We start from the raw sequence: 57,671 nt of genomic DNA, 5'->3' as shown, positions 1-57,671 counted from the left end.
GCCAGAAGAGAAAGCCAAAGAATTACAAGCAGTCATGGTTCATCTAGACACTCCTGTCCGGTTATGAGTTCAGCCGAAATTGGACACAAACTCAACGTAGTCCGCCAAATTTTAAGCGAAACGGGTGCTGCTGGAGTCCGGTTGCGGGGTACTGATTGGTTTGCCTGGGCAACCGCCGGGGGGTCGAATGCCGTCCTATTAGCGGCTGAAACGGGCATTGCGGAGGTGTTCATTACCGCCAGCGCTGCCTGGATTTTGACTGATACGATCGAAGCCCAACGGTTACAGGATGAGGAAGTATCGGCGGAGTTTCAAATTGCTGCCTTTCCCTGGACAGATACGGAGCAACGAGACAACTTTGTCACGGCTGCCACTGATCGCGGTCAGGTATGCAGCGATCGACCCACGGCAACCGAAGCCCCGTTACCCGATGCCTTAATTCAGCACAAGCGGGTACTCCTCCCCAGTGAGATCGATCGCTATCGGCAGGTAGGCCAACTCGCCAGCATCGCCATGACTGAAGCCCTGACCCAGGCTCAACCCGATTGGACGGAATCTCAACTCGCCGGAGCCGGGGCGGCTGCATTATGGCAACGAGGGTTACATCCCGCCTTAACCTTAGTTGCCGGAGAACGTCGATTACCGTTGTACCGTCATGCCACTGCTAAATCAGAGCGCCTGGGGAACATCGCCATGTTGGTGTTTTGCGCTCGGGGCTTCGGGCTGTATGCCAACTTGACTCGCTTTGTTGGGTTTGGTCAACTGGCAGCCGCGCAAGCTCAATTGCATCAAGATATTCGCGAAATTGAAGCGATCGCCTTAGATCAGTGTCAGGTTGATACTCCTTTAGATCACATCTATCGAACATTGCAGCAAGCTTACGAGCAACAGGGCTACCCCACGGCGATCGCTGAACATCATCAGGGGGGCACGACGGGCTACCTGTCGCGGGAAGTGATCGCTACGCCGCAAACTCGCGATCGACTGGTCGCCAATATGGCAATGGCATGGAATCCCAGTCTCACAGGAGCCAAAATTGAAGATACCTTTCTCTTGCATGGCAATAATCAATTAGAGAATCTCACCCTCGATCCGAATTGGGCAACGGTGACAGTCCACGATCGCCCCCGCCCCCTGCCGCTGATGCGTTAACCAGGAATGCCAGAATGAACTTTGAACAGATCTTCAATGCGGCTCCTCAAGTCCAGGCAAGTGCCCCAGGTCGAGTCAATCTCTTGGGCGAACATACGGATTACAATGATGGCTTTGTGTTGCCGATCGCGATTCCTCAACAAACGACCATCCTGCTGGGCTATAGCCCCGACGATCGTCATCATCTTTACTCTCAGGAACTCAGTGCCACCGTGAATTGGGCAGCGAGTGATCCAATTCCCTCAGAATTTGCCCGTTATTTAGTCGGTTGTATTCGGGTGGTCGAACAACAGGCGATTCCTGTACCTCCTCTCAATGTTTATGTGATGTCCACCGTCCCGATCGGCGCGGGGTTATCCAGTAGTGCGGCATTGGAAGTAGCGATGCTACGAGCCCTACGATCGCTGTTGCAACTAGATTTAGATGATGTGCAAATTGCCCAACTGGGGCAGCAAGCCGAACGGGAATATGCGGGGGTGCAGTGCGGCATCATGGATCAAATGGCATCCAGTCTTGCCGACACCCAACATTTATTATTTTTGGATACTCGCACCCTCGATCGGGAATTATTACCCTTACCCGCCGGGGCAGAGATTTTGATGATTGACAGTGGCATTCCCCGCACCTTAGCCGGAAGTGGCTATAACCAGCGTCGTGCCGAGTGTGAAGCTGCCGCCCAACAACTCGGCGTACCCGCGTTACGGGATGTCACCGATTTAGCCGCGATCGCAGCGTTACCTGCGCCATTACAACAACGGGCACGTCATGTGATCACTGAAAACAATCGGGTGCTGCAAGCAAAACAAGGACTCACTGCCGAGCAATTTGGCACATTAATGAATGACTCCCATGCCAGCTTGCGGGATGATTACGAAGTATCGATCGCGGGTATGGATCAGCTAGTCGCGATTCTGCAAGCAACACCGGGGGTATTTGGGGCTCGATTAACTGGAGCCGGATTTGGCGGGGCTTGTGTTGCCTTAGTGGGTGCCGGAAAAGCGTCAGCGATCGCGGATCAAGGGTTAAATCAATATCAGCAGGCTGGATATACCGGCAAAGTGCTATAGCGATCGCGCATCTCCTGATTTGGATAGGCGTAGGGGGCATAACTTCGATCTACGATTATGGCAACCCCATCAACCCGGATGAATTTCACTATGCATGGTCATCAAATTTCTGATGAAAGTATTGCCATGACGGTTCAACACTCCTATCAAGTGAAGGAGCATGGTCAGCATCTAGAACGATTAGGGCTGGCGTTAATGCAAAGCCAACCAGCAGCTCTAGAAGAGTGCCAAGCCATTCAAGCGATCGGGCAACAGATCCAAACGCATGGTCAAACAGCAATTGATCTGATCACGATCGCCCAACAGGATCGGCAACAGTCAACACCGGCTTTTGTCCAGGCAGGGATAGAACACGCCAAAGCCATTCAACTGCATGTCCAAGCGAATCGGATCTTATTACGGTTAAACCAATCGGCGTTACCCAACTACCCCACTACCGCACCGACTCAGAACTCTTGAGTAAGATCGCTATTACTCGCAGCAATTCCTCCGGTGCGACGGGTTTAGCAATATGACGTTGAAATCCGGCGGCTAGTGCCTGTTGTTGATCCGTTTCTCCAGCATAGGCAGTCAGGGCGATCGCGGGAAATGTTGCCTCTGGTGCCAGCCAACGCGAGCGAATTTGTTGCATCAATTCATAGCCATTAGTTTCTGGCATACCAATATCACTAATTAATAACGCTGGGAGCGCTTGTGCCAAAAGTTGCAGGGCTTCGTCAGCCGAACTCGCGGTTCTTACCTCAGCCCCCGCCTGTGCCAGAATCACTGCAATTAACTCGCGGGAATCTGGCTCATCATCTACCACCAACACCTGGAGTCCGCTTAAGTTAACCACATCGGTTGTTAAATCTCTAACTGGTTGGGACTGGGTTTGGGGGCTAACCAGGGGTAGATACACCATAAATGTTGCCCCTTTGTCGTTACCCTCACTTGCGGCCGTAATCTGTCCCCCATGTAACTCGACTAAATGCCGCGCGATCGCTAAGCCCAATCCCAACCCCCCAAAACTCCGGGTCGTGCTGCCATCGGCTTGCCGGAAATAGTCAAACACATGGGGCAAAAAACTGGGACTAATGCCTTTGCCGGTATCAGTAATGGTGATTTGCGCTAGTTCTACACCTGACCGAACGATCGAGTCTAATCGGATGGTAATTTCTCCACGCGGTGGTGTGAATTTCACGGCATTCGATAACAGATTCCAAATAATTTGTTGCAACCGTCCCGCATCCCCTAACACTGGACGCAGATCCGCCTCAAATAAACGATGAATCCGTAACGACTTGGCTTCCGCCGCTAAGCGAATAGTTTCGATCGCCGCATTCAGCATCGGCACTAACTGCACTGGAACCACGTCTAACTTCAATTTGCCACGTAGAATCCGAGAAATATCCAATAGATCTTCGATTAACTGCGTCTGTAAGGTGGCATTCCGTTCAATCACCTCCAGGGCTTGATCGGCTTTCTCCGCACTAAATTGCCGCGATCGCAGTAGCTTTGTCCAGCCCAAAATTGGATTCAGAGGTGTTCGTAATTCATGCGATAACACAGCCAGAAATTCGTCTTTAACTCGATTGGCGGCTTCTGCCTCTGCTCGTGCCGCCTGTTCATTAGCCAGCAAACGTTCTCGTTCCTGTTCACTACGTTTACGATCGCTAATATCTTGAGCCGTACCGACCCAGTGAGTAATTTGACCCTGCCAGTCCCGAGCAACCCCCACCGCCGCCAAGAACCAACGGTACTGTCCGTCTGCCGCCCGTACCCGACACTCAATATTAAAACTGGCTCCCGTGATTGTTGCTGGTTGCCATTGCTCCCACAACCGCATTAAATCATCAGGATGTACGGCTGTTCTCCACCCTAACGGAATGGTTTGTTCCGGAGTTAACCCCGTGTACTCATACCAGAAGGAATTACAGTACGTCACCCGACCGATCGCATCACTTGTCCAGACTAATTGTGGTAAGGCTTCAGCTAAGAGGCGATACCGTTCCTCACTTTCCTTCAACGCCTGCTCCGCTCGTTTGCGTTCCGTCAAATCTACGACAAAACTGACCCCTGCCTGCTGCGATCGCTCAAAAAAAGTACTCCCCAATAACACGGGCACCCGAACCCCATCTTTGCGAATAAACTCTTTTTCAAACGGCTTGCTAATCCCTAACTCATACAGTTCCGCAATTGCATGACGATCGGCTGGCTCATATTCCGGCGGTGTCATGCGATCCCAGTGTAATTGCCCCGCCTCTAACTCCGATCGGGTGTAACCAAGCAATTGCAAAAAGGCATCATTCGCATCCACAATGCTGCCATCTAAATTCCAGGTTAAAAACCCGATCAAGGTAGTGTCCGCCAGACGGTTAAAGCGGGCTTCACTCTCCCGTAATGCCACCTGAGCCTGTCGCCATTCTGTAATATCTAACGACATTCCTGCCAGCATCCGCCGACCCGTCCGATGGTGCAACGGAAATTTGATCGACATTTGATACCGATCTTCCCCCTGGCGAGAATCCATCTCCTCCAATTCCATTGCCCGCCCTGCCATCAACACCGCTTGATCATGGTCATAGATGGCTTGAGCAATACTAGGCGGAAACAGATCAAAATCAGTTTTACCCAGCCACTCGGCTAACGGACGATCGAATTCCCGTTCCACCACCGGACTGACATAGCAATACCGTCCCGCCTCATCTTTAATAAATGCCGTGAGAGGGCTATGGCTCATAAAGCTTTCAAATAACTCCTGGCTCTCTCGCAGTTTTAACGCCGTCTTCTCAACCCGCCGCTTTGTCCAACGGTAGCGACTACTCAACCCACACAGCATCAACGCCACAGACACTAACGTAATCATCCGGAAGAGTCCAATGGGTGATTCCAGCAGCAGGGAATAAACAGGTGGCACAAAGCAATACAGCGATACCAGAGTCGCTAACCCTGTAGCAAACAGTCCAGGCCCTAACCCGCCATAGAGTGAACTCAGCATCACGGCGGGGTAAAACAGCGCAAAAAAAGTCGGGGCAAGGATCGGTTGAAGCGCCCAGGTAATGACAAGCGCGATCGCATCAGCGAGCAATGCCACACCATAGGGCAAAAGCTGGAAACGTGCCATGTTCGGCATAACTGACTACAGAGTTAGGTAATTAAGGATGTGGGCGAGAAGATTAGTCAATCCCCCCTGAGAGGGGATAACCCAAGCTAGCTAGAAATTACCTCCAAGGCAATAGCATAACTTTTACCAACGAAAATTCGGCTGAGCCGGTGAATCAGTCACCAATTTGGCGATTTGCTCAAGGGCAACTGATTGTATTACCTGAACAGTATCGCTTTGTTCCCAACCCGACAAGAAACAATGGAGTGATTTAAACTTGATTGATTAAATCTGGTTTGAACCATAATCGTTCTAACTTCTACCCTGGTTTCAGTACGATCGCGGTAGCTAACATCTCACTAAATTTGTTGAACAAATCTATCTGAAGATATAGAGCCAGCGACTCCAAAATATGAATTTAACTAATTAAGCCCATGAATCAGGTTAGGAAACTTAAATCAAACGGTTTTTTCCTTAAAGGAGAATACAGTTTGACTTAATATACGAATCCTTCCTGGAGTAGAAAAATTAATGTTTCGAGTTGGTTATGGTTCTAGGTAGTGCTGCAAGCAGTACAAACTCACAGTCAACCTTATAGGTTCGCCCTGTTCTTATACCTTTGGTGTTGCTAAGGATTATGGATTAAATGAATTCGCAACCTGTACGGGCGGATTTAGCAGAGAAATCTGCGCTCTGCAATGAATTTGACGGCAAAACCCGCCCCTACCTGATCTCGAACTGATTTAATTCCCATTCCTAACTGCACCCAAGGACTAACAGGTTTCATGTCCTTCAATCAACCATTTAGGGAAAGTGATGAACTTGAATCATAGTCAACATGCAATCAAAAAGCTGGCTGGTGTTGTCGGCATTGTAGCATCCAGCGTTTTACTCAGTCTGCCAGCGCTTGCCTTGATTGAGGCTCAATCGGCGGATTCTAACCAAGCCGCTCCAGGTCCCTTCATTGCCCAGACCGGTACTGGTGGCACCACTACTACACCTGGGGGTGGCACTGGCAATACAACGGGTGGTACAGGTGTTGATGGCACTGGCACTCCCACGACGGGTACGGATGGTAGCGTCATGGATCCTAATCAACCTGCTGGCACTGGCACCGGGACTGGGGCTGGCGGCGGCATGGTAACCCCCGGAGGCACTGGCACTGGCACTGGTGGCGGCATGGTGACTCCAGGAGGCACTGGCACCGGCACCGGCACTGATGGCACCGTGATCACTCCAGGGGGTGCTGGCACTGGAACAGGTGGTGGTGCGGGTGGTTTTGATGGCACTGGTACTGGCACTGGTGGCTTTGATGACACAGGTGCGGACGGTTTTGATGGCACCGGCGCTGGCGGTGGTGCGGGCGGCACAGGGTTTGATGACACTACTGGTACAGGTGGTGGAGCTGGTGGTGTAGAGGGTGTGCGGGCACTTTGGTAGTTGCCAACGCCAGGATCAGTGGTTGTCGGGATAGGTTGGTTACAAGTCGTCATTGAATTGTTGATGGCACTGCGCTAATCTATTCCGCCGATCGCGACCCATTTTCAAGGCTGTGGGAGGTGTTTCTCGTTAGACTAGCCTCTCACAGGCACTCAAAAGCACTATAGACAGATGCAATGATCAGGATGCTAACCACTACTGACCAATAGTAATTCTTATTGACCGATCGTGTTGCAAACTATTAAATGGTTATTACCAGTTGCCAGTATTACTGGATTACTCTGGTTATATTACAATCCTCATCTTTCGGTGGTTTCGAGATCGAGTCAGGCTCCGAGTTCAACGGCTCCAGCCGCCGTATCGTCTCAGCCATCTCCCAGTCCTGCAAAGCCAACCGTCACCGCTAAATCGTCAGTTGCAAAACCTAAATCCATATCCACCACCACATCATCCTCGCTTGATCCGACGCTAGAACCAACCCGGCTGGAGATCAGGCTGAAGAGTCGAGCAGTGATATTTTATCTGGATGACATTGAAATGAATCGCTACCCCATTGCGATCGGGCGATCGGGATGGGAAACGCCTCAAGGCAAATTTAAAGTACTCCAGATGCAGAAAAATCCTAACTGGATCAATCCATTAACGGATCAAAAAGTGCCAGCCGGAGATCCCCAAAATCCCTTAGGTTCCTATTGGATTGGTTTTTGGACTGATGGCAGAGATTGGATCGGATTTCATGGAACTCCCGATCGCCATACTGTGGGGCAGGCAATCTCCCATGGGTGTATTCGCATGTATAACGAGGACATCACTAACTTGTTCTACCAAATTAATCCGGGGACACAAGTCGTGGTGATGGAATAATGTTCTCGTAGTGGGTATTAGCCCAGACAGACAACATGGCATTAATGAGGCACTTCTGAGCGTTTCAGGATCTGGTGCAGGGTGGTTAATAGCTCCTTAATCGTAAATGGTTTCGGCAGGAAGGCAAGTACCCCAGTATCCGTTGTCTCCGAGCATAATTCACTCGTCACCAAACCACTCACAGCCACAATTCGCACATGCGGATTAATCTCTTTCAGGGCTCGAATCGCTAACGCCCCATCCATTGACGGCATCATCATATCTACGATGACCAGATCAATAACTTGAGGATGTTGCATATAGAGGGAAATCGCTTCTACACCATCATTTGCAATTAAGGTGTCATAACCATAGGCTTCTAAAGAGTTTTGCACCACCTCACGAATTGCCGCTTCATCATCCACAATCAACACCGTTTCCCCATGTCCAACGGGTACTCCCATATCTTCCGATGGCGAGCTAACGGTTGGGGCGATCGCCGGGAGAAACACATTAAATCGTGTGCCTTGACCGATTTCACTAGCAACGGTCATAAAGCCGCCGTGACTTTTGACAATGCCAACGACCGTTGATAGTCCCAAGCCAGTGCCTTGACCAAATTCTTTGGTGGTAAAGAATGGCTCAAAAATCAGATCAATAATGTCGTTGGGAATCCCGGTTCCCGTATCCGCCACCGTCAGCAATAAATAAGCGCTCATTTTCGCCTCCGGATGGGCTTGCATAAAGGCAACATCGAGTTCGATATTTTCAGCCGATAGCCTCAGTTTGCCACCGTTGGGCATGGCATCTCGGGCATTCACACACAGATTCATCAAGACCTGATGCAGTTGGGTCGAGTCACCCGACACCACCCACAGATCCGGTGGCAGGTTGGTTGCAATGGTAATGGACTTGGGAAACGTTTCCTCGACAATTTGTTTGATTTCTTGCAATAACTGCCCTGGCTGAATCAAGGTATGCTTCCCTTCAATACCGCGCACAAACGCCATCACCTGACGAATTAAATCAGCGCCGCGCTTAGTATTTTTTTCGATCAACTGCAACCATTTCTGACTCTGTTGATCTTGATATTTCATCGCTAGTAGCTGCACTGACATCAAAATGGGTGTGAGGACATTGTTGAGATCGTGGGCAATCCCACTGGCTAAAGTCCCCAAACTCTCCATGCGCTGCGATCGCAGCAGTTGCCGTTCCAGTTGTTTGCGTTCAGTCACATCTTGAATCAGCACGTAGGCACCCTGCACCTCAGATCCCTCATAATGCGGCACATAGGTGATCTCCAGGTTATATAATTTTCCCTGACGGGGCAGAGTATTTTCGTAAGTCACCGTTTGCCCTGCTAGTGCCAGCGTCAGCTTTGGCAGCAATTCTTGATAGAGGGATTCCCCAATCAAGTCGCGCATGTGCCGATTTTGCAGTTCCTCCCGAGGCAGTTGAAACCATTCTTCATAGCCACGATTGACAAAGCGATAACAGTGGTGGCGATCGATATACGAGATCATCACAGGCAAAGCATCGGTAATCAGCCGGAGTTGGGCTTCTCGCTGCCGCAACTGTGCCTCTACCTGAATCCGTTCCTGAATCTGCTGTTCCAGTTGCGTATTTTGTTCCTGTACCTGCCGGGTCAAATTACGCAGGTTCAGGTGCAACTGAATCCGAGCCAGCACTTCCTCTTGCTGAAACGGTTTGGTGATGTAGTCTACCGCGCCCAACTGAAATCCCTTCACCTTATCCACGGTTTCGGACAGCGCTGTCATAAAAATAATCGGCGTATCCTGCGTTGCCTGCTGGGATTTCAAGATCTGACAGGTGGCAAACCCATCCATTTCCGGCATTAAAATATCAAGCAGAATTAAGTCTGGTTTGGCATACTCCACTTTCTGCAACGCACTTTTACCACTTTGGGCAACCAGCACCTTAAACCCGACATCCCGCAAAAAATCGAATAGCAAATTCAAGTTGGCGGGCGTATCGTCAACAATCAGAATTGTCGATGGCGTGACAATAGTCATATCTGTTCTCGATACTGGCGAATCAACTCTAAAACCTGCTGCTCTTCAAACCCTCGCACTAACTGAGTTAAGGGACGAGTCAACACTAGCCAGCGATCGTCTGCCTGCTCTAAATGAGCAATATAATCCATAATGCCTTGTAAATCGCCCTGCATGGCAAGATCGAGCAGAATATCTAGTTCAGACTGGGTGGACAAGGTCGCTAAGGTATCCGCAATGGCAACGGGATCGTGGGGGGCGATCGCAGATCTAAAATGCACCGATGCCCTTGGCAACTCTTCAGGCTGCTGATAAATCCACGTCAGGTTCAGATGAATTCGTAGTTGCTCCAACAGTTCGGCTTCATGTACCGGCTTCGGTAGAAACCCATTGCAGCCTGCCTGCCGACTCGTTGCTTGATCGAAGTCTAACGCACTAGCAGAAACCGCCAGAATGACTATATCTTTCAGAGTTGGAGACGATCGCAACCGGCGAATTGCCTCAAACCCATCCATAATCGGCATCACCAAATCCATCAAGATCACATCCGGGTGAAATTCGTATGCCCGATTGAGTCCATCCTGTCCGTCTACTGCCTCCATCGTGGCAAATCCTAATGGTTGTAGTAGCCCCAGTAACACTGAGCGATTTTCCCACTGGTTATCGACCACCAACACTTTGCGGCGATCGCCCTCATACCCCACAATAGGGGGCAGTGGTAGAGCAGACATCCCACCTGAGTTAGTCATTTCAGGCAATACCAGATCAAACCAGAATGTACTTCCCTGTCCTGGTTGGCTGTTCACCTGAATATCGCTCCCCATCAATTGTAACAACTGCCGGGTAATAGTCAGCCCCAGTCCGGTACCCTCACTCTGCCGCCGCGTTTCCCCCGCCTGCTGAAACGGTAGAAAAATTGTGTCTAATTGTGTCGCTGCAATGCCTACCCCCGTGTCCTCAACCTCAAACCGCAGTTTCGTCAAACCCAGTGGCAAATCATCCTCAACGGGTTGGACTCGAAAGGTGACCTGCCCTTGCTCGGTAAACTTAATGGCATTGCCTAAGAGATTGAACAACACTTGCCGCAGTCGTTTTTCATCTGCCCAAACGAAATTGGGTAACGGCGCGATCGGTTGATAAATAAAGGCAATGTCTTGACGGGCACGTACTTTAAACATCTGTACCAAATTTTCTAGAAAACTAGAAAAATGAAATTCATGGGGATGCAGTTCCATCTTTCTGGCTTCAATTTTGGACAAATCGAGCACGTCATTAATCAGGGTCAACAAATGTTCACCGCTATGGTGAATAATCTCTAAGCCATTGCTTTGCTGTTCCGTCAGATTGGTCGATTTTTTCAGAATCTGGGCATATCCCAGAATGCCATTGAGCGGAGTTCGCAGTTCATGACTCATATTCGCCAGAAACTCGCTCTTAGCTCGGTTAGCAGATTCTGCCATTTCTTTCGCCTGTTGAGTCGCCACCTCTGCCTGCCAGCGCTGGGTAATATCGTCAATCACCCAGAGGCGACCGGGGACATGGCGCAGATCAATGGGTGTACTCGACAGGCTCAACACTTGCGGGTAAGGTTGGCTAAAAAACCATTGCCAATCGCGGATTTCTCCCTGGGGCTGGGTAAATAACTGCGCCGCCTGCTGCGTAATTGCCTGCTGATTATCTGCCCTCAACCGGAGTGCCGTCATTGCCTGGGCGATCGCGATCGGTTCCACCGCACCCTGGGGTAATCCCAGTTGCAGTGCGGCGACATGATTCAGCCATCCTTGTTCCCCACTCTCCTCAACAAACACCACCCCCTGGGGAATCGTTTCTAAAATGGCTCGGAGCCTCGCCCGTGACTGATCTAGCCGCAGCGTCATATCCTGAAACCGCAGCAAATTTCGCATCCCATTTAGCACTGTTGCTAAGAACTGCTGAAGCTGAGGTGAAAACTGCACCGGGTCATACCAGAACAGGACGATCGCCCCCTGTACCTGCGCCACCTGAGATAAGGGCAATACCGCCACCGATTGCACCCCCTGTGCCACCAAAACAGTCGCCGCCGTCGCCGTTGCCGGATAGTTGGGATAGTAAATACAGCGATTTTGGGCGATCGCGTCAGCAAATAACTTAGGGGTTGTAAGTCGATCGGGCAGGGCATCCTCGGGTAGACAGACCAGAGCTTCTGCTGTCACGTCATCTAATTGGCGTAGAACGATCGCACCATCTGAGCCAGCAAAGGTTTTGAGCGTCGTGAGAGCATAGGCGATCGTCTGTTCCGGACTAGCGGCAGTTTCAGTTTGGATCAAGTTCGCCAGGGTAGTTTGGGCAGCACTGTGCCATTCCCGTTGCAATAACACACGTCGCACCAAAGGACTCAATATCCCCGCCATACCCAAGGTGAGCAGTTGCCGCGTCAGCATCCCATCCCCAGACAACAGCAGTAGTACCGCCCAAAGCCCACTACTCGCCAGGACGATCGCTTTAGTAGGTGGATATAGGATGAAACCAGTCAACAGAACGGGAGCTAATCCCAGCCAGGGAGGACAACCATTCAATCCTTGCCACACGAGTAAAATCACCGTCAACCCTAGCAACAAGGGTTCAAAGCTCGGCAACCGCTCGGGATGGTAGGGAGGCAATGGCTTACCTCTGTTGTCTCCAGGACGATCGGGCAGCAGATTCAGGCGGCTAAACATGCGGCGATGGTTTGGGTGACAACCTCAGGCGCACTCAGATGGGGTAGATGTCCCTGGGCATTAATATTGATTAAGCGAGAGTGGGGAATATGCTGCGCCAAATAGTCACCAACCACCAAGGGCACAGCAATATCATTATTCGATTGCAAAATTGTGGTCGGCACAGTCAAGCGGGATAAATCGGCTCGGTGGTCAGATTGAAAGATGACTCGCGCCACTGCCTGAGCAATATCGGGACGAATGGCAGACAACGTTCTCGCAAATTCAGTCGCCAGTTCCGGACGATCGGGATTGCCCATCGCGATCGGGGCAAAACCACTCACCCAGGCATAGTAATTGGAGGACATAGCCGCATAGAGGGCATCCAGGTCAGACTGCTCAAATCCACCAATATAATTGGTTGCGGCATCATTCACATAGCGAGGCGATGCCCCAACAAAGATCAGTTGGCTAAAGCGACTGGGATCCACCAGAGCCGCCAGCAAGCTAACCATCCCACTTACCGAGTGCCCCACTAAGATGACTTGCGATAGCTGTAATTCGGCACACAACTCCAACAGATCCTCGGCATAGCTGTAGAGCGAACTATAGCGACGGGGACTGTAGGCAGCCATATCCGAGTTTCCAGCCCCCACATGATCAAATAAAACAATGCGGTAATCAGCTTGAAAGGCGGCTACTTGATGCCGCCAAGCCGTTTGGTCGGAACCAAACCCGTGAGCGAAAATAATTGTCTGTTCCCCTTGCCCCAGAACTTCCACGTTATTGCGTTGGAACACACGGCTGGGCATAGATAATGCTGGCATAACACTCGATCGGCGAAGGGTAAGCTAGACCCTATCACATCCCACTTGATCGATCAGGGTCTAGATCAATCTTAGAGGGCGGATCTGGCAATCACCCGGATGCAAACCAAAGTTAATGACGATCGCATCTATCCCAATACCAATTTTTTGCTTTAGCGGCGAACCGTAGCCGGAGTTGGAAACACAGCCCCCTGGGTATAACCATGCCAGGTCGCGTCGTCGTAGGCAATGTCTTTCTGGTTGTACCGTTTGATCACCGATTGAGCCGAGGCATTCGCCGCTCGATTCAGTTGCAGACACGAAGGATAGGCAGGCAGGCGGCTTAAGGTTTGCAACACCTCTTTGCCAGCATCAATGCCATGATTTTGATGCCCCTCTTCATGGTGCTGTAATGACACCATATAGCGTTGCCATTCCGTGATCAGCGATCGCGGTGTCCCAGCGGGGGGTGTCCACTGGGGGTAAGTCAACGTCACATTAACCCGTACCTTGGGAGCCTGGATCGCACACTGGTTATCAATCTGACGATGATTGTACGACCACTGAACCACCCAGTCAGTTCTGGCATCATATCGTCGTCCTTCATGGGGATCCATTAGCCCCTTTTGGGACATTTGCGATCGTAACTCTGAAGCCGTCACCCCAGTAATGGAGTAGTAGCGGTAGTGGAGCTTTACGGTGGGGGCGATCGTGGCAGACGACGGTGCGGTTGGCGTAAATTGGCGCGGTTCCGGCAGATAGCGGCGAGGAGTCGATGCCGACCCAGGATCCCGAACTGCAATTACGGTCGGATGGGTGCTCGCGAATGCTGGTGATTGTAGTGTAGAGGTTGTCGTAGGGGTGGGTTTTCCAGCATAACCAGCGGCTAAGGTCAGTAGGCTTAAGATCAAAACTTGCGAATGTAGCACAACCAAGAGTTCCTTCTCAGCAAATCCTGAAGATAGGATGCCCTGATTCCGCCAATCTCTACCTGAAGGTAGATGAACTTAACTCAAAATTTACTTAAATCTCATCCATAAAACAGTACTAAGAGAGAGAAATAGAATTGTTAATAATTAGTGTTTGCATAAAAATTTACTGATCCTCTTATGGAGTGTCATGCTCAGTGCAGTCAGTATGACAGTAGGGTGTGATCGTTCACCCTAGATCGCCTGCATCATGCCAGTTAACGCGGCGGCACTTGCACGATCGCCGAAGCCGCGATCGGCTGACCCTCATGCGTTAAATCTTCGTGACCGTTTGCATTCAGTGTCACAGTCAGGCGATGTTCTCCCGGTGCCAAATTTGCCAGGTGATACCAGGAGCCATACAACCGGGTTAGTTTCTGACCATCAATGTATAAATGGGCATGTCCTTCAGTCGTGATACTCTGCTGGTTAATCCGTTCGGGAGCAAAGCGAAAGTTCGTGACTTGGACTTCTAAATTCCAGCCTTGCAGCGCATCAGGATGCACCACTAATTTCACGGTCGGAACAGGTTGCCCCGAGGGAATCGCTAAGGTTTTATGATGGTGCTGATCAGAGCCAGCACTCGCTGGAGTGGCAGGACTGGTGCTCATCCCTGGCAGTTCATGAGCATGATGATCATGTCCAGGGTTAGCCTGACTGGCAACTTGACTCAACACGACACTACAGACCACTATGGTAGCCGTCAGTAATCGTTGGCGCTGGATTAGTTTCATAGGTTGGTTTAACCGCATAGCATCCCGGCAACATGAGTGCGCCCTCATTGTGCAGGGAGTTGGTAGGTCTGTCAAAAGACAGGTTGTAAAATTGCTGTTGGTACTAATGCAAATTAAATGCGTTGTTCTAATGCCTCGACCACCCGAATATATTCAATCTCCATGTGCCGCAATAACTGCTGCATTTGCTGAACATCCTCTCCGACTTGACTGACGGTTTCCAACCCATGACACAGGTTTGCCATCGCCTGCGCCCCAAGATTGGCACTGCTGCCGCGTAGGCTATGGGCAAGATGCTGTAACTGCATAAAGTTTTGCTCTGCCAGGGCTATTTTTAGCGCTTGAATCCGTCGGGACGTATCTCGCAAATAGTCATAAATTAACTGATTCAATTCCTCGGCTGGCATATAGGATTTTAGTTCTGTTAAATCGATCGCGGCAGCAATGGGGGCAGGTTCGGGTCGGACAACTGGCAGATCCCAGGAGGATTCTCCTGACGGGGCCTGTTTTAGCGCCTCAATCAGTTTTTCGGGTTTGATCGGCTTTGTCAGATACGCATTCATGCCTGCATTGACCGCCTCCGCCTGGGCATCTTGAAACACATTGGCACTTAGCCCAATAATCCAGGGTTGATGCGGCAAATTCAACCGAATTGCTCGAGTGGCACTCAATCCATCCATTTCCGGCATTTGAATGTCCATCAGCACCAGATCATACGGCGATCGCTGAAGCGCCACGATCGCTTCCTGACCATTGCCGACAATATCCGGTTGATATCCCAGGCGTTGCAACATAAATCGCATCAATTGTTGATTGGTGAGATTATCTTCAACCACCAGAATCTTAAATGGATAATATCGGGCAAATTCAATATCCCATAGCGATGAGGCTTGCCCACTCACCTGAGCCGGATCAGATAAGGGGGATAACAGAGTAGCACAGGCACAGATTGTAAAGGAAAAGGTCGTGCCTTGCCCCACCTGGCTAGTCACATGAATTTGCCCACCCATTAATTCACACAGGCGTTTGCAAATAACTAATCCTAACCCCGTACCACCATACCGCCGAGTGATGGAACTATCTACCTGGCTAAAGGGTTGAAACAAGCGATGTAAACGCTCGGGAGGAATACCAATTCCCGTATCTTGCACCGAAAATTGCAGTTCATGGAGCTTTGTTTCTGGCTCAACGATCGTGGTGGATAACGAAACTAATACCTTACCAGCCTCAGTAAATTTAATCGAATTTCCAACTAAGTTCAATAAAATTTGGCGTAGGCGAGCAACATCTCCAATTACCAATTCCGGTACATGATCTGCCACAATTGTCCGTAGTTCTAACGACTTTTCTACTGCACGATTAGCAAATAAAGCCAGCACTTCATCTAGACATTGGCGAGGACTAAAAGGTGCGCTCTCTAATTCCAACCGACCGGATTCAATTCGAGAGAAGTCTAAAATATCATTAATCACCGATAGCAGCACCTCTCCCCCAGTGCCGATCGCCTGCACCATCTGTCGCTGTTCAACATTGAGCGTCGTTGTCAGTAACAGATTCGTCATACCAATCACCGCATTCATCGGAGTGCGAATTTCATGGCTCATGGTTGAGAGAAACTCACTTTTGGCGCGGTTCGCCGCTTCCGCTTCCATTCTAGACTGCTCTAAGCGCAGATTTTTTTCCAACAGTTCTTGCGTTCGTTCTTTCACCTTTTGCTCAAGCAACTGATTCGCCTGTTTCAGGGTTTGCCACACCCAATATCCCCGACTCAACAACCCGGCTGTGCCGAATGCCAACACTGGAGCGATCGCCACTAACCACCAGCCGACCATAAACAGACTATAGGCACTGCCTAATAAAATGCCGATCGCCAAAGGCACAGCCACGATCGCCGCCCGCAGCGATCGCACTAACCAACCTAAAATCACGCCAACGAATGACCATCCCCCAATCCATAGCCATTCCAGCCATTCCCATGGACTTTGCAAGGTCGAACGCGCATCCAAGGCACTGGTAATTAATTGGCTGGAAAGATCGGCATGGAGTTCTACCCCTGCCCACGCCTCCCGAATATCGGTGGTATAGGGCGTAAAAAAGCGATCGCCACGGACACTTTCCGCCGTTAGCCCAATTAATACCACCTGTCCCTCAAACCGTTCATTAGGAATTCGCCCCTCTAAGATATAGCGAATCGGGATTTTGGGAATTTTTCCCGATGGTAATCGGAGCAGGTTGGCAAGAATTTGATAGCCGCCTACATCCACATTCACATAGCCCCCGGCATTGGGTAACAAGCGTTGAAACTGAGCCTTGCCTAACCGGATTGTGGTGCCATCTGATTCCAGTTGGGGAGTCGTTTGGTGCAGCTTTAAGTAATCCAATGCCAACCGCGTCCCTAATGCCAACATGGTTGTGCCATCCTGAGACACGGATAACAGATGGCGACGAATAATGCCATCCGAATCGACCACTAAATCATTAATGGCAACTTGATCACGCTGCTCTAGCACCAGCGGCGGCTCAACGACCGGGCCATTGCGATTGCCGACCAACTTTTTAATCCCAATTAAATTGGGGGTCGTGTTAAACACCTGCTGTAACTGTGAGGTTCCCGGCTCCACGGGCAAATCCCGATAGAGATCCAACCCAATCACCGCTGGGTTTGCCTGCCGCAGGCGTTGTAATAAAGTTGCCAGTTGCACATCCGACATCGGCCATTGCCCTAACCGCCGGATATCCTCTTCATCGATCGCCACAATCACAACGGGCGGATCGCGATCTTCCGGAGGGCGTAACCGAAACCAGGAGTCCAGTACCGTTAGCTCTAGGGGTTGCAGTCCACCAGTCAGTTGTAGCCCAATCACCGCTGCCGCTACCCCCAGCCCGATCTGACCCAGCTGATGCAGTGGTAAGCAACAATGTCTGAACAACTGCTGGATCATGAGAACGCTAGGGGAAAAGAGCATCAATGCCGGAGGCAAGGCAGCTTCACTGGTCGGTAAAAGCAGATGACGGCATCCTCGTCAGTTGAGGTAATCCGATCGATTGCAGCAACCTTGCCCATACAGAGCCTAAGGCAGAGTCCTGGGGATGCGCCTGCTGAAGTTGCACTAAGGTTTCCAAGGCATCATACCAGAAGCCAGCCTCTGCATAGAGTTTAACTTGTTCTACGCCCGATGCTGTTGCAAGCTGACGTTGCAGCCATGGATCGGGAGTCTGCTGCCGAATCCACCCCCCAATGATCCAATCATCCGTTCGCTGATTGGGGTTACAGATCAGTGCCACTGCCCAGTAATAGGGTTGATCTGCCGATAGAATTGGGGCAGTCGATGGGAATGAGAACCGCACTAAGGTATCCGTGGAGGAGATGGGCACTGTGGTTTGATAAATCCCCCGCCCCTGAGCATCAAACAAGCTCAGTTCAGCCATCTGGGCAGTTGTTGCTGGCAGATAAATATGAACCGTGGGACGATCGCGCGTTGTTAATCCTACATAAGCTGTGGGACTGAGTGCGGTTAACCCAGACAGGTGACTGGTTTGGGGAAAACAGGCAGATTGCGCGGGTCGAGAGCCACCTCCTGCCGTTCCCGCTGGCGATCCCTGCTCGGGAGGGGGATCAAAACTGGCGATCGCTGGATTCAGGTTGATTCCCCCCAATACACCCACTATTAATCGCAGGCTCCAGACCATCAACGGCTTGGTCAATATTTGTTTTTGCGTCATATTCTTCGCCCTCGCACACCAAAACCAGAACCATCCGTCATCAAGTTTGGTTCAGACTGTCCTGATCCTGATTTGACCGTTAACTGTACTCGTTAAATCTTGGTTTTTGTCGTTGATCACTAGCCGGGAAACACAGCCACCACAGGGAAGCAAACTCGGAACAACAGGGTAGACGTAGAGCACCTTTAGCTATTAATTATACTATCGATTTTTTTGTGACGAGGTGAAATTATGACAATCACGCAGGCTTTCTCCGTATTATTGCTGAACTACCCCACCCAACCCAGTCCACAATCGAACTTTGTGAAACTAAGTTCACAATCTAACGACCAGCCCCTTGCTCATAGCCAGTTACCGACCAAAATAAAGGGTGCCCAAAAGTAGGGATGTTGAAACTTGGGATGGTGCAGTAGGGTGAGTTGTGCCTGTCGGACGGCCTCTGCTCGGGTCATCCCTGGTTGGGTCAGGGCTTGATAGAACTGCGTGATCAACAGGGCAGTCGAGGTGTCGTTGACCGTCCAGAGAGAAGCTAGGGTACTGCGTGCCCCCGATCGCACCGCCACTCCTGCCATCCCCAGGGCAGCGCGATCGTCCCCCTGTGCCGTTTGACAAGCACTCAAAACCAGCAATTCCAGATCCGCCACATCAGCGACCTCCCGTTGCTGTAAGAAGGTCTGTAAATCATCCACCTGTACCTTGCCATCCCAGGTGAGAATGTAGGTGCTACTGGCCTGGGAACCAAACTGTCCATGAGTTGCCAAATGCACGACTGAAAAGGGCATAGTTTTGAGCTTGGTCGCCAGCGCCTGCGTCGTAAATGCCCGATTCATTAACACCGTGGTTGGGAGTTGCTGACTAATTTGCTGCACCTCCTGATCGACTCCGGGGAGTGCCGTATACTCCTGGGTTGACTGGCTTAACCCGCCGACCAACACTCGTAACTGCTGATAGGACAGGGGTTGAGAACCGAGTAATTGCAACCCAGGGGTCACTGCCACTCGATAGCGCTCAATTAAATACTGATTGCCATCATGTAAGGCAGCCATCGGCAAATTCCGGAAGCCACCATCCAACACAAACACGAGGGTCTGAATTTGATGCTGCTTCAGATCAGCGATCGCGGGCTGAATTAACCACCGATCGATTTCCTGGGCAGCGGCTAGTCGTTCTGGCAGAAAGGCAGTCACCCGCATCGATTGTTGCATCCGGCGAATTCCGGCAATAATTTCGGTCTGGGGTAACGGGGTGGCATAGTGACGCAACGGTTGTCCAGGAATCGAGAGAATCACTTCCAGGCGATCGCGCAAAATAATCGGATAGATTACCGCCGCTGTGGGATCAATTTGATCGATCGCCTGCGGTTGGGCATCCAGACAGGCTTCCCGGAAAAAGTTGGTCAGTTCTGCCACCTGCAAGGACTCGATCACCTGACGAGCCTGTTGCAGATGGGCTGGCGATTCGAGAGGTTCTTGCAGTAGTAAATCGACCAGTTCCCGATAGACTGGCTCCACCTGTTCCCGGAAGGAAAATTGTACTTCTGGATTCGTCAAACCCAAATCATTTCGTAGCACCTGTAAATCCTTGACGGCCTGGGTGTAGTACGCGATCGCGCCTGCCCGATCGTCCTGTACTGATCGCAGTCGCCCCAATTGCCATTGCCATTGATACGCCAAATCCAGGGCGAGTTGACTTTGAGCCAGATTCCAGGCTTGGGTCGTGAGTCGTTCTGCCTCCGACCACTGCTGTTGCAATTCATACACCGCCCCCAACCGACCTAACGCGTAGGATTCCGCCCGTCGATCGCCCAAGACCCTTGCCTGCTGCCCAGCATTGACGAGGAGTTGCGCCATCATCCGGCGATCGTCCTGGGGTGAAGCCCCGCGATCGGTTGTGAACTTGAGGAGACTTTCTGCCAACGTAACTTGCCCATAGATCGCCATCTGTCCCGGAGGTAACGCGGCTAATTGCGCCTGAATCGGTGCGATCAGGGTTTGCGCTGCCGCATAGCGCTTGAGGGTTAGCAATTGGTTCAGTTGATTCAGGCGGGCGGCAAGCTGAACTGGACTTGGAGCCGTCGCCGCTTGTTCGTACAGTCGGAGAGCACGCTCGGGTTGCTGCTGTGCCACCAGGGTATTGGCCAAATGGAAGGCAACCATTGGTTGGGCAGAACTGGCTGGCAAGGTTTGGGCGATCGTCGCTGCCCGTTGCAACACAGTGGCGGATGCCTCCAGATCCCCAATTAACCGCAGCACATTCCCTAGATTGATTAACCCAGTCAGCTTTAACTGAGAATCGGGCTGCTGTTTCAGAGAAAGTTCTACCTGCTCTAGCATCGTCTTCGCCCGTCGATAGAACCCTAACGCCTGTAACGCTCTGGCCTGGTTAATTTGGCTCCCCACTACACCCACCCTATCACCCACTTGACGATAGGCTTGCTCTGCCCGTTGCCAGGTGGTTAAAGCGGTATGAGGCTGTCCTTGCTGAAGTTGCCGTTCCCCCTGTTCAATTAACTGGCTAGACGCTGGAGTTGCCCACACCAGCGAGGGCAGCGGTTGCACAACGATCGTGATCAACAACGCCGATAAGCACCCAATGATAGTAATCAACCACCGTGATCTAAGGCGTTTCCGGCTCAAAAAAGGAATGAACAATCGCATACGGACAGCCAATATTGGAATGGTACGGCTCCCTAAGCTGTAATTCCTTGCGTAGGGGCGTGGCATACCCTGCGGGAAGCAGGCTACGGTAAAAAGCCCTTGCTATTGTCCCAGAAACCTCTGCCGAATGCCGCGCCCGTACAGGTAAGAGGTTGCAGTTGCTCAGGTTATTTAGGTCGCGATCCTTAGCGTCCGAGGCTGAACGGAGTCGAGCAACCAGTGCCGAATGGGTTCACGCCCACCTGATTTCCCGATGGAGCAACCAAAACGATCGTGCCATCGGCTTCAGTCACCCAATGCGTGGCTTCAATCAGCGGTTCAGTAGAGATGGCATCAGGCTGCACCCTGGCGGCGGCGATCGCGGCATCGGCTCGATCAGCTCCGGTCTGGGGATGCGTGTGGTTCTCTTGCGAATTCTCTTGCAGGTCATCTTGCCATCCTACCGGAGCATTTACCACTTCCTGGGGAGTCGGGGGTAATCCTCCCCGTCCGGATATGACAAAGCTATTTGCCCGTCCCCGGGCATCACATCGTTGATCCAGACCATTGGTTACCTCCAAAAAGTTGCTCGGTAGCTGGATTAAATTACCACTTGGATCAAGATTCGGACTGTTAATCGTGACGGCTCCCTGTACCCCAAACTGGGAACTTGCCGTAATATCACTGAGAGGAGTCAGGCGAGGACGCACCGCCATGCCAAACAGCCCCTGGGTGCGAATCTGAATCCTGCCGCCTTGCCCGCCCAACGCATTCGCCGTAATGTCACTGTTCTCTAAAGCAGAAGCAACGATCGATTGCGCGGCGATCGCAATATTACCGCCATTCCCCGTTCCCCCCAATAATCCCGCACTGCTACTAATTCGAGATTGGTGGCGCAGGAGTAACACATCCCGGATGTGTAATTGCACGTTACCACCCGTCCCTAGCAAAGATGCCGCCTCTAAAAATGCCCGATTGTTCAATCGGATCGAGTTCGCTGTAATGGTCAGATTTCCCCCGGTTCCGGCTCCCTGACTTAATACACTCACCCCCGCACCCTGCTCAACGGTTAGTGTGCCAGCCTGGAGCGTTAAATTTCCGCCATCCCCAAAACCTCTGGCACTAATCAACGTGGGGGAGGTGAGATCGGGAGAAGTCCCCATCAAGGAGATGGCATCCGTAGCGCGAATTGTGACATTGCCACCACCGATCAGACTATTACTATCCGCCACAATCTTGGCACCATCCGTCACGACTAACTGCCGTGCGGTTAGCGTCAGATCCCCTGCCCGCCCTCCTAGTAACCCATTTGTAGCAATACTCGTTGTTATACTATTCAGATTCGGAATCGCGATCGGAATTACCTCATCACCAACAATGTGAATCCTGTCTGTCGCTTGAATGGTTAAATTACCACTGGAGCCGATGCCCAATGTGGCGGTCGAGATAAAGCTATTTTCCTGCATCGTCAGACGATCGGTATTGATCATAATTTCCGCACTATTGCCCTGACTACCGAAGAAAGTCAGGCTGGAGATCAATCCTTGATTCAACTCAATATCAGTGGCATTGACCGTTAAACTACCCGGTTGTCCCGAACTATTCGCCACACTGGTTATGTACGCGCCGTTTTGCAGCCGCAACTGTCGGGTATTAATTAGAATTTCTCCTACCGCCCCCGCTTCTGCCGCGATCGTGGCAATCATATTGCGAGCATTGGCGGCATTTAACTGCCCCGTCGAAATCTGCTGAATCACCTGATCATAATTGCCTGTCCCAACGATATCGATCGCATCGGTCATATTAATTGTTAGCGCACCTCCCGGTTGAGTTCCCAGATTAAACGAGAGAATCCGGGCATCCTCCCGCAATTGCAGCGATCGACCTTGAAGCTGAATCGCTCCCGACGACCCACCGGATGTATTGATTTCCGATCGATTCGATAGTTGAATATCGCCAAAGGTAGTGATGCCGGGATACCCCAGCATAAATCCTGTCGGAGTTAGGGTCAGTGTGACCACTCCCGCCTCCTGGACACTGCCCAGTTCCACCCGTCCACTGGCAGCGATGACACTCCCTCCCGCCAGAGCCACATCCCCACCCAATAAACCCAAGGTTTGACCGGGGCGCACCGCCAGCCCTGGAGATTGCTGCACAATCCTGCCGGGGTTCGCGCCAAATTGCAACCCGATCGGCACATTCATCGTCAATAATGGCGGCGGTTGAGGATTCGTAGCACTGAATTCACTGCCATCCGCGAACTGAAAGCGATCGGCAGTGGTTGCCAGAAACGAACCACCGATGTCTAACCGGGCGTTCGCGCCAAACACAATGCCCTGGGGATTCAACAGAAAGACGTTGGCAGTTCCATTCGCACGAATGATGCCATCGATCGTGGAAACAGCAGTTCCCGTTACCCGTGTCAAAATGGTTTGAATTGCCAGAGGTTGATTGAACCAGGCAGTGCTACCCGTTGGCACAGAAAAAGCTTGAAAACTATGAAACAAGCGATTGCCAACCGTAGTGCCACCTGTAATGACAAATAGATTACCGTCTGGAGTGACAATTGAGTTACTTGTACTATCCGCTTGAATCGGGCTAGACTGTACCGCCGCCGGTGAGCTACAAACCATCCCCATGAACAGGAGTAGCCCCAACCATTGCCTGATCTGTCTGCGTTGGCGCAGAGACAACCGGAGGAATCGGGAGCAGAGGATCTGGCAGGACGATCGCCAGCAGGTTAGATGATGCACATTTTTGCGCCTGGTATGGTCAGTTACAATAAAGCACCCGCTAAATTTATCCTACCTTGAAAGAAAGGACGATGAGGTTAGCCAGGTTAGTTGAGCCACCCATTAAATCAGCCAGCATCAACTATAATTTCTCAGTTCTATTAGTTCCGAATTAAGCGCGTAGAATTAGTACAGATGTTTCCCTTTTACCGTTTTTGACGATGGTTCAATATACACTCGTGCAAAGTCCAGATGTGATCCTAACGGTTCCTGGCAAAGATTCCACCAAAGCCCGCGAAAAAGCCATGGATCAACTCATGGCGCTTTTAGACGAGGGTAAGTTATCCACGGATTTATCCGATGGGTTCAGTCCACAACAATTTATCGAAGTGAAAGAAGCCACCTCCCTCCAACCCGATGCCGAAGATGCCGTCACCCAGGCAGTTCAGGTGCTGAGTAATTTAGCCACCCTGAAGTTAAAGGTGCAGGAATCACGGGCAGACGCGTTTAAAGTGCGGCAACTGGTTGATGTCCTGTTCACGGATGAGGAGGTAGACGAAGCCACGATCGCCACGATGAAAGAAGGCTTCAAAGTGCTGAAAGCCTATGCTCAAACGAATCTCCGCTATCGGGAGGCTCGAACTCAAGCCGAAGCAGCTCGGGAAATTCTCGATCGGGCACTGGGCACTACTGACTCTGATAGTTAGCGACCTTCCTGCCAGCAAAACCACCTGTAGCCTGAATTTATGCAATTGACGGGCGGCGAGGTTAAACCGACCATCCCTGCCGCCTGATTGATAGTCAAGTTAATTCTGCATGGTAAAATTTTTAATCATACAGAAATAGCTTGATTTGATCCCGATTAAATTGGAACCCAGAGAAATACCTTTGCCCTGACCTGGTTTTCTGCATGATAGCAGCCCTAACCATACAGAAAAATCGTTACGGATGGAACGAGCCTAACACAGACGCATCTTTTGTTCCTACATAGAAAATTAATATGAACATAGATGAACATCCGTAATTTAACGGTTTTTCCTCAGTGTGCGGAAAATTAACTTGCATATAGAACGGATGTCAGTAATAACCGAACCTCAAATTCGGTTTTACTGGGCATAGCAGTATTTCCAAGCCTAATCCTTAACTATCCAATCACTGTGCATCTGACTGAGTTTGGTCTGAATCGTAACGATCGTTGGTAAAAATTTTTACTCTTTATCTAATTTTCAGCATGGCTGATGGAGATCAGGATCCTGAAAATGCCTGGTTTTACCAAAAAAATGGTCAGGAGTAATCGCTAAAACATACTGGAATTTTGGGAGGGAGCAATTTATGCCTGTACCAACTCTGTATCGCCTGGGTTTGCATGTTGGAATGGCACTCTGTCTGGTGTTTACAGCCACCGGGATGCCAGTGTTGGCGCAATCGGGATCTTCTGATCGGAGTGAATTTCCCGGTCGGCGGATTGGGGGCGGCACTCGGGGAGACTGTGCCATGAACAGTCAATCCCTCGTTGCCCTAAATCCAGTCAACAATTTGGGGATTACCGCCAGCGATCGCCCGACCGTGTATTTTGTGGTGCCCCAAGCGGCGGAGACCTATCCCATTCAGTTTGTCTTGCGGGATGGGGAGGGGACTTCGGTTTACCAAACCACCCTCGCAACGAATAAAGCCAAAGAACTTGTCGGCGTACAATTACCTAAAAATACAGTCAAAGTCGGACAAGACTATCAATGGTATTTTTCAGTAGTGTGCGATGCCGATGATAGTTCCCAAAATCTCGTGCTATCGGGCTGGTTGCGGCGGGTTGCCTCGGAGATGGCTGTCTCGAAGCCGGGGGATGTAGACACCCAGTTAATCTTAGCCAATCGTTATCAAGCGGCAGGGCTATGGAGCGATCAGATTGCCACGTTAGCGGCATTACGCCAAACCCATCCCAATCATGCTCAAGTCCGCCAGCAGTGGCAACAGCTTTTACAGACATTGCAGTTACCCCAGGTAGTTAATTTGTCGATCGCCCGCCAGTAGGAAGGGGAAGTTGTCTAGGTGGCAAAATTCTGGCAATCAGCCCCACGGGCGATCAAGCAGATCCACTCCCAATTGCAGACCTGGCGACAATGGTGCGATCGGGGACAACCCATGCCTCAGATTGTCTGGGCAGCGGGATCCTCGATCGTAGTATCGGGGACAGTGATCACCAGTTGTTTTTGGGCGATCCAACAAATCGGGGCATTGCAAACCCTGGAATTATTTGTTTTCGATCGCTTTGTGCAGTGGCAAGCAGATACAACTCCCGATCCTCGCCTGGTAGTCGTCACAATTACTGAAACCGATCTCCATCGCTATCGCTGGCCCCTGTCGGATCAGATTCTGGCGCAAGCCTTAGCCAAACTTCAGTCCTATCGACCGAAAGTGATTGGGTTAGATCTCTATCGAGATATCCCCAACCCACCGGGGGAAGCCGCATTAGCGGCCCAATTGCAAGCCAAAAACCTGATTACGATCACAGATGTTGCAGGTGGCATTGCGGCTCCGACAGGGGTTGAGCCAGAACGGGTGGGATTTAATGATTTCACCTTAGATCCGGATGGGGTGTTACGCCGCAATCTCTTATTTGTCGCTGGAGCGGAGCAACATTACTACTCCTTAGCGTTGCGAGTGGTGTTGACTTACTTCCAGTCCGAGAACTTGTCTCTCCGTCATACCCCGGAAGCATTGCAGCTAGGGACAACAACGATCGTGCCGTTAGCACCAACATCGGGGGGCTATCAAACCGCCGATACTCGCGGCTATCAAATTCTGTTGAACTATCGCCGCCGTCAGCAGATCGCTCCAGTGATTACCCTCCATCAGGTGTTAGAGGGGCAGATCAATCCCGACTGGGTACGTGATCGGATTGTGCTAATTGGCACGATCGCCCCCAGTTTAAAGGATCAGTTTTACACACCATACAGCGCCGATCAACACGCTAATTTTCAAATGCCAGGAGTGATGATCCATGCTCAGATGACTAGCCAACTGTTGGATATTGTCTCTGGAGCTAACCCGGGGTTTCAATTCTGGCCGCAGGGACAGGAATTCCTCTGGCTCTGGAGTTGGACTTTGATCGGGGGATTCCTCGTGTGGCGGCTCAGACATCCGCTTGCTTTTGGAGTAGCGACGCTGGGCGGTTTGTTGCTGATTGGGGGCTTCAGTTGGCTGTTGTTGACCTATTGGATCTGGATTCCTGTAGCAGAGCCAATGTTGGGATTGATTGCCGCCGTAGGACTGGCGATGGCGCACCGACTCCTCTACACCAACACTCGCGATCCCCTCACCGGACTGCTGAATCAGGGTGCGTTTGTGCGTTCCCTCCACCGATCGCTGGCACAGATGGCGCGGCGTTCCCCACCGTTCACATTAGGGGTAATTTTCCTCAGCCTCGATCGCTTTCCCTTAATCTATGAAAGTTTGGGGCAGTCCACCAGCGATCATCTGATCCTGCAACTGATCTATCGTTGGCGCACCCGGCTACCGCGATCGGCTCGGTTGGCAAGAGTGAGTCAGGAGGAATTTGTGATTACCTGGCAACATCTTCAGCCAGAGGCATTAACCACGATCGCCGAGCAACTCCAGGCAGCGATCGTCCCCCCCTTTGTGATTCACTCCCACTCAGTAGCCATCACCACCAGCATCGGCATTGCCCTGACCCAAGCCGATCATTGGTATACACCAGAAAACCTGCTACGAGATGCCCATACCGCCATGTATCGGGCTAAAACGCTAGGCAGCGACCACTATCAGGTGTTTGCCGCCGGGATGCTGAATGAAGCGGTAGATCAATTCACTCTGGAGAATGAGTTACGACGAGGAATTGCCAACCAGGAATTTGTGCTTTACTATCAACCGATCGTGTGTCTGCGATCGACAGCTATTGTAGGCTTTGAGGCATTGGTGCGCTGGCAGCATCCCAGCCAGGGGTTTATTCCACCTTTGAAATTTATTCCCTTAGCGGAGGAAACTGGGTTAATCATCCCCTTAGGACAATGGATCTTTCACGCGGCTTGTCAACAAGCTCACCAATGGCAACGCCAATTTCCTAGTCAACATTTAATCATTAGTATTAATCTTTCAGGTCGGCAGTTTGATCAACCCGATTTAACCGAACAATTAGCGCGGTTGATCCAGGAAACCAACGTTGATGCGACCTGCCTCAAACTGGAAATTACCGAAAGTATGGTGATGGCAGAGGTGGAAGCCGCGATCGATGTGATGTTACGGCTGAAGTCCCTCGGGTGCCAGTTAGGCATGGATGATTTTGGCACCGGCTATTCTTCCCTCAGCCAGATTCGGCGGTTTCCGATCGATACGCTGAAGGTCGATCGGTCATTTGTTCAAAAATTGGCAACCAGCCAGGAAGACTACGAAATTGTTCGGATGATTATTTCGTTGGGTCATATCTTAGGCATGGATGTGATTGCCGAAGGGGTCGAGACTCAAGCCGATGCCGACCATTTGCGATCGTTAGGGTGTGAGTTTGGTCAGGGATATTTTTGGGCAAAACCCTTGCCTGCTGTGGAAGCGACCGCCCGATTACAACAGCAATATCAAGTTGTTTAATTCACTCTAATAACATTCATTCTTCAGGACTAAACCAATGCAAAATAATCACCGCAAACTACGCCTTCAAAATCATCAAACTAATTTTTTCAGCCAGATTTTCTCTAGACGCACCTTTATTTTAGGAGTCACACTGGCATTGGTTAGCCTGAATACCTTACCAGGTCGATCGCAAACCTTAAGTGAAAAAGTGTTAGCGATGGAAAGCGGATTAGCGAAAGAGTTTGAAGATTACTTTGGCGAACATTTAGCTGATGTCAACCAAACTCCCGAACGCATTGCCGAAACTCTCAAACAAATTGGTCAGGCAACCAATACCAAACCTGCCGTTCTCTGGGTGATTCCTCGCACCGATCATCTGCATTTAGTACTGCTGACCCCAGGGGGAACGCCGATCGTGCGGGATCTCTATGATGTTCCGATCGCGAAGCTGCAACCTGTAGTGGATGCGTTTCACCTGGAGATGCATAGTTCTCCCAACCACACCAAAATGACGGCGGCGCAACAGCTTTACCAATGGATTGTCCAACCATACGCCAACGACTTACAGGCGGGAGAGATTGATACGATTCTGTTTTGCCTGGGGAAAGGCTTGCGGAGTTTGCCCCTCGCCGCGTTACATGATGGGAAAGAATTCCTGATCGAGAACTATAATCTCACCCGGATTCCTGCCTTTAATCTGATTCAAACCGACTATGTGCCGATGCAGCCCGGTCAAATTCTGGCAATGGGAGCGTCGGAGTTTCCCGATCAAAGCCCGTTGCCTGCCGTACCGATCGAATTAACGACGATTTTGCAAAAACTCCAGACCGATCGCCCTGCCCAGGCGCAATGGCAAGGACGATCGTTCCTGAATCAAGGCTTTACCCTGGCAAATCTTCAGCAGTGGGTACAGGAGCAACGCCCTAATATTGTGCATCTGGCAACCCATGCCATGTTCAAACCGGGTAAACCTGCGAATTCCTACATTCAGTTGTGGGATAGCAAACTGGGCTTAGATATGATCCGGCAGGTGAATTGGGGATCGCCAGCTTTGGAATTGCTGGTTCTGAGTGCTTGTAGAACGGCGATCGGGGATGATCAAGCCGAACTGGGCTTTGCTGGAGTTGCCCTGAAATCGCAGGTGAAAACGGTAGTCGCCAGTCTATGGAATGTCAACGACGAAGGGACGCTGGCATTGATGAGCGAATTCTATCGCCAACTGGGAACCACCTCTACCAAAGCCGCTGCCCTGCGACAAGCCCAACTGCGGCTCCTCCGGGGTGATACCCGCATTGAAGGCAAAAAGTTGATCCTGTCACGCGGTTCTGTCACCCTACCACCAGAGTTGAAGAATACAACCAGTAGTGATCTCTCGGCTCCTTACTATTGGGCAGCGTTTACATTGATTAGTAGCCCCTGGTAAGCCTCTATCCTGCTGATCTGAAAAGAATTTAAGCAATCAATTCATAAGTCACAATCAGCCCTTTACTTTTGCCAGTGGAGGGCTAAAAACTTGGAAATATCAATCAATAGATGAACAAATGCAATTCTACCGTCATCAAAATTTCACCTAATCTTCGGATAAATTAGACTCAATTAACTCATGCAAATACACTATTAAAAAACACATAATTAGTTAGTTTTGTCCTAATCAATCATAATTTTATTATTTTTTACGATGGAAGTTTTACACTCTGTCTTTTGACTTTGCTTTCACTTACCAGCACCATCAATGAGAGATTTTCTGCCGTTTTAGTGTTGGCGTGTAACCAAGGCTAAAGCGCTTTTGGTGTGAGCTTCATTCATCGCATTATGTCCCTCCTACGATCGCTATGTGCCATCGCTACATTTCCCTGTAGCTTGTGTTTTTATCTATCTTTCGCTGATGCAACCGAGATGCCAGTGAATTCTACTGGTCTGAACTTACGAAATTATCAATCCCCCATTTCAGAGGCGCGATGGTTGCAGTCTCCCTCCTGTAACAGACTTCAAACAGGTTCAGAGCCATGTCCTGCTCTCAGTCAAAATTCAGCCGATGTCGAGGATATAGACGATCAGGAAGCAGAGGAAGAAGAAATTATTGGCGAGGGACAGGAGCAACCCCGCTTCTCATTTCCGGTTTACACCATTACCGGGGATGAAATTCAAAAGCAGGGCGGAGAGAGTTTAACCGAAGTGCTGCGGAGTTTGCCTGGTTTCGCCATCAATGATGCCGGATTTGGTGCCGATATTCATACAGGATTTTATTATCGGGGAACGACACTAAACCAGAACCTGTTTCTACTAAACGGACGATCGCTGAATACTAACGTCAACACCTATCACGGGGCAACAGATTTAAATAATGTCCTAACCAGTGGCATTGATCGGATTGAACTGCTAAGTGGGACAGCCGCCACGCTTTACGGTTCGGAAGCCTTTGGTGGCATCATCAACATCATCACCAAAGATCCGACGGGGCAACCCTTCCGAGCCAATGCGCTGGTGCAGGCAGGCTCCTACGGTCAACAGAATTACCGGGCTAACATCTCCGGTTCAGTCAATGCCTTAGGCTATGCGATCGGTTATGAACGGTTTCAAGCCGATAACGATTATTTCGTGCCGCTAGGGGCTGCCAATCGCGGTCCGGATGGGCGCTTATTCAATGGTGATGTCAAATTTGACAATTACTTTGGGCGATTGACGTATCAGGTTGACCCTCGGAATACGCTGAGTCTGGATACGTTTAAAACCACCAGTCGTAAGGGGTTGTTATATTTTGGGTTTCCCCTGCAACGCGATCGCCTGGATCACGATGGTCTGAGTCTGGGGTTTTCCTGGCGCAGCTTAATCGGGGCGGGAGACGATTCCGTCATGACCATCAACCTGGGCTATAACCGCGACTACTTTAATACCTATGGGCCCACTCAAACGATCTTTTATCGTCAGGGCACCGTAGATTCCACGGGTCTGACCGCCCGCATTGAGCATAATTGGCAGGTTTCACCCAGCTACAATTTGCGCTATGGCATTGATGTGAAAGGAGAGCTATTCACGGGCGAAACGTCGAGCACTGTACCGCGATTGATTCAACTGAATGAGGTAGAGGATCGCGATCGAACCAATGTTGCCCTATTTGCACTCAACACCGTCAATATTCTGGACAATCTTCAGGTTGAGTTGGGGTTGCGGCAAAACTTTAACACAGAGGTGGGTAATTCTGCCGATCCTAGCGTTGGGTTGCGGTGGGATCTCACGCCGAATCTGGCTTGGCGGGGCAGTTGGGTGTCTGTACGACGGCTACCGGGACTCGACCAACTCTATTTGTTTGACACCGTCCATAATTGGTTGCCCAATCCAGGGTTGAAGCAGGAGGTGGGTTCTGCCTGGACAACTGGGATCGATTTTCAGCTCAATTCAGACTTAACGGTACAGTTGACTTACTTTGGTAATCGTCTCAAGAACCGACTGGCAGTGGTTGCCGGACGTTGGGAAAATATTGGACTGGTTGATACCAATGGGTTTGAAGCGGCAGTGCGTTGGAGAATTACCCCACAATTTTCCGTTTCAGCCAACTACACTTACACGGATGCCCAGATTAAAACAGGAGCCGATCGCGGTTTACAACTCAGTACCGTCCCGTTTTCGGTCGCTCAAGTTGGCTTGGGCTATGACTGGAATGGCTGGCAGGTGAACCTTTATGCTAACTATCACAGTGGTTCTCGACGGGCTCTGTTTACCGCCACCGGAGATGATCCCCGCGACTTCTCTCCCTCCTGGTTAAACCTGGATCTGAATGCCAGAATTCCGATTCTCCAGAATGTAGGATTGCTGATTTATTTGGAGAACTTAGCAGATGTCAGTTACGAAAAGGTGAATCGAATTTATCAGCCCGGTCTAACGTTTCGCGTCGGTCTATCTGCCACTTTTTAGCGAATTCTGCGATCGCCTCCTTCTCGTCAAATCCGCAACGATCGTGAATTTTGTCATAAAGTTTGACCAATAGAGGCAACACCAAGCATCCATGACGCTTATATGCAGCATTGTCTCTTTATTCTTTGGTTTCCGATCTACAACGATTGTGGCTTTGGTTTGTTGTAAAACCTAACATTTGATTCTCAATCTATGACGCTAGCAAGGGAATTCTGGCTAGTAGAGTTATGAGAGGTTGCCCTATGGATTTCCTAGAGTTCATTCAGAACAAAGTCGTACAATGTGGTTGGCAGATTTCAGAGGTGATAGGAGACTCAATGGTTAAATTAACCTTTGAGACTTCAATGGGGGATGAATATGTCTATATCCGCCCCTGTGGCAAAAATGCTGACGGCAACACCATTTTGGAGTTCGCGTCCCTCGGAATGCCTATCCCAGATAATGAGACTGAATTTGCTGCTATGGCGATCGCCCTAATGGAGAGAAATGGAGAGATCCCGTTTGGTCATTGGGGCATCGAGAAAATACAGGACAAGAGGTATTTCACAGTATTTGCTTCACTGATTGCGAACACAATGGATAACGATGAATTTCGGGGAGGAGCCACCGCGATCGTGAATGAGCGGGTAAGGATGCTGAAATCTATTCAGAAAAACTCGATCGACTTTTAGATCTGTGCCAATTGATCGTGGATGAGGGCAACCAGATATGTTCATCTTGCAAGTTGATAGGGAACTCTGAGTAGGAGAATTTTGAAAGGTTGCCCCATGACCGAAGGAGATAAGCCAGAAGAGAAGGTTAACCCACAGCAAACAGCGCTAGGTTGCATCATCCTTATGCTGCTGGTTGGTTCACCATTTGTTGCCTGCTCTATCTTTTCTTCTCAAAAGGATTATGAAAGCCCTAGCACCACTACTTCGATCATTAATGTTCCAGTTTCAGAAAGAACTCCAGAACAGAACCTAGCCTTGGTTGATGGCAAAAGCTGGCAAGGTGCGGAGCAACCTTATGCTTCCCTACTGGATCAGCTAGGATCAAAGTGTAATGAGGACAGAACAGCGATTGCGGATATGACCGTTGTGGCAGTGAAGTTGATCAAAAACAATGGCAAGTCAACGGATAACCTGGATATGCTGACTGGGCTTCGTAATGCTACCGAGGACCAAAACCGTCAGAGTTGCAAAGAGATGTATACCCTGCTTATAGGAGCAATGATTGGCAGCAAATAGTGATCGCTTTATCTGACGCTAAAAAGACTCTGAAACCATTGCTCTAATTAGGATTTAGGATGAACCTATTATAGGGATTGTTGGTACGATCGCCTGTCCTCAAATCCGCAACAGTTGTAGCCTTGTTATGGCTGTTGGTCTTTGCGAACAAGGTAAGCTAGAATCCCTTCCAACCTTTCGCTGATTCCCTTCAGTTGCTCGATCGACTCTCCATGCTTTGCAAAGTAATGCTGAGATGCCGCCACAAAGGCATCTACTCGGCTGCTGACTGCATCCACTTTCAGAGTTAAGGCATCTAGTTGCGCTTGAGTCCGATTCTGAGCCGCTTCTAGATGGTCTAACTGAGCCTGAGTCCGCTCTTGTACCTCAATTAATCGGTCAATCCGAAGCTGACTTCTCTCTTGGGCAGTTTCCAGGCGGTCTAGTCCTCGATTGGCTGACTCTGCGTACCGAGCCGCACTCAGCAATAATTCTTTGACCGTCTCAAATTCGTCTCTAGTGACTGTACTCATAGTGCCCTGTCCTGGCAATCAAGAAATAAGTCCACAGGGGTCAACGTCAGAACATGCTTCCATTGTATTTGAAGTATTAGATTCCCAAAAGCGAAAATTTACCCTGAGAATCCAATACTATAGAAGCGATCGCTCCATCCCCCGTTCAAACCAAGCCGCCTTGAGAGAAAATTAAGCAGTGAGTAGATCTGCAACTCTTGGGGAATCCATCATGCGGCATTGGCAACAGTGGAGCGTTTCATTGGCGATCGGGCTGATCAGTTGGGGCTGGCTACCGGGTTGGGTGCGTCCCGGTTGGGCAGAGGTCGTGCGGTTCACCCTGCTGCAACTGAATGATATTTATGAAATTACCGCGATCGAAGGCGGGACACGGGGAGGATTAGCCCGAGTTGCCACTGTGCGACAGCGATTGGTCGCTGAAAATCCCCATACCTACACGATTCTGGCTGGGGATGCCCTGAGTCCTTCCGCCCTGGGAACCGCTCGGATCAACGGAGAATCCCTGGCTGGGCAACAAATGGTCGCGGTGATGAATGCGATCGGGTTTGACCTGGCAACCTTTGGCAATCATGAGTTTGATTTGAACCAAGCCCAATTTTTGCAACGCTTACAGGAATCCAAATTTCAATGGATTTCCAGTAATGTTAGTGATGCAACAGGGCAACCCTTTCCCCAAGTAGAGCGATCGCGGATTCTTACCATTCCCACCACCACCGGCAACCCAGTGCGAGTCGGTGTGATCGGCTTAACGATCGACAGCAATCCCGTAGACTATGTGCGCTACCAGAACTTTATTACTGCCGCCCAGTCACAGGTCAAAGCCCTGCGATCGCAAACCGACCTGATCATTGCCATCACCCATTTAAGTCTGGCAGAAGATCAACAACTAGCGGCGGCTGTGCCAGAGCTTGCCTTAATTCTGGGCGGTCACGAACATGAAAATATCCAGCAATGGCGCTTTGTTTTGTCCCCTACCGCTAACTGCCCGAATCGAGGTACGCCGATTCTGAAAGCCGATGCCAATGCCCGATCGGTTTATATTCATCAGTTAGAGTACGACACCGATACGCAATGTTTGACCATTCACTCGCGCTTGCAACCGATTACGGCGGCAATTCCCGAAGATCCAACCACTGCCAAACTGGTACAAAGCTGGCTGGACAGAGGCTTTCAGGCGTTTCGTGCCCAGGGATTTCAACCGGAAACGGTCGTTGCCACGATCGCCACCAGCTTAGATGGGCTGGAAACCAGTGTTCGTAATCAACCCACGAATTTAACCCAGTTGATTGCTGAAGCCATGCTGAAGCAGACCGATGGGGCGGAACTCGCGATCTTCAATAGTGGGGCGATTCGGATCGACGATCGTCTGCCTGCCGGAGCCATCACCCAATATGACATGATTCGGATTTTGCCGTTTGGGGGTCAGGTACTCACCGTGGAACTGCCCGGATCACTGCTGCAACGGGTCTTAAATCAAGGACAGGCAAATCGCGGCACTGGCGGTTATTTACAAACCGCGAATGTGAGTCAGGATGCGGCTGGCAACTGGTTGATTCAAGGACAACCCCTACAACCCCAACGACGCTATCGGGTGGCGATCGCCGATTTCCTTATGACTGGACGCGAACAGGGACTCAATTTCCTCAACTTAGATGCTCCCGGAGTCAAATTAATTGCCGAACATGATGACATCCGATTTGTCCTGATTCGTCACCTGCAAACTCTAGCCCCCAGCCATCGATGAATATTGCCCAACAGATGCAGCTCGCCGTTGCCAGCTATCAAACTCGTGATTTCGATCGCACCATAGCTCTGTGTCAGCAAGTTCTCGCGGCATACCCCCAGGAAGTCGCTGCCTATTATTTACTGGCACTGGTGTATCAGGAAAAACAGCACTGGACAGCCGCCATTACCTGTTACCAGCAGATTATCGCCCTGCAACCGCAGCAGTTTGAAGCCCATAGTCGGCTCGGGTCAGTTTACCTGGCATTGGACATGGTAAGTGCAGCGATCGCGGAACTGGAAATTGCCACAACCCTGAATCCGACTCAACCCGTCATTTACTTTAATTTAGGCAATGCTTACGCCAGTCTGGAGGATTGGGAACAAGCGATTAGTTATTATGAACATTGCCTTGAACTGAATCCTTCCCATGTGGGCGCTTACGAAAACTTAGGACGGGCTTTGCTCCATCAACGACGCTGGCGATCGGCAGTTCAGGCATTTCGCCAGTGTTTACGTTATGAACCTGATCATCTGGGTGCCCACTTTAACTTAGCCAATGCGTTAGCCGCTCTCGATTGTCTGGAGGAAGCCGGACAGCATTATCAACGGGTGATCGAACTAAATCCCCGTCATGCCGATGCCCATTTTCGCTTAGCCTCTACCTATAGGCAGCGCGGGTTACTGACTCCTGCCATCACCCATTGGGCGATCGGCTGTGAGCAACAGCCCCATGATCCGCAAGCCCAATTCAATTTCGCCACCACATTGTTACTCGATGGTCAATTACAGGCTGGCTTTCAACGGTTTGAAAGTCGCATGGGCATCAAGTCACCCATTCCCGAATGGTGGGGCAGTCCGCGCTGGCAGGGACAGGATTCGCTGGCTGGAAAACACATTCTTGTTTATGGCGAAGGAGGACTAGGGGATCAAATCCAGTTTGGTCGCTACTTACCCTATCTTGCCAAACTGGGGGCAACTGTCACCTTCTGCTGCGATCGCAGTTTAATGACGCTGTTTGCAGCCATGCCAGGGGTCGATCGCGTCGTGCCTCGCGGGAGCTATAACCCCACCCAGAATGATCAGCCAGATTACCACTGCTACCTGATGAGTCTCCCCCATCTATTGTGGGACGTGGTGGGCGGAATTCCCACTCAAACGCCCTATCTCACAGTTCCCCAGCAGCTCATACTACCGGATGTCTTTCAACAACCGAGTGGAGATCGTAAGGTGGGGATTGTCTGGGCAAGTGGTTCTCCCCGTCCCTGGTTGTCGTCTGCCCCTGGAGAATGGGATGCTCGGCGGCAATCGGCACAGCGCCGCCGGGTACATCTGCCCTTACTCCTGCCGTATCTTGAGAAACCAGGCATCCAGTTCTATAGCTTACAGGTTGGTGAAGCCAGTACCATCCTCCAGCAACTCGGCGATAAACCGACGATCGTTGATCTGAGTGAACACTTGACCGACTTAGCTGCCACGGCTGCCGCGATCGCGGCTCTGGATCTGGTAATCACGGTGGATACTGCCGTTGCCCATTTAGCCGGAGCCTTGGATCGCCCGGTTTGGACATTACTGCAATTTGTCCCAGACTGGCGCTGGCAACTGACGCGGCAGGATTCCCCCTGGTATCGATCGATGCGATTATTCCGTCAACCGACTCTGGATGATTGGCACAGTGTATTTCAAAGTGTTTCCACCACCCTGGATCAATGGGTACAATCAGACCGCCATACCACCACCTGATCCGCCCATGCCACAAGTATCCATCCAATAGAAGAATCGGAAATTCCACAATAAATGCTAGATTGAGGCATTTTGAGGGCAGCATTGCCGGATGACTAATCCTGTGAACGAGGTTTCGACCATGCAGCAGTTATTCTCTATTCAGGGAGTTCTACCTCCCGCTTTGATCATTAACCCGATCACAGATCCAGTCGCTGTATTTTTAGTCATGATCACCCTGCTCCTGGTGACACCGCTTGTGTTTGAGCGCTTGCGGCTACCGGGCATTGTCGGTCTAATTTTGGCAGGCGTAGTGGTGGGTCCCTATGGGTTAGGCATTTTAGAGCGAGATAATACAATTATTCTACTAGGGACAGTCGGATTATTATTTCTGATGTTTATGGCAGGGTTAGAAACCAGCCTGGATGACTTGAAAGACAATGCGAATAAAGCCTTGTTTTTCGGCATTGCTACCTTTACGGTGCCGATGGTGATGGGCACGATCGCCATGATGACCCTGGGCTACAATCTGCTGGCAGCGACCTTAGTTGCATCCTGTTTCGCATCCCATACCTTATTGGCATTACCGATCGTCAGTAAACAGGGAATTATGCGCTCTCCTGCCGTAACCATTACCCTAGGCGGCACTCTAATTACCAACATTTTGGCATTACTGGTGCTGGCGATCGTGGTCAAGGCACACCAGGGCAATTTAACGCTGGGCTTCTGGTTGTTCTTGATTCCTTCCCTTACCCTCTATACCTTCATTACCCTCTGGGGCGTTCCCAAACTCGGACGATGGTTTTTTCGGCAATTCGGACATGATGAAGGAGCTGAATTCACCTTTGTCATCGCCACATTATTTATCGTTTCCTATGCGGCTAAGTTAATTGAAATTGAACCCATCATCGGGGCTTTTTTGGCAGGAATCAGTATTACCCCGTTGATTCCCCAACTCAGCCCATTGATGAATCGGATTCAGTTTATTGGCAATACCTTGTTTATTCCCTTCTTTCTACTGTCGGTGGGAATGCTGGTAAATCCGGCGGTACTGCTACAAGATCCGCGATCGCTGCTGGTTTCTGGGGTGATGGTGATTGTGGCGATTGTGGCAAAGCTGCTACCTGCCTGGTTAACGGGAAAACGGTTTAAATGGCGACTGCCCAGTATTTTTCTCACCTTTGGTCTATCGGTTGCCCAAGCCGCTTCCACACTGGCGGCAATTACCGTGGCTTACAACATCAAGCTGGTGGATCAGTTAACTGTGAATGGCACGATCGCGATGATTCTTGTCACCTGTTTGATTTCCCCCTGGGTGACAGAGCGGTGGGGACAACGGGTTAAACGCACTGCGATCAGTGAGGCAAGCGATCAAATATCTACGGTTGATGATAGCCAAACCAAAGCCGCCTTACCCTATCGCATTCTTGTCCCAGTCGCTAACCCCAGTACCGAGGATAATTTGCTAAATCTGGCATTAATCCTTGCCAAGACCAGTGAGGGCACGTTATTACCTTTGCATATCATCACCGATCGCAATCAACCGATCACCGCCGAAGCCAAAGCCCGTCAGGAGGAACTACTCACTATTGCGGAAACCGTTGCCCATGCGGCTGTCGCTAATGTGGAACCGATCCGGCGGGTTGATGACACGATCGATAAAGGGATTTTGCGTGTTGCCTATGAACGGGATGCCAACCTGATCATTTGTGGGTGGAAAGGCTATTCCACCTATCGAGAAAACTTTTTTGGCAATGTGATTGATAGCATTGTCCAGGGGTCGGCGGTTCCTGTATTGATTACCCGATTTACCCACCCTATTCAAACCACGCGGCGGGTGTTGCTTGCCGTTTCTAATTTAGAGGCTCGTAATGCCGCGCTCCAGCAAACGATTCGCCTTACCCGCAATCTGGCAACAGAATTGAAAGCGAATCTGGAGGTTGTATTACTGGTCGCCAGTGCCAATCAATCCCAGGAGCAATACCTGACTGAGCTCTTACCGGATGTCACCATTCATCGGTTATCTGGTCGGTTCATTAGCAAGGTGCTACAGATGCTCCAGGCTGATGATCTGCTCATATTAAATACAGCCATTAGTCCGATCACTCCAGGTAGACCGGTCTTAGGGGCGATCGCTGAAGCCATTGCGCGGCAAAATCGCCAAATTTCCATGATTATCATGCATGTTCCAAACACCCGCGATCGGCGTAGTTGAACCAATAGCATAGATTTTTGGGGTAGCCTTCACCCCTGCGACAGAAATATTCTCCGGCGGTAATCGTTAGGATGAATCAGTAGTTCGCGATTGACAGGCTACGAGCAATGTGTAGCCGCCAGTGAGGTGATAATGAAATTAACCCCAATTCTTGCTAGTGGACTCATTAGTAGCCTGGTGGGATTAGCCGCCTGTAACTCCCTACCCCAGGAACAGGCAACTTCAACGCCCACCTCTGCGGCGGTGGAATCACCTGAGTCTACACAGGAAGAGACGGTTGCCGCTTCAGCTACATCGCCAAGCTGCGTTCTGGTAGAAAGTGGATTTGGGGCAACAGGTCAGGTTGATATTCGAGCAGAAACCGTTGTTAGTGGGTTAGAAGTGCCCTGGGGAATTGCTTTTTTACCCAACGGTGACATGCTGGTGACGGAACGTGCCGGACGGGTACGCCTGGTGCAAAATAGTCAACTTCGTCCCCAACCGATCGCTACAGTAAATGTCAGCGATCGCGGCGAAGGTGGTCTATTGGGAATTGCGGCACATCCCGACATTGCCAATAACCGCCAGTTTTATCTCTATTTCACGGCGGATCAAAATGGGACTCCGGTGAATCGGGTGGAACGATGGCAATTGTCGGCAGATGGACTGAGTGCCAGTCGCGATCGAGTAATTATTGACAATATTCCAGTTGCCCAATTTCACAACGGGGGACGGATTCGGTTTGGGCCGGACGGGATGCTGTATGTGGGAACGGGGGATGCCCGCAATCCTGACAGTTCCCAGGATGTCAAAAGTCTGGCAGGCAAGATTCTCCGCGTAACCCCCGAGGGGCAAGTGCCACCGGATAATCCCTTTCCGGGGAATCCGGTTTACATCACCGGGATTCGCAATACCCAGGGGTTTGATTGGATTAATGCCACGACCCTGCGAGTCAGCGACCACGGTCCAAGTGGTGAACTGGGGCGATCGGGGCATGATAAGGTCAGTCTGGCAACGGCTGGGGATAATCTGGGCTGGCCAACCACCTATCGTTGCGAGTCTCAGACCGGATTGGTCACGCCATCGATCGTCTGGCGACAAGCCTTACCTCCGGGAGGAGCCACAATCTATACGGGCAAAGCCATTCCTGAATGGCAAGGTAGCTTAATTATTGCCGCCCTCCGCGCCGAGCAGTTACAACGGGTCAGCTTCAATCCCCAGTCACCGCAGCAGGTTGAAAGCCATGAAGTTTACCTGCAAGGTCAGTATGGACGACTGCGAGAAGCGATTATGGGACCGGATGGCGAACTCTATGTCACCACGAGTAACTGTGATGGTCGCGGCAGTTGTCCCTCTGACCAGGATAAGATCTTGCGGATCACACGCTGAGTTTCTCTCGATCGCACCGAACTATGACCGTCACTACCACTCCCGAAGCCGCCTCCTTTGAACAGCAACTTGATCACTCCAAAGTAACTCGCATGATGTGGCTGTTATGGGCACTATCGGCGGGATTGATTGCCCTGGATGGCTTCGATTTTTTCATTATTGGGGTCGCACTACCGTTTTTACAACGGGATTTTAGTTTGAGTGCGATCGAGATTGGTGCTGTTGCCGTCGCGGCGATCGCAGGGTCTTTGATTGGTTCACTCACCTTAGGTCCTATTACTGACAAGATCGGGCGACAACTCATGTTAATCATTGATGTTGCCATCTTTATCATTGCCACCGCCGGAACTGCCTTTGCCTGGAATGCGGTGTCCTTGATTGCCTTTCGCTTTCTAGTCGGTGTGGGGATTGGGGCAGACTATCCCCTGAGTGTGGCGTATATTACAGAAAATGTCCCTTCCCGATCGCGGGGACGAATGGTGATTGGTGCTTTTACCTTTCAAGCTGTTGGCGCATTACTCGGGGCAGTAACGGGATTAGTAGTGATTCATTTGTTTCAAGTGCTTTATCCTGACAATACTCAAATGCTCATCCAATATGCCTGGCGATGGATGTTGGGCGTGGGTTTAGGATTAGCGATTGCAGTAGCCATCCTCCGGTTTAGCTTTCTACTGGAAAGTCCCCGTTATTACATTGCGAGAGGTGAGTATGAGCAGGCTTCAGAAGCAGCGACGTTATTACTAGAAACCCCGATCACGATTACAGCAACCAGCGATCCACCCGAACGGGAACCAAATTTGACCTATAGTGCATTATTTTCGCCCCATTATCGCAAACATACTTTATTTGCCTCCTTACCCTGGTTTTTGCAGGATATTGCTACCTATGGCATTGGGATTTTTACGCCGGTAATTCTAGGAGCTTTAGCCTTTGCTGGAGAGGATAGCTTTGTTGCCAGAGAACTAGCCTCGGCTCAGGGTGCCGCGATCGTAGATATATTTTTGATTGTGGGGTTTTTGATTGCCGTCTGGTTGATTGATCAGGTTGGACGAGTGCGGTTACAAGTGATTGGCTTTCTGGGAATGGCAGTTGGGTTAGCAATTTTGGCGATCGCCAATTTCATTCCGGATACCAGTCCAGCTAATTTAATTGTCGTGTTTATTGGCTTTTTCGTTTTCAACTTGATGATGAATGCTGGCCCAAACTCGACCACATTTCTGCTATCGGGAGAAGTTTTCCCAACGTCGATCCGAGCCAGTGGAGCCGGACTTGCTGCCGCCATTGCCAAAGCTGGAGCCGTTTTGGGAACCTTTGCATTGCCAATTCTGCAAAAGTCCCTAGGAACACCTATCCTGATGCTGATCCTCTCCCTTGTCTGCATTTTGGCGGCTGTTCTGACCTACCTGTTGCGGATTGAAACGATGGGACGATCGCTGGAAGAAGTCAGCTTTGATTGAATGATCCGGAAATCAAACGCCCCGGATCGTCCGGATCTAAAATCTTCTGCATGGTAAAGATTTTAAGCATACAGAAAAATTGGTTAGGCATGGGAATCACAGCAATTTTCGCCCCCTTGGCTCCCCAAAATTGGGGAGAACAGGAGTCAAAGTTCCCCAGAAATTAACGCCTTTACAGATCAAAGCCTATGAATGGTGTAATACTCTGGTGATATGGTATTATTCTGTATGGTAAATGTTTTTATCATACAGAAATTCGATGTCAGGCTCCCTCCTCAGCAGTGAACGGGAACGCTTAGTGCAGTTAATTCAGCAACTTGATCAGGCTGGTGAAGTGGCTCCACCGTACTGTTGGTTAACCGAAACCAGTTCTAAAAAGGGGACAAAGACCTACACCTATGTCATTTTGGTGACTCAACCCCCCGATCGCAAACCGAAAAGTCAGTCACTCGGTAGACCGGGGAGTGCCCGTCATCGCCACTGGCAGCAAGCGATTGCCCGTCGTGCCGCGATCGTTGAGTTAGAGCAACAGTTAGCTATGCTGGAAGCATTAATTGAGCGGCAATTAAGAACCTGGCAGGATTTTAGTCATTTGCTGGTAAGTTGAGCAGAAATTGCCGCCTGTCGCGTGATCTGCATATAGTATGGGGTACATTGCCCTCCTGTTCGGTCTGACTTACTTATGTCTAAACAGCGATCTCAGCCCAAAAATTTGCCTGATCAGTTGGTTCCGGTGGACGCTGAGGTGTTGGAACAGGTAGCGACGGATGCTCCAGCCGAAGTGATTTATGCTTCTGCCTGGGACGTGGAGGTGGCAAGTGTGGAACTGGCTCCAGAATCTGTAGAATCTGTGACTAAAGGGACTCCGCGTGCCGCGATCGCTAGAGAAGTGTTGACCTCAGAGTATCTGGTAACGTTAATTGATAAACTTCGTGATCAGTCGGCTTTACCGGAATTAGTCACAGCTCAGTTATTTCAACATTTGATTGAAACCTATCAACAAAAAGTTGAATTGGTGGTTCAGGAACAGGGCATTGATGCGATCGACACCAGTTTGCCGCACTTTAAAGTAGTGACCAATCGAAAGCAGGGAACCAAGCGGCTGGAGCTAGTGTTTGATAACGATCGTATTCGCGACTATTTGAAAAACTCCTTGTCTGAGTTCTTCACGCATACAGGGATCTGGAAGGAATTTGCCAAAGCGGTTGGAGCTAATTTGGTTGTATGGGCACTGGCGGATCTGGAGGCAACCACTTCTGCTCAGGCAACTTTACCAGAAGCGAAACTGAGTCAAGCAATTCGCAAACGATTACAAGCAATTAACTCCTCATTTTTGATTGAACGCAGTGAAGTTTTGGGGCAAATTCACTGTCAGGATATCGCCAAAAAAATCATTGAAGGCTTTAACCTATCCAACTGTTCGCTGCAAGATATGGAGAAGTTGCTGGGCTTAAAACAGCGTCCTCCCTCCAGCACCGAAACCAGTCTAGAACTCGATCCGATCGCCGTTTTACCAACTTCTATTCCGATCGCAAGTAGTATTCGGGCACAGTTACGCCCTGATCTCTGGCAGCAGAATAACGATCAAACAGCCGTTTTTCACTACCGCAGTAAAGCCAATCCCCATAACTATATTGAACATTACATTACCAATCCGGGTGATATTGAAATGTTGCCCTGGGAAGCCGCCGAACAAATTATTAATAAGTTTGGCTTTGATACGGTCAAGCTGCAACTGATCTTTGCGGCTCGCACGATGGAAGAGGATGAACCCTGGAAAAGTGCCTTTACCTTAAAAGCTACCGATATTATTCAGTTATTAGGTTGGGATAAAAATCACAATACCAGTCTGTCAGAGAAGCGGAATGCCGTAGCGAGTACAGCCTATGCCCTATCGTGCTTACTCGTAAAGTCGGTTTGGATTGAAGGGCGGGGTCGTCGGAAAGTCGATGCCAGTACCCCGATCGGGCGGATGTGGGATGTCTTGATTGATTTGCATGGTCAATTTGATTGGGTTACAGGCAAGATTGATCGTCCGGAGGAAGTTTACATTACTGTTAGCCCTGGATTGTGGACAAAACACTTTCTGAATCGGGCGGGTAGTCGGGCGAAGGAGGCGCTGCATCAGTTTGGCTATCTGGCACGCGATATTCTCAAAATTGATCCCTATCACAATGAACTGGCATTACGGTTAGCGATTCAATTAACCCTGGATGCCCGGATTCGGGTACGGAATCAACATCCCTATGATTACCGAGTTGGTAGCTTGCTGGAAGAGGTATTAGCCAAAACCGAGATTGATAAGGCACTTCAGGACAAGCATAAAGCGCGGGATTTGAAAAATCGGTGGAATAATGCCTTGAACTTACTGATGAGTTTGGGTTGGCAAATTGAGTTTGATCCAGACACTTATCCTGATTGGTTACGACCTGGCACAAATACCCGAAAACCCGACGATTGGCGGAAGATCCGAGTGATCGATCGCCTGTTGCAGGCAAAACTGACTATCAAGCCACCTCATCCCATTCCTGCTTTGCTCTCGAAGATTAAGGAACCGAAGAAACCGAAACCCCTGGAAGCAGCCCCCAGTAGTGAATTGACTGGAGAACAGGTGCGGCAGGCTCGGGATCAGCAGGGTTGGAGTCGTAAAGAGCTAGGGGGATTTCTCAATTTAAGTGCGGACTACATTGGTAAGCTGGAACGTGGCGATCGGGTGATTACCCCGGAGCTAGAGATCAAACTCCGCAAGCTCCTGCACTTGTCGGTATAGCCTGATTCATGGGCTCAGCTTCTGGACGGTGCTGGGGTATGTTGAGCGTGGGTAGCTTCACCATCCTGACCATTTTGTCTGTCTTTTTCTGGGGATTAATTTTAGAAAAGCGTCTATTCATCGGCATTTCCAGCCTCGATCGATGAGACAAGCGCCTCCGTATCTCATCACCTATCCCCTGAGACAGGGTGCTGGTAGCGGAGAAAGTCAGGATGGGACAACGATCGAGACAAGTAAATCCGTATGTCATCACTCACGTAACGTTAGTCTGTATCAGCAGCCCAGCCAGTATAGTGCAGGATTCCAGTTTTGACACAAGGCGGCGGGAATTTTTGCAATCTCTGGGGGTTAAGACAACGGACTCCGGATCTCATCACTAAAATTCGTCTGTTTGCACCTCGTAATTAAATCGAGATAAAAGTCAGATTTTGTCTGAGACAACAATCTCCGTATGTTATCACTACTAGAATGGCTGAGCTGAATTGAGCAGAGGAACTGAAGCGATCGCTAGAAGCAATAGCTACCAAACAATTGCAGCTTTATAGGTTTCTGAATACAGCGATTTGGGTGAGATGGGACGATCGCGGATACTTGTCTCATTTCAGTGTATCTGTCACCTGAAAGCCTGATTCTAAGGGCTTAAACGGTGAGACAAATTCATCCGAATCCTATCACCAGTCGTATGTGGTGATATCGTGGTTATACGCTGGATTTCCTAAATTGTTAGTTGAGACAAGTTTCTCCGTGTCTCCTCACCAGCGATCGGACTTGTCCAGATTCAGTTTGGAATCTGTCAGTGAGACAAACTTCTCCCGATCGGCTCACTGCTTATTGGGTCAGATTTTGGCATGGTGGGAGATAGGGAAAGACTAGGAGCGGATTCAACCAAGTCGTGATTTGGCGATTCAATCGAGATTTTGCTCAGCCTTATATGAGACAAGTATCTCCGTATCCTATCACTTCACGGTTAGCGAAAGATCTAGAACTTGTCTGGTATGCATGTATTCATGATCCTGGCTAGGTCGAGCTTCTGGTGTTGTCTTAATCTCAAGCTTTGCAGATCGATCGCTTGTCTCAGCTAGAGCAATTGCTTTTGTCTCAACTGAAATTCTTGGCAAAATTGGCTGAGAATGCCTGTTGGCTAAATATTCTAGCGTGAGACAATTTACTCCGTATTGGCTCACAGTGTCTCCGTATCATCTCACGATCTGTTCCGTATGCCCTCACTACCATGATCTGAAACTCCGATGGCATCGGAATTCTAGCGATTTGAGACAACCTAATCAGTCTGATCAGACTGATCCTGAAGCCAGAACGATCACGCGACATCTGGCAAGATCAGCGTGTTTTTATATCCAGGATTTAAAAGCCCTGCATCATTGGCTATGGTTGCTGGCAAGTTTCAGTATGTTGAAGAGGGGAATGATGCCTTCCTAGCGCTGTTTCCCCATCGGTTTGATTATATTTGGGCGACCCATCCCTTAGTGGGTGAGAAGGTAGAATGGCAGACCGAGCGCCGCCATCCCCTCAGCGATCGTGCGATTCAGCAGGGAGCCTATCTCTATGGAGTTCGTTTTGGCGCGGAAACTGCCTACTGCTTGTTTGATATTGACCTGCACAGTGTTTATCACCCTCACCATGACCCCTTAGCTATCTCCCGGCTGGTTGCCGCTTTAGAGCCGCTGGGGTTAGTGAGTTATGTAGTCTGTACCTCTAGCTCCAGTGGAGGCTTACATCTGTATTTTCCCTTGCCTCAAGCTCAAAGTTCCTGGAAACTGGCGATCGCGGTAGCCGCGTTATTAGAGAATGCTGGCTTTGATTTAAGACCAGGACAACTGGAAATTTTTCCTAACCCTAAACCCTATCGCGTAGACGGGACACCAAGTTTGTTTAATGCCCATCGGTTGCCGTTACAAATGGGCTCTTATCTGCTTGATCAGGTATTCCAACCAATTTGGTCAACGCCAGCCAGTTTTGTCCAGGCATGGCAGTTTGCCCAAACCCGGAATTGTATTGATCGGATCACGCTTAAGCAGGTGATTAAGCAAGCGAAACGCAAGTGTTATCAGATCTCTGGCAAAGCCGATAAATTTATCAATGATTTGAATGCTGAGATTGAATTGGGGTGGACGGATTTTGGGCAGACGAATCGCTTGCTTGGTCGTATCACCATGCGAGAGTATATTTTCCACCATGTTCTGTTTGGGGGTGAACCCTTAGTTGGTAAAGCTTTAGTTGATGTGGTGGTGGAAGTTGCAACTTCATTACCAGGGTATCGCGATTATTGTCGTCATCAGCATGAGATTGACCATCGAGTTACTGAATGGGTACGGTGTATTGAAAATAGCCGTTACTTTCATTACGGTGATCCCAGTGGCAAGTTCAAATCTAATCTGAAAGCAGTTGATTTGGAATTGGCGGTGCAGCAATCGCCAACCTGGAATCAAGAACAATCTATGGGGGCGAGAGAACGGATTCGTCGCGCGATCGCAGATTTGCTGGAACAGGGTAACTTACCGATCGGGGCAACGGCTCGCTTCCATGCGCTCACAGCCTTTGGGATTGGTGGGGGAACACTCTATCGCCACCGCGATTTATGGCATCCAGATCATCTGTTAGATCCCCCAGTCGCTGACCAGCCCTCCCCTGCCAAAACCGCCAGTTCCTCATCCCCTGTGGAAAACCCCCCGCACCCCCCAACTTCATTGATGGATAGTCCGGTCAATTGCGATCAGGTCGCATTGACCGGAGCTAACCCTACAAGCTTATTCCCTGGTGATGGCGGTAATCGTGCTTCCAGTCTGCTTCCTGGCGATCCGATCTCTCCCAGACAACCTTCAGGCCGTAATCTGGAGGGCGATCGCCTGGGGACTGAAATTTCTCCAGCGACGATGCAGGGCATTCAATTTGTTCGCCAGGTCTTAGAGGAGATTAAACAGCGACAAACGACGCATCAAACCGCAACACCGTTGACGGATCACCAACAACAGATCAAGCAACAGCGATCGCAGGCTAAACGACTGGCACAGATGCAGGAATTTCTGGCTTCCGGTGATCCGATTTTGATGGCAGAAGCCCTTGCCTGGGCAAAACTGAATCCGGGTCTGCTGGATCTAAGGCATCAGGCATAAACGCTGGCTTATGCTTTGGCTCCGGTCTTGATTTTGCTCGTCATCGTTTGCAAGCGCATACTCAATACCACTAACAGATTTCTGGCCAGTTCCGGATCCTGGCGTAACACCGCATCAAATTTATCAGCCTGGATGATCAGAGCGCGACAGTAATCAGAGGTCGAGACGACTGAAGCCGATCGTTTCTGGCGGGTTAGCACTCCCATTTCCCCGATCGTTTCCCCACCGTTTACCGTCCCCACGATCTGTTCTGCCTGCCCTCGGACAATTACGACATCGGCAGTCCCATCAATCAACAGCAGAATCGAATCGGAGGGATCACCTGCCTGACACAGCCGTTCGCCACGGGTATAGACCTGCACTGAGGCACTGCGGCCTAATTCAATCAACGCTTCTGGCTTCAACGATCGAAAGAAGCGGCTTTCAAATAAGAGCAGCACTTTGTCGAGGGTGCCGATGATCGCCGTAGGAACTTTGGTGCGGAGTGGTTGTTTCTCCCAGGAGACGCGGATGCTGGTGGCTTTGATGTCCCCCAGGCGAATCACTTGCCCTGGCTGAAGCCGATCGCGATCGCTCTGGAGGTGTTTGTTGCCGACATAGAGACCACCATTCACACCCAAATCCAACACACTAAAGCCGTCGCCATCCAGGTAAAACACCGCATGATGAGGGGCTACCTTTGGATCGGTGAGTACCAAATCATTGACAGAACTGCGACCCACCCGCACCACCGATTGCTGAAAGGTTTGAATTTCTACCTTGCCCTGACAGGTGATATGAGCAATCAACGTCTGGACTTCTTGCAAAGTCTGTTCCTGATGGCGATCGAGCAGAGTTTGTGCCGTTTCGCGCACCAGCCAATGTCCCTGTTGCAGGGTGAGGAGGTGTTGGGCTTGCTGATCAGCTTGCTCAGGCTGAAGCAGATTTAGCCCGTATAATGCCAGGGTTTGAATCAGGGGATCTAGCTCCTGTAATAACTCCTCCAGGACTTGCAGGAGGGATTGCTGGGAGGGGAGGGCAGAGATGCCGGGAATGCCGCCGTCTGGGATGGAAATGCTCGTTAAGGCGATCGCGGGTTGATTGAATGTATCGAGTTTGGGTGCCCAGTAATGGGTATCTACGGGAGCACTCTCCAGGACGGTCAATACCTCTGGTTTCAGGCGATTTTTCCAGGTTAAGGAGCCATCTGGAGTTTGGAGGATGTCTGGTAACACATCCCCAGCGACCCGCCGAATCGTGGTGGCTAGCTCGATCGCTTCGGGAATATAGCCCAAAACCTCTAACAGACCGAGCATTTGTTTCGTAATAATCTGTTGTTTGTGCTGTACTGCCGTTTGCCGCAAGAGCTTAAAAACGGCGGTTTGCTCATCCAGGGGATGATGGCTCAAAATCTGTTGCCGCAGCGCCAGTTCTTGTAATTGTTCTAATAACACTTCAGCTTTACGGAGAATGGTACTTTTCTCGCCTTCCAGAATCTGGCTAAGTACCTGCTCCTCCTCTTCACTGGTCATGCCATATTCCAGCTTCAACACCTGAAGTTGTTTTTTCTGCCGTTGCATCGCCTCCTGAAGCGACATGCCACTATCGACTAAATCCAGTAACATGGTTGCCAGGGCTTGCCGATAGCTTTCGATGCGGAGTTGACTTTCCCGAGTCCGGCGTTTTTTCGGATCAAGTAATTCGGGTTCAGCGGCACCTAATTCCGTCAGCACACTAAAGTGATCTTCATCCTTAATGCCTAATTCCTGGCGAATTTGCCGGAGGGCTTCCAGGCTAGAAGCGGAATCTGTATTGCCCTGTTCTAACGCTTCTCGCAATACGCCTTTATAAAGCTGTAGCCCCTGTTCCTGGTTAAATCCGGGCAGCACTTTCGCTAAGACATACACTTCCTCTGCCTTCAGATCATCCATCGATCGCCCTTCTAAAAAGCGAGAGAAATCGATCGTTAACTTACTTAATTGTCGGCGTAGACTTCCGGCTAAACTTTCGCGGGAATACAACTCGGCACTGCGATCGAGGGTACGCGATAACCAGAGGGTACTCACAAGAACCATCAACCCATTAAACAGTAAATGGATCGGTAAGGGAAACGGAGTCAGTAGCGATCGACTGCCAAAAAAGAAGAACAAATTAAACGATGAGAAGGTAGACAGAGAAAAAACAAAATGGGAGACCTGTTGAGGGGAGATTTTTTGTTGTTGGCGCTTTAAATGATTGCGATAGGCTGTTTCTACGCCCATCAACAGGAAGTAACTGATGGCGATCGCGACACCGAGAGTCAGGGGAACCGCCAGAAATTTGGGAATGGGAATGGCTTGATTGGCAAGATAAAAGCCCGGAGTCCATAGGTGGCTGGATTGGTGTGCCTCCCGTAACCAGGCTCCAGAAAATAGGAAATCAAAACTCCCGGCATATAACCAGGAATAGAGAAAAAACCCCAGCAATAATCCGACATATCCATATTGAACAAATTTTCGACCGGGACGAGTAAAGGTTTCCCAGTAATTGCGTTCGGCATCAATGTCGATGCAGGGAGATTGACAACCGACACAGGCACTTTTTTCATTACCATCTTTATCCACAATCCGACACATGGATTGCGTCACGGTTTGTTTTTGCCCCTGATGGGCTTCGCTACCGAGTAAGCCTCTGGGCCCGTTAAATACCATTTGTACCGGCGCCATCGGACAGAAATATTGACACCAACTCTTGCCTTCGTACAAATAGCCAACCGTAATTGCTGCCAAAATCGTCAAAATTAAAAATATGCCTAATGCCACACTGTCGGCATTGACAAATAGCAACCGAATCACTAATCCGATCGTCAGTAAACCAAACTGCACATACAAATGATGGCGACCGAGCCAGGAGTCTTTGCGAATTTTGACTAATTCATATCGGGTGGCGGCGGCTGGCGACTTTTGACTCTTACGCTTACGTTGAATCCCCAGCGATCGCGGAATTTGGGACAGAAATGAAAGTGGACAAATTCGCCGCCAGGTTTCATGCCCAAATACCAACAAAATGAAGATGGAACTGGGCACAATGAGAGTCCAAAATGCAGCAAGGGCGATCGAGGGTGATTGTTGAGCTAAACAGTTGCCTTGAACCGGAATACACTGATTCGGATCAATCGGAATCAGCAATAGCGTCGGTAGCGCCAGCCCCAACTGGGTGGCAAGAGGATGCCAAAACAACGACGCAATCATGCCGAGCCAACCGATCGTCAGCAACCACCGAATCAAATGCATTTGCCGTTCGGGAACTGGCGGTAGTTTGCTCACTCCTAACATGCTGATCTCCTCAATTGGTTTTGATCGCCGCAATGACTGCAACAGATGTTGAAGAATTGAATATTTGCTGGCATCGCTGACGATCGGGGGCAATAAACCTACCCTTTCAAGTCGGGTTCACGGCAACCGGAATTCTTTACAATTCTTCATTCTTTGTAAGAACGTAGGGAGAACGGTCTGCGATCGTTCCGGGGGGTCGATTAAGGAGGGAGTAAGAACTAGAGGGGCGGGGGAAATCGTGATCCTGTTAACATCCCCGCCATCCATTCCGGATCTTCTATCAAGGGTTCGTAAAGAGAAGCAGGAGTTTTTGCAAAACTTTCCTGAAGGAACGTGAATTTGATTGAAAAAAGTACCGTTCGGTGCCTGCCATAGTCTTTACTCAGACGGGAGAGAATTGATGAATCTGACGGATTCACGGTCTGACAAGCCTTCTACCCCTGCGTTGCTTACCAAGCTTCAGCGCCTAATCATCCAATTGCTGAATCGCCAAACCATTTTATTGCTGGCAATTTTATTTGTGGCAGGTCTGGCAGGGGCAATGTTGAACATGTCGCGGCTCTCGTCTAACCTGATCCACTCGCAGGCGGTGCAAAGTTCGGCGTTATACGCTCAGGCAATTAAGGAAGCTCGGACTCTTTACAGCAGTAGAGCCGTCAGTCGGGCGAAGGAGGTGCATGGGATTACCGTCACTCCCGACTATGCCTCAATTCCTGGCGGTATTCCGTTACCGGCGACCTATTTAATTGAATTAAGCAAGTCGATTAGCCAACAAAATCCGGGCATGTCGGTGCGGCTTTATAGCGACTATCCGTTTCGCTGGCGGCAGGAGGAGGGGGGGCCAAAGGACGATTTTGAATGGGCAGCCCTAAAATATTTGCGACAGCACCCGCAGGACACCTATGTGCGAGTTGAGAATTTTCAGGGACGACCTGCCCTGCGCTATGCCGAAGCCGATCGCATGCAACCTAGTTGTGTCACTTGCCACAATACACATCCCGAAAGCCCCAAACGTGATTGGCAGGTAGGTGATGTGCGGGGAGTGCTGGAAATTAGCCGTCCGCTCGACAGTTTTACCGAACAAACGCAATCCGGCTTGCGGGAAACGTTTATCATGCTATCTGGTTTGTTGTTACTTGCCTTAATGGGCATTGCCTTAGTCATCAGTCGATTGCGGCAAACCTCTAAAGAGCTAGAACTACGAGTCATTGAACGAACGGCTCAGTTACGCCAATCTAACCAACAATTAGTGGAAGAACAGGAAAAGTCGGATCAGCTTTTACTGAATATTCTGCCAGAGTCGATCGCCAACCAGCTCAAACAAGGTCAAAGCAGTTTTGCTCAAGGGTTTGCGGAAGCAACCGTCCTGTTTGCCGATCTGGTCAATTTCACTAAGCTATCGGAGCGAATGCCACCGACCCAATTAGTCTCATTGCTCAACGAAATCTTTTCGCAGTTCGATCGGCTGACCGAAACCCACGGGCTAGAAAAAATTAAAACGATTGGTGATGCCTATATGGTCGTTGGTGGCTTACCTCTGCCCAGAGCCGATCACGCTGAAGCGATCGCCAATATGGCAATGGATATGCAAGCGGAGATTCTGCGATTTAATCTGCGTCGAGGCCATGATTGTGACATTCGGATTGGCATTAATACTGGGCCTGTGGTTGCCGGAGTGATTGGAACGAAGAAGTTTATTTACGATCTCTGGGGAGATACGGTCAATGTTGCCAGTCGCATGGAATCCCACGGCATTGCGGGGGAAATTCAGGTGTCAGCCTCCACCTATGAATTGCTGAAACACCGTTATAACTTTCAGCCACGCGGTTCCATTCATATTAAAGGAAAAGGCGAAATGGAGGTTTACCTGTTGACTGGGCGAAAACTCCAAAGCCATTCTCCTCTTGTTGGTCATGGTATGCCATTATAAAACTGTACCCCGTTCTGACAGCCTCACTAAGCATTACAGATTTATTCAGGTGTAATTTTGCGTAGGGGTGTGGCATACTCTCCGGGAAGCAAGCTACGGCAGAAATTTCTGGGACAATGGCAAGGACTTTTTACCGAATGGCACGCCCGTACAGAGAGATGCGGAGTGATTTAATTCCCATTCCTAAGTATCTTGATGTTCTCAGAGAATTCAATACAAAAGTTCACGCATTATCCGGCTGGATCTGTTATATCCGTAGCGTTTCAGCCGAAAATCCTGTAGGCTAAAACTCTGCCTGCCTGCTCACTGACTCATGAATGCTCGACAAAGTGTTACCGAAATCTTTTCTACATTCATCCAGTTTGTCGATGACTGTTTTAGCTGTTGGCTCCCAGATCCACGCTTGCGGCGGAGTATACAGCGTTGTCTAGCAGAGGCGACAGAAACCAACCCTTCAGGATTAGCGGAAGCATTCTGGTCACTCTATTGGTATCGGCTCTGGCAGGACAACCCCACAGGGGTAGCCACCGGGCATTTAGCCGCTTATTTACAGGAAGCCTGTTACTGGGTCGCCCAAAAAGTTACCCGGCAACTTACCTATTCTCAGTACAAGTTATCGGACTGTTTTCAAATTGCGATCGCCACCGTCCCCAATCTACTCAAAAGCTATCGTGCCGATCAGGGAGCCAGCCTCAAGACCTTTGCCAATCTCTATTTCGGTAACATTCTACGCGATACTCTACGCCAACAACGGGAAGCCAATAGCCGCACCGACTGGGGCTTACTGCGTAAAATTAGCCAAAAACTCTTGATCGAAGCGCTCCAGGCAGGGGGGCGATCGAACGACACGATTGCCGCTTATTGCTTGGCATGGAGTTGCTTCAAAACCTACTGTGCCCCGACGCAATCCCCAACTACTCGGCAACTGCAAAAACCCGAACCGAAAACCTGGGACGCGATCGCGCAACTGTATAACCAGCAACTTCCTCCGACTGCTCCCTTAAGCAATCCAGACCATCTGGAAAAATGGTTACAGGATTGTGCCAAGCAAGTCCGCAATTATTTGCATCCAGCGATGACTTCGCTCAATCTTGGGCGATCGGAGTCCGATACCGGAGAACTACAAGACGACCTGCCTGATCCCGCCGGAACGTCGCTATTAACTGACCTGATGATCCAGGAAGAGTGGCAAACTCGACAGACGCAGCAACAGCAGATCAACGAGGTACTAACCACAGCGCTAGAGCAATTAAATCCGGCGATGCGGCAAATTGTCGAGCAATATTATCGAGAGGGCTTAACTCAACAGGAAATTGCCACTCAGCTTGACGTAAAGCAATATACCGTCTCCCGTCGATTAAGCAGTGCGAAGGAGACACTATTGCTCAGACTGGCACAATGGAGCCAGGAGCATCTGCATATTACTTTAACCTCACCCGCAGTAAACGCTATGAGTATAGTGTTGGAGGAGTGGTTGCAGGAAAAATTGGCACAGGGCAATGAAGCTCGCTAACTTCACCCGGCTCAATTCTGCTCTGCTCAAACTCCCCAGGAGGTGTTCCCTAGATGCTGACATTTGATCCTTCAACCGTCTGGTTAGAAATTCCGCAAGCCATTCAAACTGAATTTTGGCAACAGATTCAAACGATCGCCAGGGGTGGCGATCGCTGGCAAGTCTATCAGAATCATGTTTGCTTACACACAATTTTGCCGTGGTTGCAGGAGAAAGCGGGTGAGAGCGCGGTTGAGGTTGACTCAATTTACAACCCGCACTTCTGGCAACTGGTGCATGGGAGTGCCGTCACCCTGGGGGCTACCCGACTGATCCTGATTCCGGTTGAGGCAATGGACAAACGGGAATTTCGAGTGCCCCAGGAATGGATTGATATTCCCCGGTGGGTGGGTGATTATTACCTGGCAGTCGAAGTGGATGCCGATGAACAGACGGTTCATGTTTGGGGCTATACGACCCATCACCACCTGAAAACTCAGGGGCATTATGATGCCAGCGATCGCACCTACAGCCTGGATGGCAATGATGTGATTCAGGATCTGTCGGTGTTATGGGTGATGTTACAGCTAGCCAGCGAAGTCACCCGAGCCGAGGTCACTGCCTTGCCCAGAATCTCTTTGCCTGCCGCCATACTGATCGAGCAAGTTGGTGATCCCGCGATTCTATCGCCCCGGTTAGCGATTCCCTTTACTGAATGGGGAGCCTTGATCGAGGATGAATGTAATCTGCAACAGTTCTGTGCTCGCCGCCAATTTAAGGGGTCATCAGTGTCACATTCCGTTCCCAGTCGCGTGAATCTGGGGCAATGGCTACAGCATGTGTTTGAGTCCGGATGGCAATCTTTAGAGGAGGTATTCACGGGAGAGCCAGATTTAGCGTTCAGCTTTCGCCAACCGGAAGCCCTGGAAGCATGGCTGCGGCGGGTGAAGCGAGTTCAGTTAGGTAGAGGTTTGCCCACCGTTCTGCTACTGGTGATGCTAAAAACCGAAGCCGATCAACGCCGTAACATTTGGGTGCAAATCATGCCGTGGATCGGCGAGCAATATTTACCTGCCAATTTGCAGTTAACCTTATTGTCAACCACAGGAGAAACGCTGCAATCTGTGCAATCGAGTGAGCAAAGTAATTATATTCAGTTACGCCGATTCAAGTGTCCGTTAGGTAGACAGTTTCGCTTGCAGATTGCGATCGCAAATAGGACATTCTCAGAAGAATTTATTGCCTAACATGAGTCATTTAGTCATTCTGAACTTAGGTCAAGGGGAGTGCGATCGCGGTTGTCCGGCGGTGACAGCCCAACTGTGGCTACAGGATGACATGGTTCCCATGCAGGTGACGGGTAGTTTACCCGCCGCTCCAGAATTAGGCTCCCTATACTACCGTTGGCAACAGTTGTATGAAGCGTTATATGCCCATCGAGGTTGGCGACAGGCTGAATTAACTCAGGATCGTCCTGAGCTTAAGTTGATGAGGGTGGCTCGATCGCAACCAGACAGTGAGTTTGAGATTGAGCAGGATGAAACGTATATTACCGATGTTTCAGAAGCCGCATTTAAGCAGCTTTGTCAGGAACTACAGGAGCAACTGAATACCTGGCTGAATAACGATACTTTTCGGAGTATCGATCGGCATCTGCGAACGCGGTTAAGCCCCTCGGATGAAGTCCGCCTCATTATTACAGCAGAACATCATTTTTTACTCAGGCTCCCCTGGCATCTCTGGCAGTTCTTTGAAGATTATCCTAGAGCCGAACTAGCTCTCAGTTTACCTGAATATACTCGCTCCATTAAAAGCTCCCCAACGATTCCTAAGCCTACGGTGAATATTCTGGCAATTCTGGGTAATCGCCAGGGCATCAATATTACTAGAGATCAGGAATTACTTGAACAATTACCAGATACCACACTAAACCTATTAGTCGAACCTGATTTAGAAGACTTACATCAGCAACTCTGGCAGCCCGGTTGGGATGTTTTATTTTTTGCCGGACATAGTTCCAGTCAAGACACAGGCAAAATTTATGTCAATGCCACCGAAAGTTTAACCATTGCCCAATTACGACTGGCGCTCAAGAAGGCGATCGAGCATGGTTTAAAGTTAGCCATTTTCAATTCCTGTGATGGTTTAGAATTAGCCTGGAGTTTGGCAGATTTACAAATTCCCCAGGTGATTGTGATGCGCGAACCCGTCCCCGATCGCATCGCTCAAGAATTCCTCACACATTTCCTTACCGCTTTTGCCAGTGGACAGTCTCTCTATCTCTCGGTGCGAGAAGCCCGCGAACGCTTACAGGCTTTAGAAACCCAATTCCCCTGTGCGACCTGGCTCCCCGTCATCTGCCAAAATCCCGCCGAACTCCCCCCCCGCTGGCAGGACTGGTGTAGCCCAACATGTCAAGTACCCGACACTCTACCCCCTCCCCTTCCCCTGTCTCTTATACACATCT

General features: G+C 50.1%; 37 protein-coding genes (1 of these 37 running past the window's edge). 25 read left to right on the top strand and 12 right to left on the bottom strand.

The window, feature by feature from the left end; translation table 11 throughout:
• The 4 genes in view from galT to ACN4EK_RS01245 are tightly spaced (at most 57 nt apart) and all read left to right on the top strand, a layout consistent with a single transcriptional unit that may run on beyond the window.
• Positions 1 to 67, top strand: the 3' end of a protein-coding gene (gene galT / locus ACN4EK_RS01260; protein ID WP_431655733.1) for a galactose-1-phosphate uridylyltransferase. 1,034 nt of this gene lie to the left of the window's left edge; only the last 67 of its 1,101 coding nucleotides appear in the window; the start codon falls outside the window, past its left edge; it ends in the stop codon at positions 65 to 67.
• Complete coding sequence (locus ACN4EK_RS01255; protein WP_431655518.1) at positions 64 to 1,152, top strand: M24 family metallopeptidase; 1,089 nt, start codon at positions 64 to 66, stop codon at positions 1,150 to 1,152. The genes galT and ACN4EK_RS01255 overlap by 4 nt, the downstream gene beginning before the upstream one ends.
• 14 nt (positions 1,153 to 1,166) lie before the next feature.
• Positions 1,167 to 2,219, top strand: coding sequence for a galactokinase (gene galK / locus ACN4EK_RS01250; RefSeq protein ID WP_431655516.1), 1,053 nt, complete (start codon positions 1,167 to 1,169; stop codon positions 2,217 to 2,219).
• A 57-nt stretch (positions 2,220 to 2,276) separates the two neighbouring features.
• Positions 2,277 to 2,678, top strand: a complete 402-nt coding sequence (locus ACN4EK_RS01245) for a hypothetical protein (RefSeq protein WP_431655515.1) — start codon at positions 2,277 to 2,279, stop codon at positions 2,676 to 2,678.
• On the opposite strand, the gene ACN4EK_RS01240 is transcribed toward ACN4EK_RS01245, so the two are convergent.
• Positions 2,653 to 5,331 (bottom strand): PAS domain S-box protein, encoded by a 2,679-nt coding sequence (locus ACN4EK_RS01240; RefSeq protein WP_431655513.1) that lies wholly within the window; start codon positions 5,329 to 5,331, stop codon positions 2,653 to 2,655. The two genes, ACN4EK_RS01245 and ACN4EK_RS01240, sit on opposite strands and share 26 nt — an antisense overlap.
• A gap of 786 nt (positions 5,332 to 6,117) precedes the next feature.
• Between ACN4EK_RS01240 and ACN4EK_RS01235 the strand changes: the two genes are divergently transcribed.
• On the top strand, positions 6,118 to 6,741 hold the full coding sequence (locus ACN4EK_RS01235; RefSeq protein WP_431655511.1) for a hypothetical protein: 624 nt from the start codon (positions 6,118 to 6,120) through the stop codon (positions 6,739 to 6,741).
• A 228-nt stretch (positions 6,742 to 6,969) separates the two neighbouring features.
• The gene (locus tag ACN4EK_RS01230) at positions 6,970 to 7,605 is read left to right on the top strand and encodes a L,D-transpeptidase (protein ID WP_431655510.1); all 636 of its coding nucleotides are present in this window, start codon (positions 6,970 to 6,972) and stop codon (positions 7,603 to 7,605) included.
• A 41-nt stretch (positions 7,606 to 7,646) separates the two neighbouring features.
• Here ACN4EK_RS01230 and ACN4EK_RS01225 read toward each other — a convergent pair whose 3' ends face one another.
• The 9 genes from ACN4EK_RS01225 to ACN4EK_RS01185 all read right to left on the bottom strand — a co-directional run bounded on the left by ACN4EK_RS01225 (position 7,647) and on the right by ACN4EK_RS01185 (position 23,891).
• Complete coding sequence (locus tag ACN4EK_RS01225) at positions 7,647 to 9,617, bottom strand: ATP-binding response regulator (protein WP_431655508.1); 1,971 nt, start codon at positions 9,615 to 9,617, stop codon at positions 7,647 to 7,649.
• Positions 9,614 to 12,292: an ATP-binding protein gene (locus ACN4EK_RS01220; protein WP_431655507.1), complete on the bottom strand. Its 2,679-nt coding sequence runs from the start codon at positions 12,290 to 12,292 to the stop codon at positions 9,614 to 9,616. Before ACN4EK_RS01220 ends, ACN4EK_RS01225 begins: the two co-directional genes overlap by 4 nt.
• Complete coding sequence (locus tag ACN4EK_RS01215) at positions 12,277 to 13,098, bottom strand: alpha/beta fold hydrolase (RefSeq protein WP_431655506.1); 822 nt, start codon at positions 13,096 to 13,098, stop codon at positions 12,277 to 12,279. Before ACN4EK_RS01215 ends, ACN4EK_RS01220 begins: the two co-directional genes overlap by 16 nt.
• Positions 13,099 to 13,250: 152 nt before the next feature.
• Complete coding sequence (locus ACN4EK_RS01210; RefSeq protein WP_431655505.1) at positions 13,251 to 14,006, bottom strand: DUF922 domain-containing Zn-dependent protease; 756 nt, start codon at positions 14,004 to 14,006, stop codon at positions 13,251 to 13,253.
• A 257-nt stretch (positions 14,007 to 14,263) separates the two neighbouring features.
• Positions 14,264 to 14,779, bottom strand: coding sequence for a hypothetical protein (locus tag ACN4EK_RS01205; protein ID WP_431655504.1), 516 nt, complete (start codon positions 14,777 to 14,779; stop codon positions 14,264 to 14,266).
• A gap of 113 nt (positions 14,780 to 14,892) precedes the next feature.
• A complete protein-coding gene (locus tag ACN4EK_RS01200) occupies positions 14,893 to 17,721 on the bottom strand; it encodes a CHASE2 domain-containing protein (RefSeq protein ID WP_431655503.1) in 2,829 nt (942 codons plus the stop codon).
• Between the two features lie 46 nt (positions 17,722 to 17,767).
• Positions 17,768 to 18,502, bottom strand: coding sequence for a DUF928 domain-containing protein (locus tag ACN4EK_RS01195; protein WP_431655502.1), 735 nt, complete (start codon positions 18,500 to 18,502; stop codon positions 17,768 to 17,770).
• Between the two features lie 341 nt (positions 18,503 to 18,843).
• Positions 18,844 to 21,060: a CHAT domain-containing protein gene (locus ACN4EK_RS01190; protein ID WP_431655500.1), complete on the bottom strand. Its 2,217-nt coding sequence runs from the start codon at positions 21,058 to 21,060 to the stop codon at positions 18,844 to 18,846.
• 284 nt (positions 21,061 to 21,344) lie between these two features.
• Positions 21,345 to 23,891 carry a two-partner secretion domain-containing protein gene (locus ACN4EK_RS01185; protein WP_431655499.1) on the bottom strand — a complete coding sequence of 849 codons (2,547 nt, stop codon included), beginning with the start codon at positions 23,889 to 23,891 and terminating at the stop codon, positions 21,345 to 21,347.
• A gap of 200 nt (positions 23,892 to 24,091) precedes the next feature.
• Here ACN4EK_RS01185 and ACN4EK_RS01180 point away from each other — a divergent pair, with 200 nt between their 5' ends.
• The 7 genes from ACN4EK_RS01180 to ACN4EK_RS01150 all read left to right on the top strand — a co-directional run bounded on the left by ACN4EK_RS01180 (position 24,092) and on the right by ACN4EK_RS01150 (position 33,592).
• Complete coding sequence (locus ACN4EK_RS01180) at positions 24,092 to 24,577, top strand: hypothetical protein (RefSeq protein ID WP_431655498.1); 486 nt, start codon at positions 24,092 to 24,094, stop codon at positions 24,575 to 24,577.
• Between the two features lie 625 nt (positions 24,578 to 25,202).
• A complete protein-coding gene (locus ACN4EK_RS01175; RefSeq protein ID WP_431655497.1) occupies positions 25,203 to 25,898 on the top strand; it encodes a DUF928 domain-containing protein in 696 nt (231 codons plus the stop codon).
• An 18-nt stretch (positions 25,899 to 25,916) separates the two neighbouring features.
• On the top strand, positions 25,917 to 28,469 hold the full coding sequence (locus ACN4EK_RS01170) for a putative bifunctional diguanylate cyclase/phosphodiesterase (protein ID WP_431655495.1): 2,553 nt from the start codon (positions 25,917 to 25,919) through the stop codon (positions 28,467 to 28,469).
• A gap of 37 nt (positions 28,470 to 28,506) precedes the next feature.
• Complete coding sequence (locus ACN4EK_RS01165; RefSeq protein WP_431655494.1) at positions 28,507 to 29,874, top strand: CHAT domain-containing protein; 1,368 nt, start codon at positions 28,507 to 28,509, stop codon at positions 29,872 to 29,874.
• A gap of 473 nt (positions 29,875 to 30,347) precedes the next feature.
• Positions 30,348 to 32,363, top strand: a complete 2,016-nt coding sequence (locus ACN4EK_RS01160; RefSeq protein WP_431655492.1) for a TonB-dependent receptor plug domain-containing protein — start codon at positions 30,348 to 30,350, stop codon at positions 32,361 to 32,363.
• Positions 32,364 to 32,680: 317 nt separating this feature from the next.
• The gene (locus ACN4EK_RS01155; RefSeq protein WP_431655491.1) at positions 32,681 to 33,034 is read left to right on the top strand and encodes a hypothetical protein; all 354 of its coding nucleotides are present in this window, start codon (positions 32,681 to 32,683) and stop codon (positions 33,032 to 33,034) included.
• Between the two features lie 96 nt (positions 33,035 to 33,130).
• A complete protein-coding gene (locus tag ACN4EK_RS01150; protein ID WP_431655490.1) occupies positions 33,131 to 33,592 on the top strand; it encodes a hypothetical protein in 462 nt (153 codons plus the stop codon).
• Between the two features lie 125 nt (positions 33,593 to 33,717).
• On the opposite strand, the gene ACN4EK_RS01145 is transcribed toward ACN4EK_RS01150, so the two are convergent.
• The gene (locus ACN4EK_RS01145) at positions 33,718 to 34,104 is read right to left on the bottom strand and encodes a hypothetical protein (protein WP_431655489.1); all 387 of its coding nucleotides are present in this window, start codon (positions 34,102 to 34,104) and stop codon (positions 33,718 to 33,720) included.
• A gap of 211 nt (positions 34,105 to 34,315) precedes the next feature.
• Between ACN4EK_RS01145 and ACN4EK_RS01140 the strand changes: the two genes are divergently transcribed.
• The 8 genes from ACN4EK_RS01140 to ACN4EK_RS01105 all read left to right on the top strand — a co-directional run bounded on the left by ACN4EK_RS01140 (position 34,316) and on the right by ACN4EK_RS01105 (position 48,489).
• Positions 34,316 to 35,848 carry a bifunctional metallophosphatase/5'-nucleotidase gene (locus ACN4EK_RS01140; protein WP_431655488.1) on the top strand — a complete coding sequence of 511 codons (1,533 nt, stop codon included), beginning with the start codon at positions 34,316 to 34,318 and terminating at the stop codon, positions 35,846 to 35,848.
• The gene (locus ACN4EK_RS01135) at positions 35,845 to 37,569 is read left to right on the top strand and encodes a tetratricopeptide repeat protein (protein ID WP_431655487.1); all 1,725 of its coding nucleotides are present in this window, start codon (positions 35,845 to 35,847) and stop codon (positions 37,567 to 37,569) included. Before ACN4EK_RS01140 ends, ACN4EK_RS01135 begins: the two co-directional genes overlap by 4 nt.
• Positions 37,570 to 37,690: 121 nt before the next feature.
• Positions 37,691 to 39,763: a cation:proton antiporter domain-containing protein gene (locus ACN4EK_RS01130; protein WP_431655486.1), complete on the top strand. Its 2,073-nt coding sequence runs from the start codon at positions 37,691 to 37,693 to the stop codon at positions 39,761 to 39,763.
• Between the two features lie 132 nt (positions 39,764 to 39,895).
• The gene (locus tag ACN4EK_RS01125; RefSeq protein ID WP_431655485.1) at positions 39,896 to 41,131 is read left to right on the top strand and encodes a PQQ-dependent sugar dehydrogenase; all 1,236 of its coding nucleotides are present in this window, start codon (positions 39,896 to 39,898) and stop codon (positions 41,129 to 41,131) included.
• Between the two features lie 23 nt (positions 41,132 to 41,154).
• Positions 41,155 to 42,588, top strand: coding sequence for an MFS transporter (locus tag ACN4EK_RS01120; RefSeq protein WP_431655484.1), 1,434 nt, complete (start codon positions 41,155 to 41,157; stop codon positions 42,586 to 42,588).
• A gap of 259 nt (positions 42,589 to 42,847) precedes the next feature.
• A complete protein-coding gene (locus ACN4EK_RS01115; protein ID WP_431655482.1) occupies positions 42,848 to 43,195 on the top strand; it encodes a hypothetical protein in 348 nt (115 codons plus the stop codon).
• A 75-nt stretch (positions 43,196 to 43,270) separates the two neighbouring features.
• Entirely contained in the window at positions 43,271 to 45,358 is a 2,088-nt protein-coding gene (locus tag ACN4EK_RS01110; RefSeq protein ID WP_431655481.1) for a helix-turn-helix domain-containing protein, read from the top strand.
• 1,385 nt (positions 45,359 to 46,743) lie between these two features.
• On the top strand, positions 46,744 to 48,489 hold the full coding sequence (locus ACN4EK_RS01105; RefSeq protein ID WP_431655480.1) for a bifunctional DNA primase/polymerase: 1,746 nt from the start codon (positions 46,744 to 46,746) through the stop codon (positions 48,487 to 48,489).
• 8 nt (positions 48,490 to 48,497) lie between these two features.
• On the opposite strand, the gene ACN4EK_RS01100 is transcribed toward ACN4EK_RS01105, so the two are convergent.
• Positions 48,498 to 51,782: a cyclic nucleotide-binding domain-containing protein gene (locus ACN4EK_RS01100; protein WP_431655479.1), complete on the bottom strand. Its 3,285-nt coding sequence runs from the start codon at positions 51,780 to 51,782 to the stop codon at positions 48,498 to 48,500.
• A gap of 400 nt (positions 51,783 to 52,182) precedes the next feature.
• Here ACN4EK_RS01100 and ACN4EK_RS01095 point away from each other — a divergent pair, with 400 nt between their 5' ends.
• From ACN4EK_RS01095 to ACN4EK_RS01080, 4 genes are all read left to right on the top strand, one after another.
• A complete protein-coding gene (locus tag ACN4EK_RS01095) occupies positions 52,183 to 53,712 on the top strand; it encodes an adenylate/guanylate cyclase domain-containing protein (protein ID WP_431655478.1) in 1,530 nt (509 codons plus the stop codon).
• Positions 53,713 to 54,025: 313 nt separating this feature from the next.
• On the top strand, positions 54,026 to 55,225 hold the full coding sequence (locus tag ACN4EK_RS01090; RefSeq protein WP_431655477.1) for a sigma-70 family RNA polymerase sigma factor: 1,200 nt from the start codon (positions 54,026 to 54,028) through the stop codon (positions 55,223 to 55,225).
• 53 nt (positions 55,226 to 55,278) lie between these two features.
• Entirely contained in the window at positions 55,279 to 56,451 is a 1,173-nt protein-coding gene (locus tag ACN4EK_RS01085; protein ID WP_431655476.1) for a DUF1822 family protein, read from the top strand.
• A 1-nt stretch (position 56,452) separates the two neighbouring features.
• On the top strand, positions 56,453 to 57,671 hold a 1,219-nt coding region (locus tag ACN4EK_RS01080; RefSeq protein ID WP_431655475.1), incomplete at its 3' end, for a CHAT domain-containing protein.

The organism is Pantanalinema rosaneae CENA516 (genome assembly GCF_050753385.1).
GTDB classification, from domain to species: domain Bacteria; phylum Cyanobacteriota; class Cyanobacteriia; order Leptolyngbyales; family Leptolyngbyaceae; genus Pantanalinema; species Pantanalinema rosaneae.
The sequence above is the reverse complement of the archived record's forward strand: the minus strand, read 5'-3'. Positions and strand labels throughout refer to the sequence as shown.

What these genes read in the sequence shown, in the direction of transcription:
- ACN4EK_RS01130 (WP_431655486.1), top strand. Translation starts at nt 37,691, where the DNA reads ATGCAGCAGTTATTCTCTATTCAGGGAGTTCTACCTCCCGCTTTGATC.
- galK (WP_431655516.1), top strand. Translation starts at nt 1,167, where the DNA reads ATGAACTTTGAACAGATCTTCAATGCGGCTCCTCAAGTCCAGGCAAGT.
- ACN4EK_RS01235 (WP_431655511.1), top strand. Translation starts at nt 6,118, where the DNA reads ATGAACTTGAATCATAGTCAACATGCAATCAAAAAGCTGGCTGGTGTT.
- ACN4EK_RS01215 (WP_431655506.1), bottom strand. Translation starts at nt 13,098, where the DNA reads ATGCCAGCATTATCTATGCCCAGCCGTGTGTTCCAACGCAATAACGTG.
- ACN4EK_RS01125 (WP_431655485.1), top strand. Translation starts at nt 39,896, where the DNA reads ATGAAATTAACCCCAATTCTTGCTAGTGGACTCATTAGTAGCCTGGTG.
- ACN4EK_RS01245 (WP_431655515.1), top strand. Translation starts at nt 2,277, where the DNA reads ATGGCAACCCCATCAACCCGGATGAATTTCACTATGCATGGTCATCAA.
- ACN4EK_RS01105 (WP_431655480.1), top strand. Translation starts at nt 46,744, where the DNA reads ATGGTTGCTGGCAAGTTTCAGTATGTTGAAGAGGGGAATGATGCCTTC.
- ACN4EK_RS01175 (WP_431655497.1), top strand. Translation starts at nt 25,203, where the DNA reads ATGCCTGTACCAACTCTGTATCGCCTGGGTTTGCATGTTGGAATGGCA.
- ACN4EK_RS01240 (WP_431655513.1), bottom strand. Translation starts at nt 5,331, where the DNA reads ATGCCGAACATGGCACGTTTCCAGCTTTTGCCCTATGGTGTGGCATTG.
- ACN4EK_RS01085 (WP_431655476.1), top strand. Translation starts at nt 55,279, where the DNA reads ATGCTGACATTTGATCCTTCAACCGTCTGGTTAGAAATTCCGCAAGCC.
- ACN4EK_RS01120 (WP_431655484.1), top strand. Translation starts at nt 41,155, where the DNA reads ATGACCGTCACTACCACTCCCGAAGCCGCCTCCTTTGAACAGCAACTT.
- ACN4EK_RS01225 (WP_431655508.1), bottom strand. Translation starts at nt 9,617, where the DNA reads ATGACTATTGTCACGCCATCGACAATTCTGATTGTTGACGATACGCCC.
- ACN4EK_RS01180 (WP_431655498.1), top strand. Translation starts at nt 24,092, where the DNA reads ATGGTTCAATATACACTCGTGCAAAGTCCAGATGTGATCCTAACGGTT.
- ACN4EK_RS01110 (WP_431655481.1), top strand. Translation starts at nt 43,271, where the DNA reads ATGTCTAAACAGCGATCTCAGCCCAAAAATTTGCCTGATCAGTTGGTT.
- ACN4EK_RS01140 (WP_431655488.1), top strand. Translation starts at nt 34,316, where the DNA reads ATGCGGCATTGGCAACAGTGGAGCGTTTCATTGGCGATCGGGCTGATC.
- ACN4EK_RS01220 (WP_431655507.1), bottom strand. Translation starts at nt 12,292, where the DNA reads ATGTTTAGCCGCCTGAATCTGCTGCCCGATCGTCCTGGAGACAACAGA.
- ACN4EK_RS01145 (WP_431655489.1), bottom strand. Translation starts at nt 34,104, where the DNA reads ATGAGTACAGTCACTAGAGACGAATTTGAGACGGTCAAAGAATTATTG.
- ACN4EK_RS01165 (WP_431655494.1), top strand. Translation starts at nt 28,507, where the DNA reads ATGCAAAATAATCACCGCAAACTACGCCTTCAAAATCATCAAACTAAT.
- ACN4EK_RS01255 (WP_431655518.1), top strand. Translation starts at nt 64, where the DNA reads ATGAGTTCAGCCGAAATTGGACACAAACTCAACGTAGTCCGCCAAATT.
- ACN4EK_RS01155 (WP_431655491.1), top strand. Translation starts at nt 32,681, where the DNA reads ATGGTTAAATTAACCTTTGAGACTTCAATGGGGGATGAATATGTCTAT.
- ACN4EK_RS01200 (WP_431655503.1), bottom strand. Translation starts at nt 17,721, where the DNA reads ATGATCCAGCAGTTGTTCAGACATTGTTGCTTACCACTGCATCAGCTG.
- ACN4EK_RS01150 (WP_431655490.1), top strand. Translation starts at nt 33,131, where the DNA reads ATGACCGAAGGAGATAAGCCAGAAGAGAAGGTTAACCCACAGCAAACA.
- ACN4EK_RS01100 (WP_431655479.1), bottom strand. Translation starts at nt 51,782, where the DNA reads ATGTTAGGAGTGAGCAAACTACCGCCAGTTCCCGAACGGCAAATGCAT.
- ACN4EK_RS01160 (WP_431655492.1), top strand. Translation starts at nt 30,348, where the DNA reads ATGCCAGTGAATTCTACTGGTCTGAACTTACGAAATTATCAATCCCCC.
- ACN4EK_RS01195 (WP_431655502.1), bottom strand. Translation starts at nt 18,502, where the DNA reads ATGACGCAAAAACAAATATTGACCAAGCCGTTGATGGTCTGGAGCCTG.
- ACN4EK_RS01115 (WP_431655482.1), top strand. Translation starts at nt 42,848, where the DNA reads ATGTCAGGCTCCCTCCTCAGCAGTGAACGGGAACGCTTAGTGCAGTTA.
- ACN4EK_RS01135 (WP_431655487.1), top strand. Translation starts at nt 35,845, where the DNA reads ATGAATATTGCCCAACAGATGCAGCTCGCCGTTGCCAGCTATCAAACT.
- ACN4EK_RS01095 (WP_431655478.1), top strand. Translation starts at nt 52,183, where the DNA reads ATGAATCTGACGGATTCACGGTCTGACAAGCCTTCTACCCCTGCGTTG.
- ACN4EK_RS01205 (WP_431655504.1), bottom strand. Translation starts at nt 14,779, where the DNA reads ATGAAACTAATCCAGCGCCAACGATTACTGACGGCTACCATAGTGGTC.
- ACN4EK_RS01090 (WP_431655477.1), top strand. Translation starts at nt 54,026, where the DNA reads ATGAATGCTCGACAAAGTGTTACCGAAATCTTTTCTACATTCATCCAG.